Here is a 57671-nt window from a genome sequence, read left to right on the forward strand (position 1 = left end):
CGTCCCCCGTTCGCCCCGAAACCTCCCGAGGCGACAACCCCAGGACCGATATTGCCGCATCCGCCACGGATTCCCCCAAAGCTTCCCCTCCCTCCAAGCCTCGCGAAGGTTTTTCCGGACGGACTTCGCCCCTGGGGGGGCGCGTGGGCCAGTTGCACAGGGGCGCGTCGGCCACCTCGACCTTGACGGCCACGGGTTCCACCCTGGACAGCGCTCCCTTGCGTCGGGATGACTACATTCCCCCGGGTGGCGTGGTGCGGGCTAAACCCCAAATGCTAACGGGCCGCAAGGAGCCTGATTCCGAAGGGGGAGAGGATAAAACCAAACAACGCGGCAAAAAAGAACCGCCTAAGCCCACGATTCGCGTCGCCCCTATTAACTTGGCGCCGCTGACCCCCCCCAAACCACAAAAGTCCAACGAGCCCGCGCCGCAAAAGCCGGTGATCCGGTTGCCGGTGGACGTTATCAAATCATCCAAGGCTGGCGGAGCCAAACCGCTCGAAGCGCACATGAAGCGCTCCGAGGCCAAAACCGCCGAACAGCCCAAGGGACGCGCGGTAGCCAAGGCGCTCACCCCTGAGGAAGAAAAGGAAGCCAAAAAGAAGGGCAAAAGCGGCCCCGCCGAGCAACAGGACATGCTGCTGGGGGGACGCGAGGGACGGCTAAAGACCCGCAAAGAAAAAGACGTTCAAAAACCCAAGGCCAAGGTGGAAGATGAGGATGCACCTGTAGGGCGGATTTCCCGTCCGGTCAATCGCAACAAAATCATCCGCCGCGGTTCGGGAAGCACCGCCGCGCCTCGAAAGTCCAAGATTGTGCTGCAAATCCCCTGCTCGGTAAGGGAATTCTCCGAAGCCGCCGGTATCTCCGCGGCCCAAGTTCTGGGTAAATTATTGGGCATGGGAAAAATGGTCACCATCACCGGCTTGCTGGATGATGAGACGGCGGAGTTCCTGGCGCTGGAATTTGGCGTGGAGGTGGAACTGCGCAAACCGGCGGACGCGGAAGAGACCTTATTGTCCGACGCCGATGCCGAGGATGATCCCGCCACCCTGCTGTCCCGCCCGCCGGTCATCACTTTTTTGGGACACGTCGATCACGGCAAAACCAGCTTGCTGGATAAGATTATCGGCATTGACGTGGCCAGCGGCGAAAGCGGGGGGATCACCCAGCATATTCGCGCGTATCAAATCGAACATCATGGCCGCCAGATCTCGTTTGTGGATACGCCGGGGCATGAGGCCTTTACCGAAATGCGGGCCCGCGGGGCCAATGTGACCGACATCGCCGTGCTGGTTGTCGCCGCCGACGACGGCGTCATGCCCCAGACCGAGGAAGCGATCAGCCACGCCCGCGCGGCGGGCGTGCCGATTGTCGTGGCCCTCAATAAAATCGACCTGCCCGGCGTGGACGAACAAAAAATCTTTAGCCAGTTGGCCACGGCGGGACTGCTTCCCACCGAATGGGGGGGCGAAGTTGAAGTCGTCCGCACCAGCGCCCTCACCGGCAAGGGGTTGGATGATCTTTTGGAAACGCTGTTTACCATCGCCGAATTGCACGAACTACGGGCCAATCCCGACCGTCTGGCGGTCGGCACCTGTCTGGAGGCCGAAGTGCATGGCGACCGGGGCGTCATTGCAAAATTTATCGTCCAGCGCGGAACGCTGCGCGTGGGTGACGCCGTGGTGTGCGGTTCCGCCAGCGGCTACATCAAGGCGATGTTTAACACGCTCAAGCCGCGGGAAAAACTGGAAGAAGCCGGCCCGTCGACTCCTGTGAATATCACGGGATTGGACACCGCCCCCAGCGCGGGGCAGCATTTTTATGCGGTCAAGGACATTTCCCAGGCCCGGGAAGTCGCCTCGAAACGGGAGATTCGGCAACGGGATCTGGTCATCGGCGGCAAGGGGACCCAGCACATCACCCTGGAAACCATTTTGGAGCGGATCAGCACCGAACAAGCCAAAAATCTGAATCTGATCCTCCGGGCGGACACCCGCGGTTCGATCGAGGCGATCCTCAAGGAATTTACCAAGCTGGAACATCCCGAAGTAAAAATCAAAGTCTTGCAGGCCAGCGTGGGGGGCATTTCCGAGGCGGACATTCATCTGGCCGACGCCTCCGACGCGATTGTGTTGGGCTTTAATGTCGTTCCCGACGAAAAGGCCCGCGGCCTGGCCGAGCAGCGCGGCGTGCAAATTCGCCGTTACGAAATCATTTACAAATTAACGGAAGACCTCAAGGCCGCCCTCGAGGGCATGCTTAAACCAGAGCAGCGCGAGATGGACCTGGGCCGCGCGCTCGTGCAACGCACGTTTGCCATCAGCCGGGTCGGGACCATTGCCGGTTGTCGCGTCCTGTCGGGGATCATTCCCCGCAACGCGCGGATGCGCGTCATTCGCGACAGCCGCGTTATTGGCGAATATTCGATCGAGACCCTCAAGCGCGAAAAGGACGACGCCAAGGAAGTTCGCGAGGGGCTGGAATGCGGCATTAAGCTTGCCGGGTACAACGATATCAAGGAAGGGGATATTTTAGAGGCATACCGCATCGAGGAAATCGCCCGCACCTTGTAGTCCGCCCGTTCGGTTGTCGGACGCGAAGGCATCATCTCCCCCATAAAAAACATCGCCGGTCCAGCGCTTGCTCCTTCCCCCGCGTTATTACTGGTTTTACCATTTTTTTGAATCCCTATGTCCCGCCGCCTGCTCAAAGCCGCCGAAGCCATCCGTGAGGTCGTCAGCATGGCGATCCTGGCGGAAATGCGCGATCCGCGCGTGATCGGCGTGACGGTCATCGGCGTCGATGTCGCCCCGGACATGCGCTCGGCCAAAGTGATGGTCTCGATCATGGGGAGCGAAAAAAAACAGGCCCGCGCGCTGGCGGCCCTGCAGGGGGGAGCCGGTTTTTTGCAAAGCCGCATTGCCGAAAAGATCGACACGCGCTACACGCCGCGCTTGACGTTTGTGCTGGACAAAGGGGTCAAGCAGTCGTTGGAAGTGCTCAAAATTCTCAAGCAAGTCCTTCCCCCCGAAGGAGAGTCGGCGGCGCAATCGCCCGCTGTACCCGGCGACGCCATGAGCGGGCATGCCACACCGCCAGGACCGAACGTGTCGGAAGACGCCCATGATGTTGATCCCCGGGGCGTGCCGACCTCTGACGATGATGATCCGCTTTCCGGCGAATTCGACATGGCGGATGGTGATTGGGAAGAAAATGATGATGCAGACGATGTTGATCCCGACGAAGACGAAGGCCCCGACGATTCCGTAAGTGGCCGCGCTCCCCCTTCCTAAACCCGCCGCCCGCCGTATGGACCGGGCGCGTCCGCCAGTTGCGAATGTTTTTCCCTCTTCCGCTGTTTTACAACCTGGATTAGCGATTTAGCGAAACGAGACTCTGGCTTATGGCGAATACCAATCGTGCTCCTTTGTTAAACAAACTGACCAAGGCGCTCCGGCATTACAAAGTTTCCCCCCCGCCCAAGGATCGTCCTTTGATGGAGACCTTGTTATACGCGGCTTGTTTAGAGAATTCCCCGCCGGCGGCGGCGGACGCCGCGTTTGAAAATCTCCAGACAAAATTTGTCGAGTGGAACGAGGTGCGCGTCAGCACGATCACGGAATTAGCCGAGGCCATGTCGGGTTGTTTTGAACCAACGGTGGCGGCGGCCAACATGAAGCGCGTGTTGCAGGGTGTGTTTGAGGCGGTGTATTCCTTTGATCTGGAAGCTTTAAAAAAGCAAAATTTGGGGGCGGCGGTCAAGCAATTGGAAAAAATGGCTAACCCCACTCCCTTTATTTTGAATTACGCGGTGCAGCACTCGCTGGGGGGGCATGCCATCCCCTTGGATCGCGGCGCGTGGGAGACGCTGGTCATTACCGGAATCGCCACCCCGCAAGAAGCGGCGACCGGCGCGCTCACGGGACTGGAACGGGCCATCCCCAAAAATAAAGGCCAAGAGTTTGCCTCGCAATTGCACCAACTGGGTGCGGAGTATTTGCACAATCCCCAGGCGCCGGCGGTTCGTAAACTCCTAAGCGGGGTGAACTCCGCCGCGGTCTTTCCCAAGCGGGGAGAATCGGCCCTGAAGCTTCCCGATCCCCCCCCCAAGCCGGAAAAGACCGACAAAAAATCCGACAAGCCCGAGGCCGAAAAGTCCAAATCCAAGACCGACAAAACCCCCAAAGGGAAGGAATCCGTCAAAGCCGAAGCCAAAGCCCCGGCCAAGTCCGACCCCCCCCGTGTCAAAAAAGGGGAAAAGTCCCCCGATAAACCGGCGGATAAGGGCGTGGATAAATCCACCGAGAAAACCACGGACAAATCCGCCGAAAAATCCCCGGAAAAGGCCAAATCCGCGGGAAAATCCGAACCCAAGGGAGATGGCAAAAAATCCGCCAATGGCAAGGCCAAACCAGCCGCCGCCAAAAAATCCCCCACCAAGCAACTGGCCAAACGTAAGCCGCGCTAAGCGGCCCGCCGCGCGTTCGCTTTTTCAGCGCGGCTCGTTCCTCCTTCACGTGGGATCGCCTGGGTGGACGCCGATCCGTCCTGATCCTGATTTATCCTTTGTCCTAGCAGTTTTGGTGGCGCATGGCCGGACATTCCCATTGGGCAAACATCTCCCGCAAAAAAGCGATTATCGATAATAAGCGCGGCAAGCTCTGGAGCAAGCTGGCCAAGGCGATCATCGCCGCCGCCAAATCCGGCGGAGGCGACCCCGGCATGAATCTGCGCCTGCGGTATGCCATCGACGACGCCAAGGCCGTCAGCATGCCCAAGGAAAACATCCAGCGCGCGGTGAAGGTGGGCATTGGCGAACTGGAGGGGGGAAACCTGGAGGAGATCATTTACGAGGGGTACGGTCCCGGCGGCGTGGCGGTGATGTGCGAGATATTGACCGACAACCGCAACCGCACCGCGCCGGAAATTCGCAAAAACTTTGAAATGTGCGACGGCAAAATGGGGGCCACGGGTTGCGTGTCGTACTTGTTTGAGCGCAAGGGGGTGTTTGTGCTGGCGGGGGACGCCGTGGCCGAGGACCGCCTGCTGGAGATCACGCTGGAGGCCGGCGCGGACGATGTCAAAACCGTTGAGGACAAATTTGAAGTCCACTGCGCGCCCGAGGCTTACACCGCCGTGGCGGAAGCGCTCTCCGCGGCCAATATCACCACCGAATCGCACAGCATTTTGCGCCTGCCGACCAACACCGTCGAGGTGGACGACCCCGACACCGCGCGCAAGGTGCTTAAACTGATGGAGCTGTTGGACAATCACGACGATGTGCAAAATGTATCGGCCAACTTTAGCATTCCCGACGAAGCTCTCGCGCAATTAGAACAGTAGCAAAATGCAATCCCTGGGCCTGGCCTGTAGGAGGCAACTCTGTTGCCGAAAAACCTTGTTGGCGAAAAAGCCACAGGAGGGCAAGGAAAAATGTAGGAGGCAACTCCGTTGCCGAAAAACCTTGTTGGCGAAAAAGTTGCCGAAGGGGTGTGGAAAACAACTCTGTCATCACACAAATTCGTGAACGGCGGGGTAGCACCGTTGAAGCTTGCATTTTCAACTAGAGCAGAACATTTCTTGCAGTTTCCATTTCCTTGCAACAGACTTAGACACTTTGAAAAACCTCGTGTGCCACTGTCATTTTGCCAGAGGCACCAAAAGGGTATGCCATCCCCAATAGGTTAGGAATTCTTAGTCAAGACTTTTCAGAATTCCTATCTGTTTCATATCATCAAGCTCTCGTCTCTGCACTGGTGTTCCACCAAGGGCACCCGACTATTTCACAAAATGGCCAAGTTTTTGGTTGTTCGTGGGGGTGCAAGGATATGACTGTCAGCAAGAGTAGGGCAACGCTAGAATAGAATGAATGGTATTCTTCAGTACTACCCAGCCGAAATCGGTGAGCGGCTCCGGCATTGCCAGGCGCCCCCTCGCCAAACTCTACTTCTTGAAGCTGTAGTTCGGATTTTGCGGATCAAAATCGGCGTCGGTCAGTCCGGGGTTCAACTTCAAGTCCACATAAGCATAAACTTCGGTCAGCACCGGCGGCCCGCCGGTCTTTTCCGGCCATTCATAAGCTTCGTACCGGACCGGCACGTTCATTTCGTCGTCCACATAAATCCGCGTGATATGGAAGAGTAAGTTTTTCCGCGGAACCGGGTGGACCACTTGCATCAACGTGCAGGGGCGTTGGTTGATTTCGGAAGGGACGATCGACACGTCGCATTCGCCGAATTGGCGGTCGTTTTCGGCAACTTCCACCAGCCGGCGGGTGAGGTTGTATATCCCGACTTCGGTGATCGCGTAACGATTTCCCTTCATCGCCAGCGCCGAGTTAGGTTTGAGCGACACCATGCCGAGATTGAAGCCGCGTCTTTCGTGGGCCAAGAGATTGCCGTCGTTGGCCCCGTGGACGAAGATGACCTCGCGGCCTTTGGCGTCGTCGGGCTTTTTGAACTTCATATATACGCTAAATGGCTCGTGGCGAACCTTGGTCTCGATCTCCTCGACTTCTTGCAGCTTGCCGTCGATCCGTTCCCGTTTGATCAAGGTGCAGGTGTAGTCCTTGATGTCTTCCTTGATATGTTTCAGGCCTTCATAGGCCCGCTTCAACGCCGGATCCAAGGGGTGTGCATTGGGATCGGCGTTTTGAGCCGGTTGGGAATTTTGTGCCGGTTGCGGGGGAACGGCGTGGGCTAGGACGGTCGAACCGCAGGCGAGGCTGGCGAGTAGGACGCAATAGAGCCAACGTCGCAAGAGCGAGGGACGGGACATGAATCAACTCCTGTTTTTCTTTTTTTGGATGGGTACGGAATTCACTCCGATGAATTCCTCGCAGGTGCCTCAGCTTACTCGTCAACTTTGCCGGCGTAGCCGCAAGAGGAAATAGAGAGACGGCTGAACCTTAATCTAGGTCACTACCTGCTCGCAATTCCTTCTGGTCGTTGCGCGGCACCGATAAGCTGGCGTCAATCGGCGCCGGGTGCGCAATACAACTAACTTAGCACAACTTGTTGATTGACAATATCAATCGCACCATCATTATATAATCTGTTTAACAACATATTAAAATCACTTTTCCCAATCCACTTGCGATAATCGCATATTTTCGCGGATAGAGCCACATGCCAAAATGTAATATAGTCACATGATGTCAAGTGTGCTCCACCCCATGGACTAATCTTGCAAACATTGTTTGATAATATTGTAAGCTCCGGTATCCAATTTACATACTTTTTGAACCAACTTCGATAAAATGCTTCCCCCGCGAGTTCCTCACCCTCAATGAAAATGCTTTCACCGGCATCAATATTTCTCGTAAAATAAAAGCTGTTATATGAATTTCCAGAGACACCTAACGCAAACCAAAAGTGTTTCATATAGTCAAAGACTATAAGTGCGTGTCTATTCGGTTGCACACGTAATTCAGGAAAAGAAGTAAAGGATACTGATTGAATCATGTCCAGCCTAACGTGGGGCTCGTTGATCTTTCCATCAGAAGCATTTGCAATCACTATTTTAAAGTCCTTCGGTAACTCAGCGTATTTAATAATTTCAGCCGTTGAATCCATCTTGCCTTCCCAAACGCTTTTAGCATAAGACTTCCATCGCCTTGTAACTTCACGCTCTGTTCCGATGAGGAATTCAGGATAAACCATGAGGTCAGGACGTGCGAAATCTGCAAAATTAATCATGGCAATATCACGCAATAGTGTAATTATTCCGTCTTTTTTAAAAGGTATTGGAAGTTACTTGTGATATTTGTGAAAATCTCTGAAAGCAAATCTTGCGTAAAGCTACCTCGGGTGCCTCAGCTTACTCGTCAACTTTGCCGGCGTAGCCGCAAGAGGAAATGGAGAGACGGTTGAACCTTAATCTAGGTCACTACCTGCTCACAATTCCCTCTGGTCGCTACGCGACACCGGTAGGCTGCGCCAACCGGTGCTGCCTGCTGTGGACCGCACTGCTGGACAAGCCAGCAGTGGCACACTTTACCGAACACCAAATACCAAGCACCGCTGCGCCGCTAACCGGGAACTCCTCCCTCCCCTACGCCCCGTACTTGCCCATGCGGCCCGCGTTGGAGAGCGCCAGCGTCATCAGGTATTTGGACTCAAAGATGCCCAGGCCTCCCCGCAACGCCTGGCTCTCGCCAAATTTAGTCGTCCCATCGTACCGACAGCAGTCGCTGGCCAGCACCGTTGGCACCGGATGCCACGAATGGCTCTTTAGATAGCTGGGTGTGCTATGGTCGCCAGTGACAATCAGCACAGTCGGATTAAGCGCGGTGATGCCGGGGAGGGCGGCGTCCAGTTCTTCGATCCGCTGCACCTTGGCGGGGAAGTTGCCGTCCTCGCCCGTGCTATCGGTGTACTTAAAGTGGATAAAGAAAAAGTCGTACTGCTCCCAATATTGTTTTAGCGTGTCAATCTGCTCGGCCAGGGTCTGGCATTTGCCCAACAGATTCATCCCCACCAGCCGCGCTAGCCCCTTATACATGGGATAGACGGCGATGGCGGCGGCCTTTAGTCCGTACACTTCTTCATAACTAGGGAGCGCGGGTTTGGGGGAAAAGCCCCGTAACGTCAGGCCGTTGGCTTTTTTCTCATTGGCTAACAGGGCCGTGGCTTGTTTGATAAATTCCGCGGCGACCTGGGCGGTCTTTTCGCTGGCCGCATCCAAGGCCCGCGGAGCGAGCGGCGGCACGCCAGTCTGCTGGGGATCGGTATCGGCGACGGCCCCGCCCAGTTTGTTTGCCCCCTCCCCTGCCCCGCGCAGGACCACGACAAAGCGGTGTTCTTTGACCGGTTCGACAAAGACCTCCACGCCGGGGATTTTTACCTGCCGCATGCGCACGGCCAGGGGGGCGGATTCCTCACTGCTAATGCGTCCAGCGCGGCGATCGCTAATTTTGCCCGCCCCGTCCAACGTACAAAAGTTGCCGCGAATGGCCACATCGTTTGGGCCAAGCTCAAAGCCGATGCCGGTCGCCTCGAGCGCGCCGCGGCCAATGACGTAGTGCAGCGGATCATAACCAAATAGGCCCAGGTGACCGGGTCCGCTGCCCGGGGCAATGCCGGGGAGCACGGGGATCGACCCGCCGCAGACACCGCGGCGGCAAAGCGCGTCCAGGTTGGGCGTGCGGGCGGATTCAAGTTCCGTCAGGCCACCCGGTTCCAGGGGAAGGCCGCCTAGTCCGTCCGCGACCAGCAGGACGATTTTGGAAGAGTTTTTGACGTGCAGTTCGCGGGTCAGGGTATGAATGTCGGTCATGGGGATGGGAGGAAGTGATTATGGGGAAATGCCGGGGGTGAGTGGCAAACAGGATTCGAAGCAAGTTATCAGCAGTATTGGCAACCATCGTAATTTATATCTTTGACGATAAATAGCCAAGACTCCTACTGCTATTAGGAGAACGTTCCCCACCAATAGCCCCCAATTTACATCAAATCGCGTCGCTTTACCAAGGATTGGCCTGGCCTGCGAATCGCTAAAATTCGAACTTCTTGACTAACAATTGTAAAGAGGGCACGAGTGGCAAAACGACTTTTGGTTCTAATAATAACTCTCTCAGCGTATAATTAAATTTGTAGCTTTCAGATGCGATAGGCCTTTGCTTCGAGATTGATTTCTAGCTTTTTTAAGGCGTTAAGGATTTTTAACCGTCACTGTTCCACAGTTTCCGGGGCAAACTGGCGGATATAATCACAAGCCTTGTTCAAATCCCGTATGGCACGCGCGGTAAGCAGTACTGCATATCGTTCCATAAAGTGGCTCAAGCTGACTTGCGGGCTTCTGCCAACAGATCATCCAATGGCCGCATTCGGCTGGCTTCCATATCGGCAATACCCTCGTGAATAGCTTGTATGGTATCCTCGTCCTCTTGCGTGGACTGAGTCGTGCAAAGCGAAAATTCTTCCCATGCTGATAACGCTTGCCGTAACAAATCGTCTTCATTGGGATAGTTGCCCGTGGACATGCATTGCTGTACCAATAGGGCGACGTCAGGTGGAAACTGATAGGGCACGGCGAATTCTTCTGCTAAAAAATCAAAAACGACTTTAATAATATATCACGCGATACTCCAGCATGAACGTGCCCACCCCCCGGGAAAAACCAGCCTAAAGTTGAAATTGATACGTTCCTTCTTATAACCCTACCCCATCCCCTGGCACAAAATCAAGCGCGGGGGATGGCAAAAACACTCGGGCGCACGTTGATTTTGCCAGCTCCCGCGCAAAGTCGGCGTGAATTCTGCTGGACGATCCGCGCGGGGATGGCTAACATAAAATTTACTGAGAATTCTTTGCACCGCGCGCACTTTTTCGATTCCCATCTTGCCAGTTTTCCACCACACACATGACCGCAGATAGCATCAACTTTACCTCCGGCTTGCAGGGCGTGCTGCAGCTCCCCCGCGGCAAGACCGTCGCCTGGCACCCCCAGCAACCCATCCAAAACCTGGGGGATCCGCGGATTTTTGGCACGGTGTTTCAGGACGCGCCTCTTTTTCATCCCGAACTGGTTGAATACATCTGCCGCAAAGCGGCCACCGTTCCGCGCAATAAGCGGGCGGTGGGGGGGAGAAAGGTCCGCGACGCCGAAACCTGGAATCTGCCCGGCATGCAGTTGATTACCTGGCGGGTGTTGCAGTTTTATCGCCAGGCGCTCAATTTATCGGATGCGTATGTGGTGGACCGGTGGGCCAATGTCATGGTGGACCGCGATTATTCCACGCCGCACAGCCATTATGACACGGAATCGGCCGTGTTGTATATTTTAGATCCGGGAGATGAAGACCTGGAAGAGCCGATGGATGGAAACTTTGAAATTATTGATTCGCGAATACCGCTTTGCTGTCCTTATCAGCCGGAGCGGCCCATCCGCGGCATCTCGCCCAAGCTTGTGCCGGGAATGATGATCGTGTTTCCGGCGGAGTATTTGCACCATGTGCGTCCCTACAGCGGTCGCCGCCCCCGCATTACGATGGCCTGGAATGTCAATCCCGGTCCCATGCCGCCGGATTTTCAGTATGATGCCACCAAGCAATTGGAGTTCAAGACCGATGTGATGAAAGGCGTCCCCAAGATGAACTAAGTGTGGCTTATTTGGAATGTAGGGCGGCTAACAGGCGCCCGATCAGGCGCCCGTTCTAAATCAACAAAGCTCAACCCACAACCATTGTGCCTTTTTTCATTACTCTTTTATTTGTCCACCTCGACATGATACTTTTTCAAATGCGCGTACATTCCTTGCGATTATTGCCTGCTTTGCTGCTATCGTGGCTGTGCGGCTTGGTCCCTGCACAGGTTAGCGCCGCCGATGTCAAAATCGAAGAGGGGCTGGTCTATGGGCGGGCGGGGGATGTGGAGCTAAAACTCGATCTGGCCAGTCCGCCCGGGGAGGGGCCTTTTCCGGCGTTGGTGTTTATTCATGGCGGAGGCTGGATGGGGGGGAGCCGCCAGGACTTTCGCGGGGCGATTGTCGATGCGGCCAACCAGGGCTATGTGGCGGTCTCCATCAGTTACCGGCTGATGAAATTTGACGAAACAAAAAAAGAGACCGGCCAGGCGGATCCCATCTTTCCAGCGCAGGTCCACGACGCCAAGGCCGCCGTCCGCTGGGTCCGGGCGAACGCGGCCAAATACCGCATCAATCCGGATAAGATCGGCGCGACCGGGGCCTCCGCCGGCGGGCACTTGTCGCTCATGCTGGGCCTAACCGGTCCCGCGGATAAACTGGAGGGAGAAAGCGGCAGCCCCGACCAGTCAAGCGCGGTCCAAGCCGTGGTGAATATCTTTGGCCCGACGGAAATGGTTAGCGGTTACAAAACCAGTTCGGTCTCGTGGATCTTGCGGCTATTCATGGGGGGGACGCCCGAGGAACAACCCGAACGATACAAGCTGGCAAGTCCGGTGACGTATGTGGACAAGGATGATCCACCGGTCCTGACGCTGCATGGCGACCAGGACGAACTGGTGCCGGTCGCGCAGGCCAAACTTCTGGACGAAAAGCTGACCGCGGCGGGAGGCCGGCACACGCTGGTGATTTTTCCCGGCCAGGGGCATAGCTTTGACGTGCTGCACATCGCCAAAGCCCGCGCCGAGATGTACAAGTTTTTTGACGAGCAGTTAAAGAAGTAGCGGTGAGAGTTATTCGCTGTTCTAATTGGGGGAATGTGAGAAGTGAGCATGCTGACTACGGAATGACTGCTTAGCAGCTTTGGATATTTATTATATTGTCAAGCTGAAGTCGCGCATCGCTGCGGAAACATATTGATTGATAAGCTCTTAACATAGGGTGAACGAAAATAGCATATAATTTTATATATTTTTGACAGATGGCATTTTGCGCACTAGCTTTAATTAATGGGATTATCAGAATTTTTTGATTGAGTCTTATGCGTGCAAAACTCAAATTTGGCTGCCTGCGAAACGCGGTGTCCTTGAATGCTGGCATTCATCCGCTAAGCAACATGCGTCAATGGATGGAGGAATATTGGTATGAGAGGTTGAACTTTGAATTGCCTGACGAAGGCACAAAATCGGAATCGATAGAATGTCCAATCTGTGCGCAACAGGTAACCATTTGCCTGTCAAACGCTAAAAGCAAGTATTTTCTTCTACGGGTGGCGCTATTGATTTGGGCGATTGCCTGCTGGGGAGTGGCCGCACTAATATATATTGGCCCTGGCGCTGATAACACAATCGCGACTTACGTTGCGTATGGAATTGGATTACTTGGGATTATTTGCCTGATCGGTACAATTATGGGAGATCTGCTACCGGCACAATGGCTGAAAGATAGTCTTGTTGCAATAACACACGACGAAGTTCGCAACCACGAACAAGCCCCTGGATACTCCGGAATGCGCGGTCACAAGCTAATTGATATCGAGGTATCCTAGTTGTTAAAGTGTTACTAAACCTGTCTTGGCAACAAATTCCTTAGGGGCAAATTTGCCCTTGCCGAACTGGTTTTTGGTTAGCCGCGACGCGCACCGAAGCGCGGTTGGCTTTTGATCTCTTGTTCCCGGTTAAATGCCAAGGAATATCCCCTAGGGTTGACAGCCCATCGCCAGTGGTTGAGCGTAGCGATTCCACTGGAACAGATCATAAATATTCATGAGGCTCATACAGAGCTGTTCGCTACATTCCAACCCTGGTCCAATTACCGGGTACCACCGGAACTTGTTCCGGTGACGCGCAGCGGCGGGAAGCAAACTGTCATTTATACACTCTCAAGCTTAATTTAGCTCGGCTAGCACTTTGTAAAGGCATCAACTATTGGTTGGGCATTACCGGCTGACACAACCGCGTTGCGGTAGAATTACTGAATTGCGGAGTTCCCTGGGTAGCCGCTGCGCGGCAACCCAGGGCTGAGTTCCATAACCGCGTTGCGGTAAGATTCGCCTATCGCTTTGCTTTCCCAGAGGCAAAGAGGGAACCGCGAATTACCTTATTGTTTGGAAATACAGTGGAATATTGCCCACGGGTTGGAGCGCAACGAACAGCCCAGGGAAATTTGTTATTCCCCCTCCTCAAAAGTTAATCTTATACTTCTCCGTCATCTCCTGGCGGATGCGGGCGGTTTCGGCATGGATACGGTCGGACAGTTGCACGGCGTTGAGGGCCGCCGTGCCCCGTTCCTCCGCCCGAATGGACCGCCGTTCGCCATCCACGTTGCGATACCCATAATAACCATCGTAGGTGTCGTACACGCTGGCGGTCCGAATTCCCTCGTTGATGTTGCCGGTTTTTACGCCGGTGGCGATCGCCCTTAGGTCTTCGGCCACGCCCGCGCTAAAGGCTTGCATAGCGGGATCGACGTTGCTCAGCGGCAGGCGGTCAATCCGTTTGGCGTATTGTTGGATCCAGACAGCCAATTGACCCATCGTGACGGTGTCCTGTTTTTGGTCGAGCAGGTTTTTTAGCAGTTGATCGACCGCCTTAAAGTGATTAAGCGTTGCCTGGGGCATGGTCAATTCTGTGTTATCGGCGGATTCCAGATCAATCGCGGGCATCTCGAATAAACTCCCCAACCGCAGGATGCCCCCCGTCGAAAATTTGCCGTGCAAGGAAAGGCTTTGCTCCTTTTTGGTCACTTGCCAATCTGATAAGTCCTCTAGTTCGGCGCCGATCCGCTTTAATGCCGCGCTGACCAACGGCTGCGCGACGGGGGCCAGGAGCGCGGGATCAGCGGAAAAATCCAACTGCAAGCGGCCCCAAGCGGCGTCATTCACCACCACCTCAAACTTGATCCCCCGCAAGCCCGCCAACAATTCCGCCAACTCGGTCGGATTGCCGGCGGCTTGTTTGGTAAATTCCTGGTTGGCCAGCCAAGTTGCCGCCTGCGATTGCAGGATCGCGTCCTCCAGGTCAATTGCCAGAACAATTTGGGCGTCGGTGGATTTCATCGACTCGCTGGCGGCTAACAGATATGGGGCGATGCGGCCGGAAGGCTGCTTGATCCAGCGGGACAAAAACTGTCGATTGGGCGGAAACAAGATCCCCAGCGTGTCCTGGCCTAGGGACAGGGCATACGCGCCGCGGGGGGACCAGACGACTTTGGTATTGGCCACGTTGTCCACAAAGCCTCGCTCGCGCCGGGCAATATCGGCCAGGGCGGGGAATTTTTCAGCTTTGAGCAGCATGATTTCCCATGCCGCCGCGCGGGATTGCAGATCAATACTAGCCGCGCGCAGGATTTGAGTGGCCTGCGGAGGTATCGACAGCGGACGCGCGGCGTAGTCCGCGTCCCGCTTTTGCCGCCACTCTTGTTTTTGTGCCAAGGGGCTGGCAAAAAGTTTGCTGGCGTCAATTAGCATGACCGCATTGGCTTCGCCCGGAACTCTTTTAAGCAGATCAAGGTATTGCGCGTTCGCCGCCAATACAGGGAACAGCCAACACCAGGCGACTAGCCAATTTCGCAAAACAAAGCTCCGCAACGCGCGTGGTTTCAACATTTTTAGACTCTGGGCCGCAAGAGATAAGAGATCCGGCGAACGCCGACGCTCACATAACCATACCCAAAGCGCGGTCGGTAATTCAAGACATTTGTGGTTTTTGGAGGTTGGGTTACGGAAGATGATTGGAAAATGGGGGCGGTATTTGCGGCCACAGCAAATGGCGATTTGCCGGATTGTGTTTCCAGGATAATCGCTACGCTTTAATGCTGGGCTAAGGTTCGCAACCGCCTTGTGAGAGTAAAGCAATTATATTAAATCCCGACAACCACCAGCCAAATACCATATTCTAAAAACCAAAGACCTGATCGGCGAGTAAAACTCGCCGTTACGGGGATATCGGCGACAGAGTCGCCTCCTACATTTTTTTGCACCACACCGAGGCCCCTCCCCCGCACCCCTGCTCCCCAGCACCCCCTCTCTCACTTTACGCCGCGTAACGCACTTCGCCCGTGGGGCAGCGCAGTTGAAACAGTCCAAAGATTTCCCCCGCCGAGAGTCCCAGCGCGCGGTGCGTTTCTGCCCCGCTCAGGATCGTGTCAAACAGTTCGCGCTTTTCCTCGAGCACCTGGTTGATCCGTTCTTCCACGGTTCCCAGGGTCAAAAAGCGGGTCACGGTCACTGGCCCCGCCGCCCCGATCCGGTGTGCGCGATTGATGGCCTGGTCCTCGATGGCGGGATTCCACCAGCGGTCAAAGAGGAACACATATTCGCAAAACTGCAAATTCAGGCCCACGCTGCCAGCTCCGTAACTCATGAGCAACAGATGCTTGTCCGGGTCGTTGCGAAAATTTTCAATCACCTGTTCTCGCTGTTTGTGCGGGATTTGGCCGTGGTATTCCAGCAGGCCAAAGCGGTTCAAATGTCCCCGAAGTTTGGCCAGGGTTTCCACCCATTGGCTAAAGAGAATGGCTTTTTTGCCGCTGGCGGCAATTTCCTCGAGGTCGGCCTCCAGTCGTTCCAGTTTGCTGCTTTGGCCGGTGACGGGGTCGAAGTTACAGATTTGTTTCAATCGCAGCACCAGTTCAAACACATGCTGGATCGTGGCTGGTTCGTGCATGTTATTCAGTCGCAGCACCCCTTCCTCTTCGGCCAGACGATACGTCTCGGCCTGCGCCGCGCTCAGTTCCACATCGGCGTCGCGAAACAGCTTGGGGGGGAGCTCGGTCAACACCTGCGCTTTGGTCCGCCGCAAGATATATTCCCCCGCCGCCTTGCCCAAAGTCTTGGGTTTCATTCCCTTGTGCAGTTGGCCCGGGGCGACAAAGTCAAAAATCCCCAGCAAATCGTCGGGACTGTTTTCGACCGGGGTGCCCGTGAGGGCCCAACTGCGACGGCGATGCAGGGCCTTGACCACTTGGGCGGTGGCTCCGCCGCGGTTTTTGATTCGCTGGGATTCATCCAGCATGACCAGGTCGTATTGTTGTTCCGGGGCGGTGGCCAGGTCTTTATCCCGTTGAAGAGCTTCGTAATTGGCGATTTTGATCGGGGCATCCACCTGCGACCATTGCCATTCGCGTTTGGCTTGGTCCCCCTCGATCACCGCCACGGGTAATTCCGGCGCCCAAAGCTGAAATTCCCGCACCCAGTTGCTGACAAGCGGTTTGGGGCAGACCAACAGCACGCGGCGTAGTTCTCCCGCATGAATGAGCAGTCGCACGCTGGTGATGGCCTGCATGGTTTTGCCCAGGCCCATTTCATCGGCCAGGACCGCGGCCACGCGCGGATACAAAAACGCCACGCCTTGAAATTGATAGGGAAAGGGGTGGTGGGGAAAGTGCAAGTCCCCCTCGGTGATCAGAGTTTCCAGCGAGGGCTGCAATAAATAAAACAGCCGATCCTCTAGCTTGACCAAATCCGTCGGTGGGCGCAGTCGGGTGTATTGGCCCGATGGGGGCAAATGTCTTGGCGGTTGAGAAACGCCCAAGCTGTCCTGGGCCGGGATTTCAAGATGGGACGGGGTGATCGGGGAAGTAGTCAACGTGGCGTGATCCGGAACATTTTCATCTTGCAATGCCGTATCCGGCAGCTCCGGCAGTTCCACGGTATTTTCGCACGCTTCCCCTGGTTGACAATTAATGTTGAGCGCTGGGTGCTTTAAAGATACGTCGTCGGGGGAATCACTCTCCTGGCTAAACCGCACGGGAATTTCTTTATCGCCAAAAGCGGGTGGTGAGTTATGGAGATTTGTAAACGACTTTGCGCGTGAAAGCAGTCGAGGTTCGACGGGCTGAAACCGGAATGACTTTACCGCCAGCGGAGCGGATCGCATACTTAATGAAAACACCGCCGCGATTTTGAATAGCTGTTCCCACGTCGTGCTTGTGACGCTTCCCGCGGGGAATTGCCATGCGGACGTTTCAGGGTGGACCTTGTCGCATGAATGGTTGGCCGGTTCCAGCAGCGACAGCGTCTGAATCGCAAGGGAGTTATCTGGCATGGCAAAAATTCGCGGGTCAGGGTTTTCCCGCATTTTGCGGTATGCAATGCGAGCTTAAGCCGCTTTGGCGGATAGTTTTTGCGCTTCTTCGATGGCTCCGCGAATTCGCCCAAAGGGTTCTTGCAGGTCCAAGGCCAGCTCAAACTCTTTGGCCACAGCTTGCAAGGTATTTTGATCTTCGTACCGGTCGGGCCAGACCGCCAGGCTTTGACCCGCACACGAAAAATTCAATAACTCGGCAATCTGAGGCTGGAGGAGCTTGTCTGCGGTTGGTGTTGCGGCTATCCGCAGGCCCGGGTTATTTTCTGGGATGGCCCAGGCCACGGGTTGAGTGGCATACTCGCGGACCGCTAGCATGGCCCGCAAATCGGTAAAAATCGCTAGCGGAATCTGGCTGGCCTTGGCTAACAGGGATTGGCCAATATGTTCGCCATACAGGTAAGGCTCAAGGGTCGGGCCATACAAGATTTGTTGGGCACGATTGGGCTTGACGGGCGCGGTGCAGTGAAACTCCAGCGGGCGACCATTGGTGTTGAGCAGCAGGTAACCTCCAAACAGCCCAAATTGCTCATGCTCCACAACCGTCAGGAAACCCCAACAGGGCGAAGTTTTTTGCTCACGTTGGGCCATAAACTTTTCCGGGTTATACTAACTTCACAGATGCGGCTTGGCGGGATAAGAAACCTCAAAGCGGTGGACGCCATAGGCTCACCCTATGCATCGGGGACAAGAGGGGGCGGACTTTAGCGGGATGTTCACTGGCAAAAGCGACAATATGGATCGATTAGTAAATTTAGGTATAGCAAGCGAGTGCTGGCAGAGGGATGCAAGCTAGCGGGAAAGGTTCCCTCTTAGCAACAATTTTTCCAACGGTTAATGCGGCTTATCATGGGTGAATTGCGCGTTGTTGAACCGGTCTTGCCGCTGGTGTGTGCTTTTAGCAGCGATCCCAACGCATTGGCCTATGCGAAGGAACGGTCGTGCGAATACTGGGGACCGATCGCCCTGGCCAGTCCGGAATTTGAATTTACGGAAACGACCTATTACGCGGCCAGCATGGGTGAGAGAATTCGCAAGTGCTTTTGGGTGTTCGAAAAGTTGGCCGATCCAGGGCAACTGGCCGATTGGAAGCTGTTGACCAATGGCTGGGAAAATTCACTCGCCACATCGCAGCACTGGATAAGCTGTAATAATTCTTTTTCACGGCCGATCAACATTGACCCTGGTTACATCACCCCGGCCAAGTTGGTGCTGGCCTCCACCAAGGATCACGCTCATCGGATCTATTTGTCACAAGGGATCTATGCCGAGATCACGCTGATGTATCGGCACGGGGGATGGCAGCATCATGAATGGACATTTCCCGACTACCGCCGGGGGGATTATCAAGAATTCTTTGCCGCGGCCCGGCGACATTTGAAGGAGCTATTGGCGGGGCGGGAACGCCAATAATTTGGCTTAAATTCGAGTGGGGCGGGATTCGCGACAGTGGCGGACAAATATGGTAAAATGGCGGAAATTGGCGTGTGATTTGCTTTTTACTGTGGGATATTTTCGATGGTCATCATTCGCTCGGCGATTTTTTTGGCGGTTATTTATGCGTGTGGCGCGGTCATTGGCTGGCAGCTAGCGCGGCAGGATTCCAGCCAACAGGGTAATTTTGCGCAGCAGTTAGGAGTGGCGGAGCTCCCCTCTGACCCAGTCGCATCCACCGAGGCCCGTGGGGATCAGGCCACTCCCCCCTCCCCTGCCCCGGAGAATGATTTTCCCCGCTGGGAAGTAACAGAAGGAGTCGAGCATCATTTTGGCACGATGACCATTTCCGGCGAGGGGGCGCACCAGTTTAAGATTCGCAATGTGGGGCAGCGGCCCTTAACGCTTAAGCTGCTGAATACTTCGTGCAAATGCACGCTGGCACAGATTTCAAATGCGGAAATTCCGGTGGGAGAATCAACCCCGGTGGAGTTAAAATGGACCGCGGAGGGGCGGCCCGGGCCATTTACGCAGACAGCCGTCATCGAAACTAACGACCCGGTCCGGCCACTTTTGCGATTAACGATTAAGGGGCGTCTGGCCCCTTCCAGTCTGATCGATCCGACGGAACTGCTATTTACCGAAATTTCCAGCGGCACTCCGGCCACCGCGGAATTCTCGCTCAGGCATTTTATCTTGCGGGAACTTCCTCAACCGAACTGGAAATGGCAGGATGCCAGCACGGCGGAGTATTTTCAGGTTGAATTTCGCCCGTTGACCCCCGAGGAATTGGCTGAAAATGGGGTTGCGGCCTTGACCGGTTGGCGGGGCATCGTAACGGTGCGTCCGGGGTTGCCCCTGGGGAATTTTCGCCAAGCCTTGCTGCTGAATTGGCCAGGCGGGGAAATAGCGGAAACGTTGATTCCCGTGCAGGGAACGATCACCGGGGCGGTCAGTCTGGTGGGGGGGCCAAACTGGAACAGCGATCTGCAGATTTACGAATTTCCAGAAATTGTGACACGGGAAGCCCGCTCCCAAGGTTTGTATCTCTTATTAAAAGGTGACCAGCGGCAGGTCTTGCAACCACGACTGATAAAGGCCCAACCGTCATTCCTAAGAGTGGAATTTGGCGATCCCGAGTTCCTAACCGCCACGGAACAGACCAAAGTTCCCGTAACAGTGGTCGTCCCCGCGGATAGCCCGGCTGGCTCTCATACGGGCGAAGGGAAGAGCCGCGCGGGACGGGTGATGATCGAGACCGGCATCCCCAATTATCCCCAAGTTCGCATCTTCGCCAAATTTGTAAAGGAATAATTCGCCTGCTAGCACGCATCCCGCGCTGAATTGGCGGGGGAGAGTTGAGTCTTGCTTGATTGTGTGGCTTTTGTGTAGCATCTTGCTCGTTTTGCGGCATTGCCGTTGGACAGTTTGTCACCCCCGAGGTTGGGACTTATGCTTCGATTTTCGGCACAGCGGATTTGGCCGGTTGTTATCGGCGGGTTGTTTATAGCGGCGTTGATTCTCATACTGGTCCGGGAGCGTCCCGCCGACCGGCCGGATCATTTACCCTGGCGGCCCGAGCGCGTTTCTTCCGACCAGCGACCTGACAACCAGCGCGTGTTGGCCGGCCCCGCGGGAGCCGTACGCAACGCTGATGGCACCTTTGGCAAGGATCGGATCGACCCGGTCAAACTGAACGGACCGATTTTTGAGGGGTGGGATGCCCCCGCCCCCCCGCGGGCGGTGATTTTGCTGTCGGGCGCGCAAAACGGCTATATTGAGCCTTGCGGCTGCGCTGGACTGGAAAATCAAAAAGGGGGGATGAGCCGCCGTCACGAATTGATTATCAGCCTGGTACAAAAGAAATGGCCGCTCGTGGCGATCGATGCCGGCGGATTGGTTAAGGAACAAAGTTTTGGCAAGCAGGCCGTGCTAAAGTACACCGCCGCCGTGGCTTCCTTAAAGGCGATGAAATACTCGGTGATCGGCTTTGGAGCGCCTGAACTGCGCTTGCCCGTGGACGAGGTTATTTCTGTCACCGCCCAGGATGGCGCGGAGCCTAGCCCCTTTGTGTCCGCCAATGTCGCGCTATTGACTTTTGCCGATCAATTGACCGATCCCGCCCGTGTCGTGACGGTCAACGGGCTAAAAATTGGCGTAACTTCCGTCATTACCAAACAGGAATTTCAGCAGCTCAATAATCAAAATTTGGAATTCAAACCCCCCGCGACCGCCCTGGCCGAAATTGTTCCGACCCTGGTCAAGGCAAATTGCCAACGCCTGATCCTGTTATGCCATGGCGAGGAAAAAGACGCGGTGGAACTCGCTCAAAAATTTCCCCAATTTACCGACATTGTCATCACGCAAGGCTCGGACGAACCGGCCGCACAGCCCAAAACCATCCCCGGCACCAAAACCCTCTTGTTAGAAACGGGCCATAAGGGAATGTTTGTCGTGGCCCTGGGCCTATATGACAATCCCCAACAACCGGTTCGCTATCAGCGCGTCCCCTTGGATGCCCGGTTTGGCGATTCCCCGGCGATCACCCAAATATTTACCACCTATCAAGAACAACTACGCGATCTGGGCCTCAAGGGCCTGGGGCTGGAAAAATCCCCGCCGCATCCCAGCGGGCGGGCGTTTATCGGGTCGGAGGCGTGCGGCGATTGCCATACCAAGGCCTACAAGATATGGAAGGATTCCGGCCACGCCGGGGGAACGGACACGCTGGTGGAGCTGACTCCCCCTCGAATTCATGATCCCGAATGCCTGAGCTGCCATGTGACGGGCTGGGATCCCCAACGTTATTTTCCCTACACCAGTGGATATCTGGGTCAAAAGGAAACTCCCTTACTCGAAGCCAATGGTTGCGAAAACTGCCACGGCCCGGGAAAAAAACACGCGCAAGCGGAGTTGGGCGAGACTCAACTGACAGAGCAGCAGATTGGCGAATTGCGAAATAGCATGAAAGTCACATTGGCCGATATGAAAAAGACGGGGTGCGCCCAGTGCCATGATATTGATAACAGTCCCGCGTTCAACTTTGAGACCTATTGGCCCGAGGTGGAGCATTACGGGAAAGATTAACCCTCGAGGTTAATAATCCTATCAACCAGCCAATCGCCAAAAAACAACAGCCCGTGGTATTCGCCAGATAGCCTTATAGTTCAGGCTAAGGGCAAAAACCACGGGCTGCGTTATGAATCCAAACTTAATTTGGATCAGTGGTCAGTAATAATTTTCAATCCTGGGCAAAAGGGTAAACTAGGCGGCTTTGCGTCGGGCAAAAGCCACGCCCCCGGCAACCGCCAATAAACCCAGCATAATGGCCGAAGGTTCTGGCACTGGCAGGGGAGCCACGGCAAAACCGCCGGTAAAGTCATAAGGGGTGGCGGCGGGACCGACGATTGCGCCGTTGGTCGTGGCACCCGTGGCCAAATCCACATCATATAGTAAATAAGCGCCTCCGGCCGTGGCGGTTCGTTGAAAGACGGCAAAACCGCTGTCGCCTACCAACGAGGTGTCTGTGTTACCGGGGATGGTGTAAATATCAAAGCCGATACCACTGAGGGCGTCAATGGTCACGCCAAAAGGCCCGACGCTAGTCACCGTGCCCGCGTTTGGCGGATTTTGAATGAGCAATTCGTCATTACGCGAGTCCATGTCAAACAAGGTGGTAGCTCCCCCAATGGTGGGATTGTTGTTGATGTAGGCGGCTCCGTCCACAAACGGGGACGCACCACTGCCAAATAGCAACTGGCCATCCACCCCGGCAATGCCGCCGGTCGCGGAATGCAGCCGCAAATTGGATCCGCCGCTGGCCACTAACCGAATGCGCATGCTGCCGTCCGACATTTGCAGCGTCGTGGGGTTAAAGTCAAAGCCGAACTTTTGATTGCCTAATAAATCGTAACCAACCCCGGTCGAGGTAAAGCCCGCTCCGACGGGCGTCGCCACCGCGGTGTTTAGGTCGATGGTATACAATTGCGAGGTATTAGGCCCGATATCAATCGCATACAGCGAGAGTGAACCAGGGCGAAAGTCGATGGCTTCGGGGATGGAATTCAGCGCGATCCCGCTGATCACGCCCACGTCGTTCACCACCGACGGCGTATTAACATCAAACCAAAACAGTTTGCCCGTGGAGTCCACGCCATAGGCCTGTTGGGCCGAGGCAGTCGCAGTCCAGCAAACCAAAGCGCAGAGTGTCAAACCGACCCAGGCAAGTTGTCGCAACATGTTGTCACCTTACTCAATTGAAGTAAAAAAGCAGAAACTTAGAAACGCAAAACCAACAGCTTCTAGAAACTATGCCGAACCAAACCAATTCTTGAAATTCAGTAGCTGCTCAAAAATACAGACGTCGAATCCAAATAATTAAACACTAACGGCGCTGATAAATGCCTGTTTCCAGGGTGCCAAGTTAAACAGAATCTAAAACCTGGCTAGCTGCCTGTCAATGATTTCGTCGATTAAATATTTGTAAGTCTAGACCGCTTTCTTGGCCTGATAGGCTTTTAGCGTCTTTTGCAGTTCTTTTTTTAGCTCTTTCTCGTCCGCGGGGACTTTTTCCACAGCCTGGGACTGAAATTCGATGGCTTTGTCCACATTACCCTTTTCATAATGAGCGCGGGCGAGGGTGTCCAAAATTTCCGGGGCCTCCCCCTTGGCCACGGTATTGGCACGCTCCGCCACTTTCAGGGATAGGTCCAAATCCCGTTCGGACAAGTCCTCGGTATCGAGAATCGCCCAAGAGATTTCGTTAAGGGTTTCGGCGTCATCCTTGTATTCCTCTAGCAATTTGTCCCCCATTTTGTAGGCTTCCGTGGTCGCATCCATCTCGATGAGGGTCAAAAATTTGAGCGCATTGGCTTCTTTGGCGGCATCGGGTTCCAGCTTAACTAGTTCATCGATCGCGGCCAGGGCCTCGTCCGGTTTTTGACCTTCGATCGCGGCGTCTAATTTATCCTGGATTTCTAGCAATTTGCGATTCTGGATCGCCGCCGCCAGGTATTCACTTTTGGCTTTTTCTATATCCCACTTTTTTTCTACAATTTGCGGGAGTATCGGGGCGAGTTCATCGGGATGGCCAATCCAGGCGATTTTTTGGTTTTGGACGACAAACACCACGGGGATGGAATCTTGTTCGGCCGCGTCCAGCCAATTGAGCGTCATGGCCCCTTCCTCTCCTTCCTCCATGTCATCTAACGCCATGGAATAAGTCAGCTTTTTACCCAGTTTTTTTACAAAATCCGCCGCATCTCCTGATTCATCCTCCGAAATGCAAATACCCAAAAACACCACTCCCTGGTCGGTGAATTTTTGCTGCAATTTGCTCAACTCGGGGATCGTTTTTTTACACGGTTCGCACCAAGTCGCCCAAAAGTCCAGAACGTAAATTTTATCGGGGGCAAATTCCGTTACTTTCTCGCCGTTAATCCATTCCGCGACGGCGATTTTTGGAGCGGGTGCACCCGGAAGGAGGTGAGGCTCTGGTTCGGCGGCGCTGCCTTGCGGCAAACCGTAACCCATGCCCACTACTGCCATCACACCCCAGATGATCCCCATGAGATAGCGAAACATGTGCATCCTTCCTAAAAAAGCGGGAAAAATCGCGGTTGGAATTCTAGCTGCGTGTCGTGGGTAGGGATAATTGTAACGCTGTCTCAGATAGAATTCACTACCGCTGAAAAAACACGAAACGCAAAGGGATTGCGATTTTTAGAGTCAAAAATCAAAACCGGGTGAATTTTTACAGAATTCTGTAGCAATTGACCGGGGTCTTGCTGTATGATCACCAAAAGGGAATTGTTGGCTATTCTGTCGGCATTTTGCCCAAAATTGTCGGGACTTTGGACGTTTATTCAGGTCCCATTGATTGGTAAACCATCTGTTTACCGATGGATTCGTAGGGGAATCACACGGTTGGCATTTAGATGTTTTGCGGGATGAGTAAGTCGGCTCCGCGACTGGTAACTCATCGTATTGCCCAGACATCAATTTTCCGGGGGAACATATTTATGCGCTCGACTCGTCATGCCTTTACCTTGGTCGAATTGCTGGTGGTGATTGCCATCATCGGGATTCTGGTTGCTTTGCTGTTGCCTGCCATTCAGCAGGCGCGGGAAGCCGCCCGTCGCACCGAATGCATCAACAACTTAAAGCAATTGGGATTAGGTTTTCAAAACCACCTGTCCGTGAATAAGTTTTACCCCACGGGGGGCTGGGGTTGGTTGTGGACTGGTGATCCGGATCGTGGCTACAACACGCGTCAACCAGGCGGTTGGGCGTACAACGTGTTGGAGTTTTGCGAGGAAAAAACCATTCGCAACCTGGGCAAAGGTTTAGCCGCCAACCAAAAGCGGGCCGCCGCGACAAAGGCCATTCAATCCCCTTTTACAATGTTGTTATGTCCAACGCGCCGCACCAAAGTGCTCTTTGCGTTTAAGCTTGGGACATTGTGCCGGAATTGCGACAATGCCAATCCTCCACTGGTGGCTCGTTCCGATTATGCCGCGAACGCCGGGACGCGGTTTGCAAATAACGAAATCGGCGAAGGCCCCGGTTCGCTTACCGACGGCGATGCGACATTTTTTAATACTGGCGGTTGGGCTGATTACATCAAACGCTGCGATGGCGTTTCTTATGTTCGTTCCAAAGTTACCGTCAAAAATGTCACCGATGGAACTTCCAAGACGATCGCCTTGGGCGAAAAGTTTTTGGATGTCAGTAAATACGAATCGGGCGATGATCCCGCCGACAACGAGCACTGCTACGTCGGTTTTGACAACGATATGTTCCGCACGGTCTTTAATCGCAGCGACAATGACCCGCGCGTGGATTCAACCAATAACATCGATACCCGCAATCGATTTGGTGGTCCGCATACGTCCACTTGGAATGCCATGATGACCGATGGGTCGGTGCAAACCATCAGCTTTGACGCCAATTTTGAAATTATTCAACGTTTGGCCTCGCGCAATGATGGCAAAACGGTCGCCGTGCCCAAGTAGCCCCCCTCAGCCTTCGTTTGCCAGCTTCTAAGCTCTATTGCCGTAACTCCACACCCAGCGCATGCCGCTGGGTGTTTTTGTTTGCTAAAATAGGCGTAAAAAGTAACAGGACCGGAACGAGTACACATTTAGAACTTATAAACCGCCAAATCTCTGACCAACCACGCCGCCATGGAAACCCACAGCATTCGCTTGCGCGGTCCGTGGCTTTTGACTCCCCTGGCCCAGCCTTGGGAGTTATCCGCCAGCCAGGGGAATGAGCGCGCCGGAGGTCTTTCCGCTCCGGTGATCCAGCGGCTGCCAGCGGATTGGCGGGATGTCCTGGGGGCAGGGTTTTTAGGCACGGTCGCTTATGAACGATCCTTCGGCCTGCCGTCAAATCTTGCTCCGGGCGATCAGGTGCGGCTGGTTTATGATTTTGCGCCTGGTCAATCCGCGGAAGTACTCCGTCTGCGCTGCTGGTTGAATGGGGATTTGCTGGCGGATGAACAGCGCGGGACGGGCTATGTTTGGCAGGTGGCTGGCAAATTGATATCGAGAAATCATTTGCGTTTGGAAGTTACTCAAACGCCTGTCCCCAAGGATGCGCAAGCAATCGAAGAAGCGCGGGGTTTGACGGGTGTGGTGCGCCTGGAAATTTGCCCCGCGGGAGCATAAATTTATCCCGCTTGGCTAGCGTTATGTATAGCCCACTAGGTAGGGATAGTCCCGCCTTTATGCATGACCGCGTCAGGCGGAATCCGCGCCGCCGCGCATCTCGGCGATCCGATCGCGCAAGCGGGCCGCTTCTTCAAATCGTTCAGCCGCGATGGCCTGTCGCAGTTGCTCTTGCAAACCTTCCAGCACCGCGTCCGCGTCGAGTTTGATGGGGCTGGCGGAGGGACCTTCCCGGCCTGGCGCCGGGCGACGCCCCGCGGGACGTGGCTGTCCCGGTGTAAAATCGCCAGTGGGCGTAGGAGTTTGGGACACATTCGCCGGGTCGGTTCCACCCGGGGGCGCGGATTCTCCTGGCGGGGGCAACTCGCCGGAGGCCAGCGGAGGAGGCAGTTTTTGGTCCCGTTTGTGCCGCCATTCGGTTTGCAAGCGGATCAAATGCTGCAACTCAAAAAACTGCCCCGCTTTGTGTTGCTGTTGGTATTGCCGCAAAAATTCCTCGATGCGTTCGATGCCGCTGGCCGCCACTTGGATCGCGGCGTCAAACTGCCGCAACTCGACCAAGGGGGCGGCGACCGCCTTGGTATGCATCATGACCAGATAGGGACGCCACTGGTCAAATTGCAGTTTGTCGCTGTCCTGCCGGGCAAATTCCCGCACAAATGCCAGCAAATCCAAATTCCGCCGCGTATCCCGAGCACATAACTCAAATAGCCGCAAATGCCAAAAGCCCAGGTAACGGTGGTAATATTGCATTCCTTCGCGTAGCAGCAGCTCGCAGTCCGAAGTCTCTAACATGTATGGCGCGCCGTCCGGACTAGCGCTGTCATGGGCTTTTTGGCGGGACTGCAGATAAGCCAGGTAGGATTCACTACCGTGGGGTCGCAGTCCATCCGGGCGGCCGTGTAATTCCAATTGCAACAGCCCCAGGTCGTTGCGGATTTGCATTTTGTCCTGGCCATCCAGGCCGCGAATCATGCGGACCGTGAATTTTTGCGGATCAAATGGCCAATCTTCGAGTATCGGCTGCAGATCTTTGCTCACAACTTCTGACCTTGGAAAAATACACCCGCCCTACGGCTGGATTTGGCATGCGGCCCGGCCTGGGGGAAAAGCCTTTCCATCGATAGTAAAATCTTATCGTAGTCCCCAGGGCCAAATTTGCCCACGGGTCAGCCACGGGCAAAAATTTTTGAAAAGTAATTTTGAAAAGGTCGAAAATCGCTCCACAATGAAAATTCGCCCCGAATTTAGCGCGGGGCGGAGTTTTAATGAGATATTACAAACAGACCCGCGGAACGGGGGCATCATCCGTGATGCTGAAATCCAGGATGCCGCGGCGTCGGGCTACTCTTGGACGTTTTCCCGCTGCAAGGGTTCCATGGTTTTGGTATTGCGTTCCACGGCTAAAACGACAGTCCGTTGTTGCACGCTGTCTTTGCTATTAGCCACGATGGGGATGACCTGCCGCCGGTTGGGAAAATCCATCCGCACGTTAAATGAGCCGTCGGAATGGACGGTGATCGGTTCCCCCTGCATGGTGATCGTCGCGCCGGGGGCTGCGGTCCCATGCACGACAATTTCCGCCTCTACCTGCAGGCGAAATTCTCGATCGCGCGGCACCAGGGTCTCGGTATGGGGGGTACGGGAATTCATGGGCCGGCGAAGCCGTTCTTCAAAGACTTCGCGCAAATCACCCGCCCCATTTTCACTGTAACCACCGCTCAAAGCGTAGATTTTCTCGCAATTTTCAGATATATCACCCCAATGAGTGTCCAGGCTGTCCCCCTGTTGCGCCGGGGGAGTTGAAACCGTATTGCTGCGGGCCAGGCAAAAAAACTTTCCTTTGGAGGTGAGATAACCAATTTCCAAACGATAAGTCTGGGGTGGATCGTTGACGTCGATATACCAGTTTTTTACGCCACCATGAATCGGAATATCACGGGAAACACGTTCCGAAGAGGTGCTAGAGTTGGACGTGCTGAGGGTGATGACCCGCAAGATGGGCCGGACCGTATGCCAGTCCTGGGCCAAGGCCGCCTGGGCGCGTTGCACTCCCGCGGGGGTTAATTCCCAACTGGCATGCAGCCAAAAGGGCCCGCGAACCATGACAATCAAGCGATCCTTGGCGGGGGTCGCTGGCAAACGTTGGTCGTGAATGGCTAATTTAGCCACGGAGGGAGTGGTAGGGGGCAAAGCGGCAACCACCGCTTTATCTGTGGTGGATTTCGCAGGGGGGGCCTTGGTGGTCGAGTGGTCGTTCTTGGCAAATCCGTTCTTGTGATGACCGTTTTTTCCCACTGTGGAATTTTTAGTTGCCGGGGAACTTTTTGGCTCGGATGGGGAGGTAGAAGGAGAGGAAGCCAAGTTCTTGTAATCCCACTGCTTCGTTTTTGCCTGCTCAATTTTAGTTAAAATCTTCTGTTTTTTTTGCTCGTTTTGCAGCTTTTGCACGACTTTGGTGGTAGCCGCCACCGACCGGCTCGATTTAACAGAAGCGGCTCGACCGACGGACGCTCCATTGACAGTTGACCCACTGACTAATCCCCGATTGATACGTCCCGTCGAGGGGACACGCCCACCTGCCGTACTAGGGTGGCTGTTTGTCCTTTTGGAAATGGCGGGTTTCTTGGTGTGCGTGCCATTTGCAGGCTTTTCTTTGGCGGTTGACCGCAAAATAGCCTTTACAAGCTCATCCTTACGCATCTGATTCCAACCAGAAACGCCAGCACGCTGCGCCAGACGGGTTAGGTCTTTGAGGGTTTGGGTTTTGAGGGTCGCCGCGGTCATGGGAAGGATCCTTGCGGGACAAAATCGATTTTTTGCGGGAGCGTCACTTTATAGGTGACTCCACCCAATACGATCGGGAAAAATCGTCCCTGACCAAAGAACATCCACTTGGCGAGATCCCTTCAGCCAAAGTGAAAACACGGTACATGGCGGTAACAGGTGTAAAGTCAAAACCCGTATGGCTGAATGACTTGCGTTGATTCAGCGCCTGTCGTTAGTACGCTGTAACACGCTCGCTGGTTCAGTCGTTATGGCGGGACATTCTCACGCGGAGAATGCGTGGATTTTGACTTGCCCCCAAACTGTCATACGTAAGCCTGTAACTTATTAGGCAGTCATGACTTGCAAAAAATCCCCATTCTTTGCCAGGATGAATGTGGGAAGGAACTGCTAGCAGTCCCTCGCCGTTGCCTCACTCGTAACGCAGCTTTTAACGCATCTCTTGCACTGTAACAAATTTGCCGCTGAAAGTAAATCATTTTGTACAAAGAACTCACAATTAGCCTAAAACCCTGCCCAGGCCTGGTTTTTATCCGGTTATTTGCGCGAAGTGCGAAAAATTGATGTTAAGCTCCAGGTTTTTAGATTAGCACAAAAAATTGAGGGGACTGGCCGCTCGTACCTTATTGAATTTAGGGGAAATAAATTATTGGTTGGCTTTTAGTAAATCTAATGATTTCAATGACTTACGTAAACAATCCAGATTTTGTGAAAAAAATCACAAATACTCATTGACGCTCTCGGCGGAGAGCATTAAATTGCTGTCAAGACAGTTGTTTGTTGAATTTGCAACCATTTTTGCTGCTCTTTGGCGATCTGGACCGTTTCCCACGGGTCCACGATCCCAATACCCATTTGCCGCAAAAGATGGCAATTGCCTTATTTAACAAACCGCAAGGTGTGTCGATGGCCCCTTCCCCTCCCGCTCCGCGTAGTCCCCTGGCGGATGGTTTGGAATGGGCGGCCAGAATCATGGCTTGTGCCTTGCTGATGGTTGGCCCCGCGGTGTTTGGTGGCTGGCTGGATTCGATTTGGCAAACAAAATTTTTGTTTTTGGTTGGAATGTTACTGGGATTGGTGCTGGGTGGGGGGGCTTTGTTGGTCATGACCGGGGGCAAGCAGCGTTCCATGAAAGAGCGCCCCATCAAGCAGCGGCCTAGCGGCGAATTTCAGCCAGAGGCGGAAAGATCCAAACCGCAACCGCTTGATCCGCTTGGTGACGTTAAACCTCCACCAGCAAGTGAACCGCCGGGGGAAAATTGATTTGGCGGCAAGTTTCATAAGCCGGGTTTGTGAGGGTTGCCGTCGTTGACCCAGCGGTTTTTTGCCTTTATCGACCAGACTCGGTTATGTTGCGCCGGTTGATAATTGCCTGGGGGGCGCTCGCCATGAGTGCGGTGCTCAGTTATCCCTTGATCACGGGATTGGCCTTTAACGGTTTTGGGTTAAATAGGCGGGAAAACGTCAGCCCGGGTGTATGGGTGGTTGGCTTGATTGCGGTCGGTATTTGCCTCTTGACGGGAGGGGTGGCGTTGGGGATTACCGCGTTGCGTCCGCGGGACGCGCGGGGAGTCTCCTACATCCTGGGGGCGATGCTGTTGCGGATGTCCGTTCCTTTGCTGGCTTTGGCGATGTTGTCGCAAAAATTAGATGAATTGGGCTTGGTAAAGTTTTCTTTACAGTTGGTTCCCTACTACCTGATTATGCTTGCCATAGAGACGTTGTTATCGCTGTGGATTGGAAGCGCAACGGACGCCGACACGGCGACTGCCAGCGGAAAGGAGCTGTCCCATGGCCGCTGACCCACTCTTGCACATTAAGGACTCGTACTACTTCGAAGTCCCCCGCTTTTTGTGGCAATACACCAACATCAACCAAATTCCCCAGTGGCTGCGCGACTCCCACGCCGACGACCACTTTACCCTCGCCGATTATCAAGAACACCTGAACGGCAAGATCATCATCCCGCAGTTTTTTGGCACGCCCAAGAACCTGTATGAGCCGGGGACGGGCTTTAGCGTCTCCAAGTTCATGATCATCATGTTGGTCGTGGCCTTGATCATGATCTTTTTGTTTACCCGCTTGGCCCTGCATATTCGGTCAGAGGGGGCTCCGCGCGGGCGGTTGTGGAATCTGCTCGAAACGTTTGTGGTGTTTTTACGCGATCAAGTGATTCGCCCGGCGATTGACGGCGGACACGACGATCATGGGCATGGAGATCACGCGGCGGATGGTCATGTGCACGATGACCCACGGCACGCGGAGTTGGTGCCAGCAACGGCAGGGCACGGCCACGGAGCGGTTGCGGCCGGACATGCGGTCGGGGGTCATGCCGCGCACGCCCATCATGCCCGCGAATCCGATAAATTCCTGCCGTACCTGCTGACGCTGTTTTTCTTTGTATTGGGTTGTAACCTATTTGGCATTTTGCCGTGGTTAGGCTCACCCACCGGGATGTTTACGGTCACGCTTGTTTTGGCTGGTTGCACGATGTTAGCGGGTTTGATAGGTGGGATCATGAAATTTGGTCCGCTGGGTTATTTAACGAACTTGGTCCCTGGAATGGACTTGCCAATTTACATGGCAGTGATACTAAAGCCGTTTATATTTGTGATTGAGGTCTTTGGATTGTTGGTCAAGCATGGCATCTTGGCGGTGCGGCTATTGGCGAATATGGTGGCGGGGCACTTGGTGATTGGTGGGATAATGGGGCTAATAGTCGCCGCGGCGGCTTCCAGCAGCGCGTTTAGTTATTGGCTGACGGTGGTCATAGTGTGTTTCGGCAGCATGGCGTTTTTCCTGCTAGAGTTATTCGTGGCTTTTTTGCAGGCATACATATTTACGTTTTTGTCGTCGCTGTTTATCGGCGCGTCGATTCATAAACATTAATAGCCTCGGCAATACCGTGGCTGGCGTGCGATTTCTTTCCTTTTTTGCCTTAGGAGATTTGTCCCGTGAACAAGATTGCTCAACTGTTGTTGGTGGTGGCTTTGGTGACGCTGTTTGCCGTTCCGGCGATGGCCCAGGGAACGGCCCCCGTGGCCCCGGCACCGCTGATTGATTTTTCCAAATATTTTGGCGCGGGATTGGTGACGGTGGGAGCTGCCTATGGCATTAGCAAGCTGGCTTCTTCCGCTTATGAGGGGATGTCCCGCCAACCGGAAGTCGCGGGTAACATTCAGACCGCGATGATTATCGCCGCGGCGTTGATTGAAGGGTTTACGTTCTTTGCGTTGTTTATCTGCTTTAGCTAAGCGGATCGATGGTGCTTGACTGGGCGTTGATCTTTTCCTTTATCACAAACACAGGACTGACATGACCAAGCGTGCCTGGGATTGTGTGTTGTCACACTGGACTTTTGCTAGTTTGGCAATGGTTCTCTGGATTGTTGCCTTTTGCCCTGGTTTTGCCGGATTGGCAGCAGGCGCAGAAGATCCGGCCGCCTCAACTCCGGCCGCCTCAACTCCGGCTGCCGAGGCCACGGATAACCATTCAAAAACGGAAAAGTCCGATGTCGCGGGCCATGGCGGCGATGCGAAACATTCCACGGGCCATACCGCCGGCGGTCATGATGACCACGCCCATCCCGGTCACAAAGGGATGGGCCAGGCGCAGGCGGTCGATTGGCGGAGCGATCTGGCGATTTACTCGTTTGTGGTGTTCCTCTTGCTGATGGCCGTTTTGACCAAGTTTGCCTGGGGACCCATTAGCCAGGCCCTTGACCAGCGGGAGGAGAGCATTGCCGACAATATCGCCAGTGCCCAACGAGCCGCCGCCGAGGCCAAGTCGATGCTGGGCGAGTACGAGGCAAAGCTAGCTAACGCGGCCGATCAGGTCCGCGCCATGCTAGAAGAAGCCCGCCGCGACGCCGAAACGACCAAGGGAGAAATCATCAACGAAGCCAAAGTTGCCGCTCAACAAGAGCACGATCGGGCTTTGCGCGACATTCGCACCGCGACTGACGGCGCGATGAAGCAATTGGCCGAAAAGAGTGCGGATTTGGCCACGGAACTGGCGGGCAAAATGCTGCGGGCCCAAATGAACAAGGCCGACCATTCCCGCCTGGTGCAGGAAAGTCTCGCCCAGTTTGTCGCGGGCTCCGCCAGTAATAACTAAATTTCCGACCTTAAAAAAACCAATGCGGCCGGAGTGTCACGTCGAGAATCGTTTTTTTGATGCGCGGCGTGTCCTGATTTTTCTCGGATGATGGCAACGTCACCCCCGTATAGCAGTCAACTTATCGTTCCATGAGCAGCGAAGCTACCAATTCCGCGCCCGCCGAAAGTATGCACGCCGATAATCCCGATGGCGTGGCCGCTACCTATGCCAAGGCGCTCTTGGGCGCTTGTTTGGCAAAGAACGAGGCAGCGGCGGTGGTGGCGGAGTTGGATTCCTTTGTGGCGGATGTCTGGCGGCAGCTTCCCCGGCTGTCGGCGATTTTATCGTCCGGCTTGGTTGCTCCCGATGAAAAAGCGGCCCTGTTGCAAAAGTCGTTGGGGAACAAGGCTTCGCAGACTTTTATGAATTTTTTATTGGTTTTGGCGCGGCATGATCGGCTGGCCAGCCTCCCCGCGATCCAGCGGGCGGTACGGGCCCAGCAGGACCAGGCGGCGGGGCTGGTCCGCGTCCGCGTGACCACGGCCGATCCCCTCGAGGCGGCCCAACTGACTCAATTACAGCAGACCCTGACCGGTCTGCTGGGTGGTAAACCCGTTTTAGATAATCACATCGATCCGAATATCATCGGCGGACTGGTTTTGCGCGTCGGAGACAAAGTCTTTGACGGTTCGCTGGCCATGCAGCTCGATCGTGTTCGCCAACAGATGATCCAGAGGAGCGTCCATGAAATTCAAAGCCGACGAGATCGCTTCAGTACTGCAGAAGGAAATTGAGCTTTACCAATCGCAAATCGACGTGCGCGAAGTGGGTCGCGTGCTAGAGGTGGGCGACGGTATCGCGCGGGTCTACGGACTCTCCGGCGTGATGGCCGGTGAAATGGTCGAGTTTCCCAACGGTACCGCCGGGTTGGCCTTCAACCTGGAGGAAAACTCCGTCGGGGTGATCATTTTGGGGGATTACCTGCAAATTCGCGAAGGGGACGAAGTCCGCTCGACCGGCCGCCTCCTGAGCGTGCCCGTGGGTGACGCCGTCATTGGCCGGGTGCTGGACCCTTTGGGCAATCCCCTTGATGGAAAAGGTCCGGTCGTCACCAGCGAGCGCCGTCCGGTCGAAACCAGCGCCCCCGGCGTGGCCGAGCGTCAGCCCGTGCGCGAGCCGCTGCAAACCGGCATTAAGGCGATCGACGCCATGACCCCCATCGGTCGCGGCCAGCGGGAACTGATCATTGGGGACCGCAAGACCGGCAAAACAGCCATTGCCATCGACGCCATCATCAATCAAAGGCACAGCGGCGTGAAGTGCTTTTACGTGGCGGTCGGTCAAAAAGAATCGACCGTGGCCACGGTGATCGAGGCTCTTCGCCAACAGGGGGCCATGGACTACACCACGGTCATTGTCGCCGGTGCCAGCGCGCCCGCCCCGTTGCAATACATCGCTCCTTACTCCGGGACCGCGATGGCCGAGTACTTTATGTACAAAGGCGAACACGCACTGATCGTCTATGACGATCTTTCCAAACAAGCCACAGCGTATCGCCAGTTGTCGCTGTTAATGCGGCGTCCCCCCGGACGCGAGGCCTACCCCGGGGACGTGTTTTACGCCCACAGCCGGTTGCTGGAGCGTTCCTCGAAACTGAGCAAGGAACTCGGCGGCGGCTCGCTTACCTCGTTGCCGATCATTGAAACGCTGGAAGGGGAAGTTTCAGCCTATATTCCCACCAACGTGATCTCCATCACCGACGGCCAGATTTACCTGCAGCCGGATTTGTTCTTTGCCGGGCAACGGCCCGCCATGAATGTCGGTATTTCGGTATCACGCGTGGGTGGGGCCGCCCAAATCAAGGCCATGAAAAAGAAAGAAGTCGCGGGGGGGTTGCGGTTGGCCCTGGCCGCGTTTCGCGAGTTGGAGGCCTTTGCCCAATTGGGGACCGACCTGGACGCGGACACCCAAGCTCGCCTGGACCGTGGTTACCGGATGGTGGAACTGCTCAAGCAGGGACAGTACCAGCCGATGAATGTGGTTGATCAGGTGATGAGTATTTTTGCGGCCAATCAAGGGCATTTGGACGCGATTCCCCGCAATGAGGTGGCCGCCTGGGAAAAAGGCTTTTTGACCTTTATGCGGGATCAACACCCCGAAGTGGTCAAGCAAATCACCGACAGCGGCGACCTGGGGGAAGCGACCGTGACCGCCATTAACAACGCTATTCAGCAGTACCAGCAACAATACGCCAGCAAGAAAAAATCGGCCTAGTGCGATGGCACGGGTTTTAGCGCGTAACCCTGTAAACACCACCACAGGCTTCACCACTGGAACTTCATTTTTAATTTTTCATTCTTAATTTTTAATTCACCCCGTACTCATGGCCAAAGCCCGCGCTCTGGATAAACGCCGCAAGTCCGTCAAAAACATCCGCAAAATCACGCGGACGATGGAGTTGATCGCGACCGCCCGCTTTAAAAAAGCGATGGACCGGGCCAGTGCCGCCACGGCGTACACCCGGCGGATTACCCAGTTGGTGGCCGACCTGGCCAATGCCGGGTTAAAGGTTTCGCATCCCCTGCTAGAGGAACGTCCCGAGGTAAAGACCGCGCGGCTGCTGGTCTTGACCGCTAACCGCGGGCTGTGCGGTGGGTATAACGGCAACGTGGTGCGGCAGGGATTATCCCGTTGGGAGGAGCTTCGCTCGACGCTCCCCGCGGCCAAACTAGAGATATCTGGTAAACGGGGAATTTCCGCGTTTAAGTTTCGCGGCCATGCCCCGGATTTGACCTATTTGCACTTTGAGGACAAGCCTAGCTTTGCCCAGGTGGAAGAACTGGCCAACCGTTACTTAGAGGAATTTTTGCGGGGAGAGCTTGACCGGCTGGACGTGGCCTACATGCGGTTTGAGGGGATCGCCCGGCAGACAGCCGTGGTGGAGACACTCTTGCCCTTGGGCGCCATTGCCGGGGCCGCCGCCGCCCAACCCGCCGCGGGGGCCACCACCGATTACGAATTTTTACCATCGGCGGAAAGTATTTTAGAAGAAGTCGTTCCCACCAGCTTTAAGATCAAGCTCTTTAAGTGCTTTCTGGACGCCGCGGTAAGCGAGCAAGTCGCCCGCATGACCGCCATGAAGGCTGCGACCGAAAACGCCGGCGATTTGATCAAAGCGCTGGGTACCGCCTACAACCGCGCCCGCCAAAGCCAGATCACCGGCGAAATCATGGAGATCCTGGGGGGTGTGGAGGCCCTCAAGGCCAAATAAACTGCCGCTGGATCGACACAAATCACGTACATCACACATCTTTTCATAACGTTCCATTAGCGACTTTTATCCTATGGCCACCGCAACAGCACCCACACCCAGCACCGCCAAAAATATCGGACGCGTCACGCAGGTCATCGGCTCCACGTTTGACGTGGAATACGCCGAGGACTCCCTGCCGGCCATTTATAACGCCGTCACCATTGCCGGCAAGTATAAGGGTCTGGATCTCAAACTGATGGGAGAGGTCCAGCAGCACCTAGGCGGGGGACGGGTCCGCTGCGTCGCATTGGGAAGCACCGACGGGCTGTATCGTGGCATGGAATGTGTCGACACTGGCGCGCCGGTGTCGGTTCCCGTGGGAAAGGCCACCCTGGGCCGAGTGTTCAATCTGGTGGGGGAACCCATCGATAATCGCGGCCCCGTCGCGGCGGATGAACGTTGGCCCATTCACCGCGATCCTCCCTCGATTACCGACCTGTCGACCAAGACCGAACTCTTTGAAACCGGTATCAAAGTGATCGACCTGCTGACGCCATTCGTCCGCGGCGGCAAGGCCGGGCTGTTTGGCGGGGCCGGTCTGGGAAAGACGGTTATTCTGACAGAGCTAATCGCTCGTATTGCCAGTAAGCACGGGGGTTACTCGGTCTTTGCGGGGGTCGGTGAACGAACCCGCGAAGGGACCGACCTGTGGCTGGAAATGCAAGAGACCAAAATTGGCCAGACGGGCCGTAGCGTTATCGAACAAACGTGCATGGTCTTTGGCCAGATGAACGAGCCGCCGGGAGCGCGCTTGCGGGTGGCGTTGTCAGCGCTGACCATGGCCGAATACTTCCGCGATTCGACCGGGGCGGATACGCTGTTGTTTGTGGATAACATTTTCCGCTTTTCACAAGCCGGGTCCGAGGTATCGGCTCTGTTGGGCCGGATGCCCAGCGCCGTCGGTTACCAGCCGACCTTGGCGACCGAAATGGGTGCCCTGCAAGAACGAATCGCGTCCACAAATAAAGGGGCGATTACGTCGGTGCAGGCGGTTTACGTTCCCGCGGATGATCCGACCGACCCCGCCCCCGCCACGGCATTCGGCAATTTGGACGCGTTTTTGTACCTGGAACGCTCTATTTCCGAAAAAGGGATTTACCCCGCGGTCGATCCGCTGGCCTCGTCCAGCCGGATTCTCGATCCGCAGTACGTGGGGGCCAAGCATTACGACGTGGCCCGCCGCGTGCAACGCACGCTTCAGCGCTACCGCGAGTTGCAGGACATCATCGCGATCCTGGGCGTGGACGAACTAAGCGAAGAGGACAAACTGGTCGTGCATCGCGCCCGCCGGATGGAGCGGTTCCTGTCGCAACCGTTCTTTGTGGCGGAGGTGTTCACCGGCAAATCCGGCGAATACACGTCTGTCGCGGATACCATTCGCAGCTTTGAGGAAATCGCCGATGGCAAGTGGGACCACCTGCCGGAGCAGGCCTTTATGTACGTTGGCCCGATCGAACAAGCGGCTGAACAAGCCTCCAAGATGGGTAAGAAGTAGCTCGCTGTGACGGCCTTCAAAGAGCCATGTACATTGCCAGCAGAGAAAAATTTCCATTGTAATTCCTGCGGGAGAATGGCATTTGTTCCTTGCGGGCCAAAGGCATTTGATCATTGCGGGCCAAAGGCCCGACCTATCCCAGCCTAGGGCAAGCGCAGCGTCGCCCTAGGTAAAGAGTAAACCACCATCGGTAGGGCCAACGGCCCGATCCATTAACCTTAACTAGATTTCAGAGTAGTTAAGCCCAGTACCTCGGGCGCGAGTGATTGCCGACCTCTATTGACAGCTACTTTTTATATTCCCACATTAACTTTTTGCCGACTGTTCACATTTTTGACCCATGGCCAAAGCCCAATCCATCCAGGTGATCGTGGTCACGCCCGAAACCACGCTCCTTGACACCACGGCCGAGTTCGTGGCGCTCCCCTTATACGATGGCGAGCTAGGCGTGGCCCCCGGGCATGCCCCGTTTATTGGCCGCCTGGGTTACGGCGAGTTGCGGGTGGCCCAGGCAGGCGGGGGACAAAGCTACTACGTGGACGGGGGTTTTGCGCAGGTGGCCGGGGATGTGGTGTCGCTGCTGACCAATTATGCCGCACCGGCAGCGCAACTGGACTTGGCCGCCGCCCAGCGACAATTAGCCGACATTACCGCCCGTCCGGCCAAAACCGACGAACAGATTCAGGCAAGGCTGAAGGCCCAGGAACAAGCGCGGGCCAAGATTCGCCTGGCGGGAAAACGGTAGGCGGGGGCATGATCAATCCGCCGCAAAGTTAAAAAAAAACGCCCCTGAAAATACAGGGGCGTTTTTCTTTTCCCTATCAGTGGAAATCAAGGAGATTGCCAAATTTTGGCAGTACTACCTCATCAGATGCGACATTAGCATGTGCCGCAGCAGACGGGAGTGTTATTGAACGAAATATAGCAGCAGCAACCATTGTCGCAGCAGCAGCTTAGACAGTCGCAGCACGCTTGCAGCATGTCGCAACAGGCCTTATCGCCGCTGGTGCAGGTGATGCAGCAGCCATCTTTCGTCAAATCGCACTTGCAGATGCCCACGGTCAGGTTGCATTGGCAAACGGTGATGCCATTGCAGGTGCAGCAACAACTGCAAGTCCCTTCGCAGAGCATCTTGCAGAGATTTTGCAGTGTGGCGCAGGACATTTCATCATCGCAACTGCAAAAAATCTTAAAACCTCCGGCACACTTTTCGAACTTCAATTCACAGCGGGGCAGCACGCACCAATTGGCCGCGGCCGGGGTGCCTACTGGAGCGGTGGCGGGTCCCCAGCTCACGTGTGGACCGCTAGCGGCGGTAGCGGGACGTTCCAACATAACAGCACTCGACATAACACAGACTCCTTTCGGTGGCCGGGTGTCAAACGGGAAGCAATTCCCCAAAGATACACCCAAACACTTGTGAAAGCGCGACTTCTGGGCTTCCAGTCAGAATGCGCCGGCAGAAAAGATAAACCTTCCGCTTGTCGGGTCGGCATGTGATTAGCTGTATTGTTCAGATGAGATGGATTTTGACAACGCTATTTTTTAAAAATGGTGGAAGAATTTTTGCAAGCAGAATAAATGTTTAGTTATGAAGTGATCTTTTAGTAAAGGTTTAGCTAGCAAAAGAGGAAAAGTGGAAAGATTTATGGTTTGCGTAAGATCTTACCTTTATTGGGCTTGCGCAATGCTCACGTGAATAAAAGCCATGTTTTTTAAGGATTCCTAGAAATTCTAGATTGAACTTGGAATCTTTCCCGCTACGATACATTAGTAAGTTCATCAACTAACTTATTTTAAGTTTCGGTGTTCCATGAATCGAATTCGCTTTCAAATTGGCAACTTTGCAACTCCCCAGGCTCGAACAAAAGCTAGAAAACTGGCTAAAACGAGTGCGGCTTTTGCCACGGTACCTGCTTTTGCCCAGTCCAGTGGCCTCTTGCAAGTTTATCAGCATGCCGCCGATCAGGCCCGCCTGCAAATTCTTAAGAAACGCCAGCGGGCCGAGTTGGCCGAGGCGCATGCATTTCGCTGGAATTAATGGCTGAAAGCCAGCTACATCTCGGTATCACTAAGCGTGTGCGGCTTTAAATGGCAAGAATTGATGGCGTAAATTATTATCACTCAACAGGTGGCAAGCTTTCGCTCTGCAGGGGAATTGATTGCTCGACGATGCCGCCGCTCGTTGACATAATCCCGGGGGCCGGATTTTGACTTTCCGATATATTCCCAACAGTTGTTCCCTGCTCTCCGTTTAGCATTTTGCCTTCTTCCATGGCAAAAAATATTGACTCTTCCAACTGTTGCAACGGAAAATCACATTTCCTGCCCAGCCAGCGGTGGGACCACATTCCAAATGTATCTTGCCGCGCCTGAGCCAGACCATGCTTGAACGCGACGGTTTGCACGCACTGGCGTTCGTCATAATTGACGGCAAATGCCAAGTTCTTTCCTCCCCGCCATTCGTCCGAGTTGCGATAATGCAGCGGTTCGTTATAAACCTCGGCCAGGTTTTCCGGCTGTAAATCGCGTTCTTCCAGGCCCACATTCGCCAAACCGGCTTTGATTTCGGCTTGCCGTTGCCGTTCCTTTGCGGCCTCGGCGGCGGCGATTTCGTCCCGTTGGTCAGCATGATCGCGATGCGCGACTTGCAGTTTTTCAAATTCCCGTTTGCGCTTTTCCCAATCGGCGATTTTGGCAGGATCGCCGGGCCGGGGTTCTGGAAATGGGGGATTAAAATCCGTATCCCCGGAATTGATAAGAAGTTGGCCGAAAGCGGAAACGCCATCCGCAATATGCGTGGCGGGTTGGGTAAGCAACTGATGGGGTAATGAATAACCCTGATAGAACGCGTAGATATCGATGTCTTGTCCCCGGTGCCGCACCACCCGGGCTGGCGGACCCAGTCTTTCGCGCACTAGGGATCTGGTCGTTCCGGGCAACAGGACGCTTAAATCACGCTTGGACGTAAAGTGACAGCCAGCCGAACCCAGCGCGCAGGTTATCGCCAAGCATGTCACATGGCGAAGCATGCCGCAATAGAGGGATGACATGGCTGCCCGCCATAAAAAGGTTCTTCCTACCGCAGCGCCGTGCTATCGGTGGCTTGGTACGCCCGCGAATCATAATCATAGAAGTTGCGGGCCAGGGTGTCGGCGACGATGTCCACAAACTGGTTGCGGAAATCGGCTTCTTGGCGTTCCGCGCTAGAGATAGGGCTATTGGGCGGAAATTTAATCGTCCGCGGCTTTAGCTCGTACACCAATTTGCCCCCCTCTTTCATATCATAGACGGCAATGCGGGCGTCCGCTTGTCCCTGTAAGAGGGTCGATCCCTGGCTAATTGTAAAGCGTTCTAGCTCGATTCCGACCACCATGTCGGCCTTGAGGGCCTTGCCAATCTGGCGAAATTCGGTCCAGTCGTTGCGGTCGGTCCAGTCTGCCAGCTTTTCGGGGTCGATCACCATGATCCGGTCGTCATTTTTCTGCATGAGCATGCCGATGCGGGCGGCCAGTTCGCGGCTGACGCCAGGTTCGGCAAACTCCAAAGACGCCGCACGGCAGACCACGGCGGTTTTTTTGCCCCGTAGGCCGGGAAAGTGCGCTTTCACATCGTTAGGAAACAGCACATACGCCCCCGCGGCCAAAAAACTGCATCCCGTCACGGCCAACAGCAAGCCCAGGCCGATTCCGTACAGCAACAGTCCGCGTGTCAATGGATAGTTCACAGCACCACTCCCTGGCAATGAGGCCCCCCTGTCCCCACCGTGGGTCAGGCGGTTGCGCGCCAATTTGGCGGGAAAGATAGTAAAACAGGCGGACCTTGGCAAGAGCGTTTTAGAAACTTACGAATCTCACATTTTGAATTTGCGGCAGACGGATTCTACGCGTTACCCTGATTCTCAATTTACGGTTAGCTAGCAAAAACCATAATTCTTCCTTTTTAATTCTTAATTTTTAATTGAATCTCACTCTTCCGCCAAGCGTGGTATATCCCCCGCTGGGAGGTCCGCCTCGCGAATGCAAATTCGGCGAATGGCGGTCGCCTTGCCGGTGGTGCGCTCGACCTCGATAATGCTGCCGTTGAGCCGCACATCCCCCGTGGCCACGTCAAAATGCGTGGGGATAAAATTAAGCGTGGTTTCCTGCACGCGTTCGATCCGGCGTCCTAAAATGCTATCGTGCGGTCCCGTCATGCCTAGATCGCACTGAAAGGCGGTCCCCCCCGGTAAAATCTCCTCGTCGGCGGTGGGGACATGCGTGTGGGTGCCGACAACCGCGCTGACCCGACCGGCCAAGTACCTGCCCAGTAGTTGCTTGTCGCTGGTAGCTTCGGCGTGAAAGTCGACCAGCCGAATGCGTGTTTCTGCGGGAATTTGCGATAACACGCGGTCCGCCGCGCGAAAGGGGCAATCCATGGGCTTCATAAAGACGCGGCCCATCAGGCTAATCACGGCGACGGCGATGCCATTACGGGCATTGACGATGGCAAATTCGCGGCCGGGGGCTTCGGCGGGATAGTTCGCCGGCTTGACAATGTTGGTCTCGCGTTGGAGGACGCCGATGATCTCGGCCCGGCGGTAAATGTGGTCGCCCAGGGTGACGCAGTCCACCCCCGCGGCTACCAGTTCGCGGTAAATGACCGGGGTAATGCCCGACCCGGCGGCGGCGTTTTCGCCATTGGCCACGACCAGGTCCAGCCGCTCCTGCCGGATCAAGTTGGGCAGCGCGCGGACCAGGATAGACCGCCCCGGCTTCCCCACGATATCACCGATCATCAAAATACGCACTATTTACACCAGTTGAACGAGTATAGTAATCATGACAAGCCGCTAACACGCGGGATTCGCACAGGTTGTCACAATGCGGATTTCAGCCCGCAAGTCAAGATACGGCGGCTAAATCACTCTTGCTAAAATTGTTGAATCGGGCCGTTGGCCCTTCCAATTTGTCTTACTTTTAACCTAGGGCGACGCTGCGCTTGCCCTAGGCTGGAATAGGTTGGGCCTTTGGCCCACAGAGCATTAAATACCTTTGTCCCGTGCCCCGCACCCCTGCATTGCCTATCCATCCCGCGTCCCTGCCCTTCCCGCGCTCCGCTACGCGTCGCGGCTAACCTCCCCCGTCTCCCGTCGTCCGCCTCCCGCTACTACTTTGCCAGTTCCATCACCCGCGTTTCGCGAATAACGGTTACTTTGATCTCGCCGGGGTAGGTCAGTTGCTGTTCATAGGCACGGGCGATATCGTGGCAAATCTTTGTCGCGCTGGCGTCGGTGGTGTCGCGGGCGCTGGCGATAACCCGGACTTCGCGGCCCGCCTGAATGGCAAAGGCCTGCTCCACTCCCTGAAAGCTGCGGGCGATGGTTTCTAGTTCTTCCATCCGTTTGATGTACCGTTCCAACGATTCCCGCCGCGCCCCGGGGCGCGACGCGCTGACCGCGTCCGCCGCCGCCACGATCACCGTGTAGGGATTATCAATGCGGATATCGTCATGATGGCCCAGGGCCGCGTGGACGACTTCCGCCCCTTCGCCGTATCGCTTGAGCAGGTCCGCCCCGATCTTGGGGTGCCCCCCTTCGGTTTCGTGGTCGGCCGCCTTGCCAATGTCGTGCAACAGGCCGCAGCGGCGGGCCAGGTCCCCATCCAGGCCGATTTCCTCGGCGATAAGACCGGAAATAAACGCCACTTCGATGGAATGCCGCAGCACATTTTGGCTGTAGCTGGTCCGAAACCGCAACCGGCCCAAGAGGTGGATCACCTTGGGATTGAGCCGGGAAATGCCGACCTCGGTGGCGGCTTCTTCGCCAAATTTTTGGATATGGCCTTCCATTTCCTTGGTGGTTTCGGCGACCAGTTCCTCGATCCGCGTGGGGTGGATGCGTCCATCGGCGATGAGCTTATTGAGCGACATGCGGGCGATTTCCCGCCGAACGGGGTCAAATCCGCTGACGATCACCACGCCCGGCGTGTCGTCGATAATCACATCCACGCCGGACGCTTTTTCAAAAGCGCGGATATTTCGCCCCTCGCGGCCAATGATCCGCCCCTTCATTTCGTCGCTGGGGATGTCCACCGTGCTGGTCGTGGTCTCGGCGGTGTGGGCGGCGGCATACCGCTGGACGCTGGTAATGAGCAGGTCCTTGGCCTTGGCGTCGCAAACCTCGCTATATTGCCGTTCAAACTGCTGGATGCGCTGGCCCTGCTCGTCCGCCAGTTCGTTGTCTAACTTTTCCAGCAGGGTTTGCACGGCTTGCTCGCGCGACATGCCGCTCAGTTGGTACAGCGTCTGCTTTTCCTTTTCCAGGATTTTATTCAGTTCCTCATTGCGGCGGTTCGTCTCTTCAATCCGTTCGGTCAGCCTCCGCTGGGTGGTTTCGACCATTTTTTCTTGCTTGCGGATTTGCTCCATGTGCTGGTCGATCGTGTCCTGCCGCTTGTCCAACTGCCGCTGCTGGTCGTGCAATTCATTGCGCAGTTTAGCGGTTTCTTTTTCGGCGGAAGCTTTTTGTTGGATCAGGATCTCCTTGGCCTCGAGTTCGGCTTCTTTTTTACGATTGGTCGCCTCCCGCCCGGCCACTTCCAAAATTTCCCGGGCTTCGGCTTCGGCATCGCGACGGCGCAGGCGATCCCTTAAATAAGCGATCCCATAACCGGCGGCAATGCCCGCCAGCCCCGCCAAGACTCCGCACAAAATCAGTTTCTCATCCATAATTTTGCAGACTTTCTCTGGCAAATGGTCAGCGCAAATCCGTGCGTGGTGGGTCCTCAGCCAACGACTCGCCGCCCGGGCCGCTGCGGCGCGGACGGGGGTCGCCTGATCTTTTGGTCCAGTGCGCGGGTGCGGGAAAAAGCCCTGTGGGCAGGGCCAAAGTTTGGTCACTTGACGCTCCCGGAATAAACACCCGCGGCCAAATTGCTTGGCCAGAAAGGTGGGCATTCTAGGCGCGATTTCTTGCCTATGGCGCTATGGCAAAAAAAGAAAGAAAGCCCCGCAAGGACGGCAGTCACAAGAGCTAAGGCTTGTGAAACATGCCGCACCGCGAATTAGCGGATATCCGCCATCGCTGCACAAAGAGCGCCTGCTCCGTATCCCTGGGGGGCAGGCAAATGGCTTTTCAGCCACTTCCCGCAGCCCCGCAAAATGGGGTCGGTATCCGCCCGCCCACGCAAGGGGGGCGAACCAGGCCACACTAACAGTGTCAGCCACGAGATCAACTCCCATTGACGCCCCGGCACCTCACGTTGCATGAGAGGAACCGGTGGTAACATGTCGGCGGCAGGGGACAGCGTCATTACAAAAGCTGCCTGACGCCGGGTATTCCAGCGCAACAAGCAACCGACAAATAACGCAATGACCAATACCAAAAACATGAAACGATGCCAAATTGGAGAAAGTGATCGTGTTCAGCTTTCCAACATTCTTTGCCAACAAGGTTTTTTGTACGCAAAACCCCTTTCGGTGGATAAGCCACCGCGGATTCGTGTGCATAAACCATTGCAAGGCAAGCGTTTAAGGAAAGTGCGAATTTTATTCGTCGATTTCCGTAACCGCTCAACTTATCTTAACAAAGTCTGCTAAAACTGCAATTGGCACCGCTCAAGGGGGAAGCTGAGAATTATTTACAATTTTATTGCAAATACTTATGAAAAAAGTCAAAGTAGACTCCCAAAAACCAGCTTTAGCGTAGTGAATAATTTCGATGGAATGAGTCGATGCGGGACGTACTTTTAAGATTTTGCACAGCCTGGCCTAGCGAATCGCGGTCGGAACGAACGCTGGTTGCGGTTTCCGGTGGAGCCGACAGTGTCGCCCTGCTGCGGCTCCTGCTGGCCAGCGGCCATTCCCGGCAAAAGCTCTGGGTGGGGCATTTTGATCACAAATTACGGCCAGAGTCGGCGGAGGATGCCCAGTTTGTTAAAAGTCTAGCAGCCACCCTGGAAGTGCCCTTTGAATGGGGCCAGGATAATGTGCGGGAAGCGGCGATCATGGCGGGAGACGGCGTGGAGGCGGCGGCACGGCAGGCGCGGTATGGTTGGCTGCGGGGGACAGCGGAACGGCTGGGGGCACGGTACGTGCTAACCGGACACACGGCGGACGACCAGGCCGAGACCATCCTGCATCGCCTGTTGCGCGGGACGGGTTGGCGGGGGCTGGCCGGCATTCGGCGTGTGCGGGATTTAGGTCCGGCGGTCAGTCTGGTCCGGCCGTTGTTGGAATTTCGCCATGCGGATTTAACGGAATATTTGCAAAGCATTCCCCAAACCTGGCGCGAGGACGCCACCAATCAGGAGCGACAATTTATGCGCAATCGCATTCGACTGGATTTGCTGCCGCAGCTTGCGGAAGTGTACAACCCCGAGATTTCGCAATTGCTCCATCAACTGGGGACCGCGTGCCAGGGGCTTGAGGAAATTGTCGACCAAGAACTAGCACGGGTGTATGCGCGGGTTGTGAGTTGCCAAGCACCGGGCAGTCGTTATCTGGTGGACGCGGCGACAATCCTAGGTAACGGCACCGCAACGGAAAATCAGTTTTTGCTCCAAGAGTGCCTGGCGCGGTTGTGGCGAATGGCCGAGTGGCCCCGGCAAGAGATGACTAGCCGGCATTACCAGGAACTGGCGGAATACGTATTAAACTGCGCCGCGGAAAAAAATAGTCCCCCACAGCAGAGCGCGAACACGCAGGGCGGAGAGAGTCAAGTGATTGCGAGGCAATGGAATCTCTGTTTTCCCGGCGGCATCCAAGCGCAAAAAACAACCGCCGGAGTGGAACTCCGGCGGTTGGGGTAAATGGGTTAGAATAATAGACTCGGGCTAATTGCCGTGCATCTATGTCCCTGTGGTTAACTGTTATTAATACTCACTGGGGGCTTCCGCTTCTTTATGCAGATGCTCCATCTTGTAACCCCCAGTTGCCTGGAAGTAAAGGAACAAGATCAAATAGCAAACAGCCATAAAGGCGGGCACGGCGGCGGTAATCCTTAGTGCCATGCGTCCACCAAAGGTATCGGCGGCTTCAATCTTGGGCTTATCCACATCCGCATAGGATTTCGCGGATTCCCACCACTTTTGCAAAGCCAGGACTTCATGCGCGTCGGTAAGCTTATTTTGCTTTGTTAACTTATCGATAGTATCCTGCAAGATTGTTCCAGGACCGGACTTGCTGGGGTCTAAAATCACTTCTTTCTTAGCCCCATCCAATCCAAAAATTTTGGGGAAAAACAAGAAACCATTTTCCTTGGAGGATTTGAAGCGATCAAAGGTTTCTTGGTAATTGTTATCCACTGTCAGGTTTTGCGTGGCAAAAAAGTCCTGCTTGTAGCCAATACCGGGGTCACCCAGCAATCCCGCCGAAAGCATGCCAATACCCCCCATGGCACCCATTGTTACCGCCCCGCCCCGGGGAAATTTATCACCCACCACACCCAACATCGTGGGCCAGAGGAAGGTTTTTCCCAAGGCATAAATCGTCATGGTGATCCAAACCATGAGTACAGTTGCGGAATTACTGATCAAATACAACCCGACCGCGCCAAAAATCGCACTGACTAACAGTAAGCCGATGGGATTAATCCGCTCCACAATTGGACCGGCAAAAAATCGCAAGAAGAACATCAAGGTTGAGGCATAAATGAACAAGATGGGACCTTGTCCGTCACTGAACTTATTGGTGATGGTTTGGATCCAGCTATCAGTACCCAATTCGACGTAGCCGACACAGGCATGGATCAACAACAAAAAGAGAAGAATGGGGGAGCTAAACTGGCTAAACATTTCCCCATAGGAAATGCCGGCGGTTTTAGTTTCGGGTTCAGGAAAATGTTCTTTAATTGTAATGAAGCCATAAATGACCGTGGGCACCAAAAACAAGAGCATGGGAACTTCCCACATCTTAACTCCCATATTTCCACTAACCATCGTCACCAAAGAGCCCAGAACGAGCCCACCCGGCCATCCAGCGTGCAAAATATTGAGATAGTGGGTTTTGGCATTGGGATACAGTGTCGCCACGAGGGGATTGATGGCGGCCTCGGCCAGGCCATTACCCACAGAAAAAATAAACATCCCTAAAAACAAACACCAATACGCGGCCCCCTGCCCTTGGCTTTCAAATAACGGTGTCGCGGCCAGCATAATTCCGCCGGAGATAAGATGGCATAAGAATGCCAATAGCATGAGCACCTTATAGCCGACGCGGTCAGCGAATAAACTAGCGGCCAAAATGACCAATCCAAAACCCGCCAAACCCATACCAGAGATTTGTCCGATTTCGGTATTGGTAAAGCCGTACTGCGCCCCCCACAGATCCTTGATACCACCGCGGGCACTAAACCCCATCCCTGCCGCGATCAAGGTTAAAAAACTCGCCAAAAAAATTTGAAACCGCTTGGATTGATCTGTCATGCCACGCTCCCACGTAGGTGATGTCTGGTTCACTCTCCCCCGCCGGGCGGCAGAAGGCCGCTAGCGAAAATGTACTGCGAGTATAATCTCTGTCTCTTAGAAGTAAATCAAGGAAATTGCCACATTCGGGCGATTTTTCCCCTCTCCCGGGCTTTTCAGAGGTACTTTGGCCCGCCCGCTAGCAACAACCCCCCCGGTAAGTTCCCTTGCCCCAATTTTCCCCCCCGCATAACATAACCCCCTATTTTTCCTATCCCTTACATCTGCGATAGTCCGCCAACCCACGCCCCGGCGCGGTGGAGGGACCGCGGCACGGGGGGGGAACGATTGGCGGTTGGACGGCGAATATTGGGGACGGATTTATTATCTCGCGGTTGATCAACGGCTGTTGGTGGGTCTTTAAGGTTGCGTTTTTGCTGGCGCTCGCCGGTGGAATCGGTGCCGGGGTCTACTATTTTCAGCATCTGCATGACGAAATTCGCCTATCGATTTTACAGAAATTGCAGGGACATTATGCCCAGCTAAAAGTTGAAATCCGCTCCGCCCAGTTGATTCAGGATGAGGGGATCGTGGTGCGGGGGATAAAAATTCTGGATCCCCAGGCTCCGCCCGAAGAACAATTGCTGCTCAGTTGCGATGAATTGCTGTTGTCCTGCGCGACCGATTTGGCCCAATTGGCCAAAGGGGAGCCAGAATTTCGGTCGTTTACTTTTCGGCATCCCCAGTTATTTGCCCGGCGGGGGTTGGATGGCCGCTGGAACGTGGAAAAGCTGCTTCCCGCTCCGCGGTTTAGCCGGAAGAGCGTGGAGATGCAGTTATTAAATGGCGCGGTCGAAATCATCGACCCCACCCGCGCCGTGCCGGCGCAGTGGTCGCTGCGTGATTTGCAGGTTCAATTGACACCGCGGGTGGTCAGCCAGTATTTGACCGAGCCTGGCTGGGATGCCCGTGGACAATGCCGGGGGGACCACTTGCGGCAGATTCATTTTCAAGCGCGGGTCGAGCCATTTACCAATGCCGCCCGGGTGACCGGCTCGATCCAGGGTCTGCAAATCGGCCCGGAACTTATTTCCGCGCTCCCCACTGAGCTAGCCACACAGTTGCAACCCGCCAGTGTGCTGCGGGGTGAACTGAATTTGGATTATGAGATTGGCTATGAGGCGGCCGCGGCGCGCCCCTGGACGTTTGAAGTGGTTGGCCGGTTGCAGCGGGGACGCATCGATGACGAGCGCATCCCCCAAATTTGGGAAGATGTGCATGCCGATTTTCAAGCCAACACCCACGGGATGCTCTTGCGGGAATTGACCGCCTATAACGGCAAAACCCGGCTGACTCTGGCAGCGGAGCGGCGCGGCTATGCGGCGGATTCGCCGATAAGCCTGTCGCTCAACGCGCGTAATCTGATGATTGGCCGCGATTGGGAAAAATCGCTCCCTCCGCCGCTCCTGGAAATGTGGCAAAAATTCTTGCCCGCGGGAGAAGTCGATGTTAGTGGTCGGCTGGATTACGACGGCCAAAACTGGCGTCCATCCGGGGAAATTCGCTGCCTGAATGTCAGCTTTACCTATCACAAATTTCCCGTCCGATTGGACCGGACCCATGGCACGCTGACCTGGGCCGAAGATCGCCTGCGCATGAACCTTACATCCCATTTGGCGGGACGGCCCGTGCAAATCAGCGGACTCATTGAACAACCGGGGCCAAATTACACCGGGGTGGTGACCATTCAGGGGCAAAAGTTGGGTCTGGATCAAAGCGTGTTGGCGGCACTGCCGGAAAAACCCCGCGAGGTCATGGAGTCGTTGCATCTAAATGGCCAATTTCAATTTTTTCTGCAAGTGACCAAAAACCAGGCCCAGGATTTGATACCGCACATGGCCGTGCGGGTCGATCTGGAAAATTGCACGGTAAAGTACGACAAGTTCCCTTATCCGCTGCACTCGGTGCGCGGGACGGTGGAGCTGCGCGACAACGTCTGGACGTTTCGCGATTTAGAAGGATACAACGACACGGGCCGCGTGACGCTGCGCGGCGAGTTGGTACCCGTGGCCGATGGCAACGAACTGCGATTGACCTTTACCGGCACCGAGATCGCCATCGAACCGGAGCTGCGGGACGCGCTTCCCCCGCGGGCCAAGGTATTTTGGCAACGGCTGCAACCCCGCGGCATGCTGGATTTGCAAATGGCCGTGGTGACGTATCGCACCGCGGATAAGTCGCTGCAAATTCAAATTACCGCCACCCCCGTGGGTGAGACGGTGATGTTTGAGCCGGAGTTTTTTCCCTTGCGGCTGGAAAAGGTGCGGGGAGTGTTTCGTTATTCGCCCGGAAAGCTGGAATTTGCCGACCTGACCGCCGAGCAAGAAAGGCTTCCCGTGCGGGCCAGCGGTTATTGCGAGTATGACAACCTGGGGGCCTGGCATGTGCGGTTTGATAAATTTGTGGCCGACCGGGTGCGCCCGGAACGACAAACCTTGCAGGCGGCCCTGCCGGCCAAGCTACGCAAGATCGTGCAACTGCTGCACCTAGAGGGAGCTCTTAATCTGGCGGGGAGCTTTGACCTGTGGGGAAATACCGATGTGCCGCAACCGGTCACCGCCGCCTGGGACGGTGTGGTTGACTTGCGCGATGCCAAACTCAAAAGCGGTATCGAGCTGGCGCATGTCGATGGCACGGTCCGCCTCCAGGGAAAAACCAACGGCACGCAACTGTGGCTCTCGGGCGAACTGGCCATCGACTCACTCTCCACCGCCGACTTGCAACTCTCGAACCTGGCTGGACCATTTTATATCGATGAAACCCAGGCCATCTTTGGCAGCCAGGCCATCCCCAAGAATAGCTCACCCGCGCCGAGGCACCTGCAGGCCCGCTGCTACGATGGCAACGCGCTGGCGGATGTGTGGGTGGGGTTTGGATCGGTGCCGCAGTTTTTGCTGCTGACGCGACTGGAAAACATCGACCTGGCAAAAATCGGCCAGGAGCAGGTCCCCGGAAAACAACAACTTAGCGGCAAAGTCAACCTGGGCATGGAGCTGCGCGGCAGTGGCGCGGGTGTGCATACATTGGCTGGCAAAGGAGAAATGCAACTGCGTGACGCGCAACTGGGGGAATTGCCCGTTATGGTGGCCATGTTAAAGCTACTGAGTATTCGCGAGCCGGACCGGACGGCGTTTGACGCGGGGGATATTCGCTTTCGGGTGGAGGGGGAACACATTTACCTGGATAGCATCGAACTGAGTGGCAACGCGATCAGTCTGTTGGGAACCGGGGAAATGAACCTCCAACGGGAATTGCAACTGGTCTTTGCCGCGGTGGCGGGGCGCAGCGATTGGCAATTGCCGGGGTGGAAATCGTTCTTAGGTCAAACCAGCCAGCAATTTATGGAAATCCACGTCGGCGGCACGCTAATGGAGCCAGAGATCAAACGCGAGAATTTTCCGGCGCTTAAAGAAGCCCTGGATCAACTGCAGGCGGAACGCCGCGAACGCCGGCAGCAGCGTTAAGCCCCCCCTGAAAAATAACGTATGCTTGAATAACCCTTTTTGTTTTCCCCCTTGGATTGCCCCTCCTGATTTTTACCTCAATACCCCGCATGCACCGAATTACTGGGAAGGATTGCCATGTCGATCGGACCTTTGGCGGTGATTGGCGGTATTGCCGCCACACCCACGAATCAGCGGAATGCCGCTAGCGAACGGACCACGGCGGATGCCGCCCGGCAGCAGGCGGAGGCGAAAAACGACCTGGCGGCCGAACTGGCCGCGGGGATTGGCCAGACCGAACAGGATGAACATGCCACCAACGAGCGCGACGCCGATGGCCGCCTAATGTGGCAACGGCGCAAAGCCCCCCCCTCTCCCGCTGAATCAGAGCCAACGGCCGCGCCAGACGAAGAACAGCATGGCTCGGCCCCTCCCCTGGGTTCGGAAGATTCCTCCAGCGGCCACAGTCTGGATTTATTAGTCTAACGAGTTTGCCATCCGCTCTGGGGGAATAACCGAGCGCTGGTACTGCCATTTGGCCAATGCGCCAAATCGTATAGAATAGGGTTAATCATTCGACAACCGTAGCTAGCAAATTTTTTCAATGCGATTTACCAAACTTCAAGGCGCGGGCAACGATTACGTATATATCGAGGGCTTTACCCAGGCCCCCCCCGCCGATCCCGCGGCACTGGCCCGACGGATCGCCGATCGGCATTTTGGCGTGGGGGGGGATGGCCTGATTTTGATTCTTCCCAGCGATGTCGCCGATGCCCGCATGCAAATGTTCAACGCCGATGGCAGTGAATCCGGCATGTGCGGTAACGGCATCCGTTGTGTCGCAAAATATGTGTACGATCACGGCATCGCCCCCAAAACCAGCCTGAAAATCGAAACCGGACGCGGAATCTTGCCGATCGAACTGGAACTGCGGCAGGGTAAAGCCGCCCGCGCCACGGTCAACATGGGTGAACCGATCCTCGAGGCAAAACTTATTCCCACAACGCTTGCGGGCAAATCCGCGGATTCGCCGGTGGTGAATGCCAGCCTGACGGTGGCCGATAAGCATTTAACAGTCACCTGTGTTTCAATGGGGAACCCCCACTGTATCACTTATGTCCCGGAACTGAACGATGATTGGGTGTTGCGGATAGGTCCCTTGGTGGAGCAAAACTCGCACTTTCCCCAGCGGGTGAACGCGGAATTTGTGCAAATTTTATCACCTACCGAAGTACGGCTGCGGGTGTGGGAGCGTGGCTCTGGCGAGACGCTGGCCTGCGGCACCGGTGCGAGCGCGGTTTGTGTGGCGGGCGTGCTAACTGGTCAAACGGAACGGCGATTGGTAACACACTTGCCGGGGGGAGATTTGGAGTTGGAATGGGATGCCGCCACGAATCAGGTGTTTATGACCGGTCCGGCGGTGGAAGTCTTTTCCGGAGAATGGCCGGACGAGGTTTAATGTATTGATCACACTCCGTGTGATGAACAACGCGGAGTTTTTTGGTGTGTCGGAACTTTTGCAAGTTCCGCTACAGGTTACGAACCCTCTCACGGAGTGAGAGGAAGACATTATCGTTACATTCATTAGTTGATTTTTTGCACGGATGCGAGTTATGAAATTTACCGCCCCCCGTTGGGTGAATCGCTGTGCCGCGCTGGCGGGATCGATGCTAGTCAGCCGTTGGATGGAAACGCTTGACTACCGCGGAGCCTTTTATGATCCCACGGTCAATCCCGTCCATCCAGAATTTGCCGGAGCCAAGATATACTGTTTTTGGCACGAATACATGCTGCTCCCGCTGTATTTGCAGGGAAATCGCGACTTTACCATGCTGCTGAGCCAGCATCGCGACGCCGAAATCATGTCGCATGTCGCGCATTTTATGGGGCACGGCTGTGTCCGCGGTTCCACCTACAAAGGGGCGGCGGCGGCGCTCCGCGAACTGATGAAAGTCAGCCAACGGGGAAATCTGTCCATCACGCCCGATGGTCCCCGCGGACCCCGGCACCATCTGGCCCAAGGACCGATCTATCTGGCCAGCAAATTGGGCCTGCCGCTGGTAATGGTTGGTTTTGGCTGTGATCGCCCCTGGCGGCTGAAAAGTTGGGACAGGTTTGCCATTCCGCGGCCTTTTAGCCGGGCTAGGGTTGTTTGCGGCCCGGCAATCCACCTACCGCGGGATTTGGATCGCGCGGGGATAGAGCATTATCGACTCCAAATGCAAACACTCTTGCAAAGATTAAGCGACGAGGCTAACGCCTGGGCGGAAAGCGGCACGCCCAAACGAGGAGAGATTCGCCTGATTCGGGAACCGTTGCGGCGGCCGTTTCCGTCTGTGACGGCGGTCGCGGGGGTAAAAACCAAAGAATCGACGGGGGCTCTCGCTACGTCCGGAATGTCGCCCGATGCCACCCCTTCCCGCATGGCGGCGGATGTAATGTCGGGCGTTTCCCCACCCCACTTTGCCACCACTGGCGGGACCGCTTACAGTCATCCGCCGGAGGAGCGCAAAGCGGCATAAAGTTGACTTTCCAGGAAAGCTACTCTTCCCAATTTTCGTCTTCCGGATTAAGGGGGGGTAAATCGCTCCATTCGTCCAGCCTGGCCAGTAGTTCATCGCGATCGATCAAGTTCGCCCAGATCGATTCCCCCTGTTCCAGGCAAACCTCGTACTGGCCTTCGCGTTCGCAATCTTCGTGGCCGCAAAAATGCGGCGTGGCCGCCACCCAAAGGACCCGGTGCAGGGGTAGGTATTTGTCGTCAACCTTGTGCATATTGCGGTATTTCATGGCTTTCCTCGGGTGATATGGGTCTGTGGAAATTTTACTCTCGCAGGGGTATAAAATCTATCGCCGTATTGCTAGCCGACATGGGGGCAAATGGTAAACAATCAAAAGTGTTATCCGCCGCGCGGGGAATAACCCATAAATTTCAGTAAAAACGACAATTTGTCAATTGGCCCGGATTACATCGCCGACAGTTCCGCCGCGCGGCGGGTGGCGGCGGAGACTGCCTCGATCAGGGCCGAGCGTAAGCCGTGGCTTTCCAGGGCCGCTAGCCCCGCGATGGTCGTCCCGCCGGGACTGGCCACGCGGTCCTTCAGCACCGCCGGATGCTCACCGGTCTGTATCTGCAGGCTCGCGCTGCCGCGGACGGTTTGCGCCGCCAGGGCCAGGGCCACATCCCGCGGCAGTCCCATGCGCACACCCCCGTCGGCCAGGGCCTCGATCATTAACATTACATACGCCGGTCCCGATCCGGACAGACCCGTCACGGCATCCAGTAAATTTTCCGGCACTTTAAATGCCTGGCCCACAGCCCCAAACAGTTTTTGCGCGAGGGCCGCATCGGCGGGCGTCGTCAGTTCGCTCACAGAGTACGCGCTCGCGCTTTCACCAACCAGGCAAGGCGTGTTGGGCATGATGCGAATCCACCGTCCACGGCTAAATTCCCGTTGTAACCGCGCGAGGGTCCACCCCGCCACGATCGAAAGCAAGAGGGGTTGTTGGCGACTGGCGGACCAATGTTCCGTCGCGACCTGCAGTTGTGCCAGGACCGGCGCGGTTGATTGGGGCTTTACCGCCAAGAGAATCACCGGCGCTTGATCGAGCAACTGCAAATTGTCATCGCAAAACTTGGCTCCCGGCAACTGTTGGCAAAATAGTTCCCGGGCGCGCGGGTTGGGATCGGCGGCCAAAAATTGCTCCGGCCTAGCCAAGCCCGCCCGCACCCAACCTTGGGCCAGGGCCAACGCCATTTGCCCCGCACCAATTAAACCCAGCGGTTCCGCTAGCATGTGCAAACTCCTCAATTTCGAAACAATGACGCCGCTATCATTAGCATAACTTGCGGAGGGAAATAGGGTAAGCACGGGGTTATGCCGATTATACCGGGTGGCGCGCGGCGGGGCTGCACGGAAGGGACTGAACCGCTAGCTAAGCGGAGCTAAAGGGAAAAATTCCCCTGGACACCCGCTGGTTTTTCTGCGAAAGTTGCCCGCCGGTCAAATTGGCAGAGGCTATTTTCAGCGTCTCTGCGAACACAAAAGCTAGTTTTGGAGGGTGTGATGCGGTTGCACAAGTGGAAACAGTTCATTCAAGGTCGGTTCATTGTCAAAACATGCTGTGCGCTGGGGGCTATGTTTTGCGGGATGTTGATGTTGACCCAGGGTGGGTGTTCATCGCTGGATTGGACCGGTAGCCCGCCACAGGGTCGCTATAAGCCGCGCGCAGAAGGGACCCCGCAGACTATGAAGGAATGGGGCGATTTGCCCCGGTCCCGGCCCTTGGGGGATTAACAAATTTCAAAAAAGGCAAAATCCCCGATCATTGGGGATAAATTCCAAAGCCGCTTCATTTGCATGGTTGTGACTTATCTAGCGCACACTTTTTAAGAGCGAGACCTTGCCACTACAGCGGGAGAGTTATTACCGATGGATGCGCCGGGCGCTTTGCGGCTGCTGCCTGGCGGTTATGCTGCCTGGCTGCGCCTGGTTTGGCAGCGCGCCCGCGAACACAACTCCCTCGTTTCGATTTCGGGACGCGGGGGCCAAGGATGATTTTCGCCCCAACTACGAGCATTGGCGGGAAGTGGAGCGCACCGCGCACCCGTTGAATTCTTCTAAATTTTCCCCACGGTAAATTACCAGGGCCAATATCATGAACCGACTTTCGGAAAAAATTGGTTGGCTACGCCGGATCGTCGCGCTAGGGCTGCTGCTAGTGGCCGCAGGCTGTTCCAACTGGCAAGCGCGTCGGGCTAGTGCCCCCGGCTGGTCACGGGGGATATTTTCGGGGAACAATCAATCGTCTGCCTCTGCCACTAAGGCCGATCCTCCGGCAGTAAAGATTACCGGCCAAGATGATATTCCAGCGGCCACCTCGGCGGGGATTGCACGGTAGCACTACGCGGCCTGGTCATATCTAAACCATAGCTTTCGCGGCCTGGCCACTACAATAGATTCTTACTTCCGCGCGCGAATGATCGGGACTAGCGTTTTTTGGCCCCTTTGGCCATGGGGGAAGGTGGTTCGTCCCCTTCCTTGATAATCGTGACCTTGTAGCTTTTTACATCGCGGTCAAAGCGATACTCGCTAATGGCGTTGGCCCCCAGCATATTGCCAAAGTCCTTGGCCTCGGCGGGCATCGCCAAGCCCTCGATATTTTCCCAAACATATTTACCCAGGCGCAGCTTGGGGATTTTAATCTGCTTGCATTCAAATTTTTTATCTCCCGCCGTCAGAGTCACGGTGGCGGCGTCGGCCTCGGGAGTGATGCCGGCCTCTGCCAAGTCTGACTGTTGAAACAGGGAAAATTCTTGGTCGGGGTTAAAATGCACTAGCAACGGCCCCTTTTCATTGACCAGGGACATCACCACCACCCGCTGCCGATCCCGGAGCAGCGTGTGCGTGTGGCCCAGCAGCTCGGTATCGTAGAGGGCCAGTTTGCGTTTATCCAGTTTGTAGCTTTTGGCGGGGCCAAGTTTTCCCCCAGCCGCCTTGAGCGCGGCCAGGACTTCCTCGTTTGACTTTAGCTCGGC

At 55.4% G+C, this 57671-nt stretch carries 51 protein-coding genes (1 of these 51 running past the window's edge); 30 read left to right on the forward strand and 21 right to left on the reverse strand.

All coding sequences use genetic code 11. The features are described 5' to 3' along the window. The 4 genes from infB to SFX18_17080 form a co-directional block, all read left to right on the forward strand. On the forward strand, positions 1-2576 hold a 2576-nt coding region (gene infB, locus SFX18_17065; GenBank protein ID MDX1964863.1), incomplete at its 5' end, for a translation initiation factor IF-2. Positions 2577-2693: 117 nt separating this feature from the next. Further along, complete coding sequence (gene rbfA / locus SFX18_17070) at positions 2694-3296, forward strand: 30S ribosome-binding factor RbfA (protein MDX1964864.1); 603 nt, start codon at positions 2694-2696, stop codon at positions 3294-3296. Between the two features lie 110 nt (positions 3297-3406). Further along, entirely contained in the window at positions 3407-4471 is a 1065-nt protein-coding gene (locus SFX18_17075) for a hypothetical protein (protein ID MDX1964865.1), read from the forward strand. A 122-nt stretch (positions 4472-4593) separates the two neighbouring features. Beyond that, positions 4594-5346, forward strand: a complete 753-nt coding sequence (locus SFX18_17080) for a YebC/PmpR family DNA-binding transcriptional regulator (protein MDX1964866.1) — start codon at positions 4594-4596, stop codon at positions 5344-5346. Positions 5347-5946: 600 nt separating this feature from the next. Here SFX18_17080 and SFX18_17085 read toward each other — a convergent pair. The 4 genes from SFX18_17085 to SFX18_17100 all read right to left on the reverse strand — a co-directional run bounded on the left by SFX18_17085 (position 5947) and on the right by SFX18_17100 (position 9985). Further along, on the reverse strand, positions 5947-6780 hold the full coding sequence (locus tag SFX18_17085; GenBank protein MDX1964867.1) for a DUF1571 domain-containing protein: 834 nt from the start codon (positions 6778-6780) through the stop codon (positions 5947-5949). A gap of 221 nt (positions 6781-7001) precedes the next feature. Next, positions 7002-7700, reverse strand: a complete 699-nt coding sequence (locus SFX18_17090; protein ID MDX1964868.1) for a hypothetical protein — start codon at positions 7698-7700, stop codon at positions 7002-7004. A 355-nt stretch (positions 7701-8055) separates the two neighbouring features. Continuing rightward, complete coding sequence (locus SFX18_17095) at positions 8056-9279, reverse strand: 2,3-bisphosphoglycerate-independent phosphoglycerate mutase (protein MDX1964869.1); 1224 nt, start codon at positions 9277-9279, stop codon at positions 8056-8058. Positions 9280-9781: 502 nt separating this feature from the next. After that, positions 9782-9985, reverse strand: coding sequence for a hypothetical protein (locus tag SFX18_17100; protein ID MDX1964870.1), 204 nt, complete (start codon positions 9983-9985; stop codon positions 9782-9784). Positions 9986-10365: 380 nt separating this feature from the next. Here SFX18_17100 and SFX18_17105 point away from each other — a divergent pair, with 380 nt between their 5' ends. The 3 genes from SFX18_17105 to SFX18_17115 all read left to right on the forward strand — a co-directional run bounded on the left by SFX18_17105 (position 10366) and on the right by SFX18_17115 (position 12913). Continuing rightward, entirely contained in the window at positions 10366-11103 is a 738-nt protein-coding gene (locus tag SFX18_17105) for a putative 2OG-Fe(II) oxygenase (GenBank protein ID MDX1964871.1), read from the forward strand. A gap of 125 nt (positions 11104-11228) precedes the next feature. Then, positions 11229-12149 (forward strand): alpha/beta hydrolase, encoded by a 921-nt coding sequence (locus SFX18_17110; GenBank protein MDX1964872.1) that lies wholly within the window; start codon positions 11229-11231, stop codon positions 12147-12149. A gap of 257 nt (positions 12150-12406) precedes the next feature. Then, positions 12407-12913, forward strand: a complete 507-nt coding sequence (locus SFX18_17115; GenBank protein MDX1964873.1) for a hypothetical protein — start codon at positions 12407-12409, stop codon at positions 12911-12913. A 633-nt stretch (positions 12914-13546) separates the two neighbouring features. Here SFX18_17115 and SFX18_17120 read toward each other — a convergent pair. The 3 genes from SFX18_17120 to SFX18_17130 form a co-directional block, all read right to left on the reverse strand. After that, on the reverse strand, positions 13547-14971 hold the full coding sequence (locus SFX18_17120) for a hypothetical protein (GenBank protein ID MDX1964874.1): 1425 nt from the start codon (positions 14969-14971) through the stop codon (positions 13547-13549). Between the two features lie 427 nt (positions 14972-15398). Continuing rightward, a complete protein-coding gene (locus SFX18_17125; GenBank protein MDX1964875.1) occupies positions 15399-17411 on the reverse strand; it encodes a DEAD/DEAH box helicase in 2013 nt (670 codons plus the stop codon). Between the two features lie 54 nt (positions 17412-17465). After that, positions 17466-18041, reverse strand: a complete 576-nt coding sequence (locus tag SFX18_17130; protein MDX1964876.1) for a hypothetical protein — start codon at positions 18039-18041, stop codon at positions 17466-17468. Between the two features lie 258 nt (positions 18042-18299). Here SFX18_17130 and SFX18_17135 point away from each other — a divergent pair, with 258 nt between their 5' ends. The 3 genes from SFX18_17135 to SFX18_17145 all read left to right on the forward strand — a co-directional run bounded on the left by SFX18_17135 (position 18300) and on the right by SFX18_17145 (position 21971). Then, positions 18300-18863, forward strand: a complete 564-nt coding sequence (locus SFX18_17135) for a DUF4416 family protein (protein ID MDX1964877.1) — start codon at positions 18300-18302, stop codon at positions 18861-18863. 105 nt (positions 18864-18968) lie between these two features. Beyond that, entirely contained in the window at positions 18969-20198 is a 1230-nt protein-coding gene (locus SFX18_17140) for a DUF1573 domain-containing protein (GenBank protein MDX1964878.1), read from the forward strand. A gap of 138 nt (positions 20199-20336) precedes the next feature. Next, complete coding sequence (locus SFX18_17145; protein MDX1964879.1) at positions 20337-21971, forward strand: multiheme c-type cytochrome; 1635 nt, start codon at positions 20337-20339, stop codon at positions 21969-21971. Between the two features lie 177 nt (positions 21972-22148). Here the strand turns inward: SFX18_17145 and SFX18_17150 are convergent, their stop codons facing one another. Continuing rightward, positions 22149-23123 (reverse strand): DUF4394 domain-containing protein, encoded by a 975-nt coding sequence (locus SFX18_17150; protein ID MDX1964880.1) that lies wholly within the window; start codon positions 23121-23123, stop codon positions 22149-22151. Between the two features lie 249 nt (positions 23124-23372). Further along, the gene (locus SFX18_17155; GenBank protein ID MDX1964881.1) at positions 23373-24467 is read right to left on the reverse strand and encodes a redoxin family protein; all 1095 of its coding nucleotides are present in this window, start codon (positions 24465-24467) and stop codon (positions 23373-23375) included. A gap of 437 nt (positions 24468-24904) precedes the next feature. Here SFX18_17155 and SFX18_17160 point away from each other — a divergent pair, with 437 nt between their 5' ends. Beyond that, positions 24905-25897, forward strand: coding sequence for a DUF1559 domain-containing protein (locus SFX18_17160; GenBank protein MDX1964882.1), 993 nt, complete (start codon positions 24905-24907; stop codon positions 25895-25897). 171 nt (positions 25898-26068) lie between these two features. Next, complete coding sequence (locus tag SFX18_17165; protein ID MDX1964883.1) at positions 26069-26554, forward strand: hypothetical protein; 486 nt, start codon at positions 26069-26071, stop codon at positions 26552-26554. 72 nt (positions 26555-26626) lie between these two features. On the opposite strand, the gene SFX18_17170 is transcribed toward SFX18_17165, so the two are convergent. Beyond that, complete coding sequence (locus SFX18_17170) at positions 26627-27595, reverse strand: UvrB/UvrC motif-containing protein (GenBank protein MDX1964884.1); 969 nt, start codon at positions 27593-27595, stop codon at positions 26627-26629. A gap of 303 nt (positions 27596-27898) precedes the next feature. Next, complete coding sequence (locus SFX18_17175) at positions 27899-29341, reverse strand: DUF4912 domain-containing protein (GenBank protein ID MDX1964885.1); 1443 nt, start codon at positions 29339-29341, stop codon at positions 27899-27901. A gap of 777 nt (positions 29342-30118) precedes the next feature. Here SFX18_17175 and SFX18_17180 point away from each other — a divergent pair. The 10 genes from SFX18_17180 (at position 30119) to atpC (ending at position 38992) form a co-directional block, all read left to right on the forward strand. Further along, positions 30119-30604 (forward strand): hypothetical protein, encoded by a 486-nt coding sequence (locus tag SFX18_17180; protein MDX1964886.1) that lies wholly within the window; start codon positions 30119-30121, stop codon positions 30602-30604. Positions 30605-30690: 86 nt separating this feature from the next. Next, entirely contained in the window at positions 30691-31143 is a 453-nt protein-coding gene (locus SFX18_17185; GenBank protein ID MDX1964887.1) for a hypothetical protein, read from the forward strand. Beyond that, positions 31133-32230 carry a F0F1 ATP synthase subunit A gene (locus SFX18_17190; GenBank protein MDX1964888.1) on the forward strand — a complete coding sequence of 366 codons (1098 nt, stop codon included), beginning with the start codon at positions 31133-31135 and terminating at the stop codon, positions 32228-32230. The genes SFX18_17185 and SFX18_17190 overlap by 11 nt, the downstream gene beginning before the upstream one ends. Positions 32231-32295: 65 nt before the next feature. Continuing rightward, on the forward strand, positions 32296-32595 hold the full coding sequence (atpE, locus tag SFX18_17195) for an ATP synthase F0 subunit C (protein MDX1964889.1): 300 nt from the start codon (positions 32296-32298) through the stop codon (positions 32593-32595). A gap of 61 nt (positions 32596-32656) precedes the next feature. Continuing rightward, entirely contained in the window at positions 32657-33457 is an 801-nt protein-coding gene (atpF, locus tag SFX18_17200) for a F0F1 ATP synthase subunit B (GenBank protein MDX1964890.1), read from the forward strand. A gap of 131 nt (positions 33458-33588) precedes the next feature. Next, positions 33589-34233, forward strand: coding sequence for an ATP synthase F1 subunit delta (gene atpH, locus SFX18_17205; protein MDX1964891.1), 645 nt, complete (start codon positions 33589-33591; stop codon positions 34231-34233). Beyond that, the gene (atpA, locus tag SFX18_17210; protein ID MDX1964892.1) at positions 34184-35713 is read left to right on the forward strand and encodes a F0F1 ATP synthase subunit alpha; all 1530 of its coding nucleotides are present in this window, start codon (positions 34184-34186) and stop codon (positions 35711-35713) included. The genes atpH and atpA overlap by 50 nt, the downstream gene beginning before the upstream one ends. 109 nt (positions 35714-35822) lie before the next feature. Then, on the forward strand, positions 35823-36710 hold the full coding sequence (gene atpG, locus SFX18_17215) for an ATP synthase F1 subunit gamma (GenBank protein ID MDX1964893.1): 888 nt from the start codon (positions 35823-35825) through the stop codon (positions 36708-36710). 73 nt (positions 36711-36783) lie between these two features. Then, positions 36784-38247: a F0F1 ATP synthase subunit beta gene (atpD, locus tag SFX18_17220; protein ID MDX1964894.1), complete on the forward strand. Its 1464-nt coding sequence runs from the start codon at positions 36784-36786 to the stop codon at positions 38245-38247. Between the two features lie 340 nt (positions 38248-38587). Then, on the forward strand, positions 38588-38992 hold the full coding sequence (gene atpC, locus SFX18_17225; GenBank protein MDX1964895.1) for an ATP synthase F1 subunit epsilon: 405 nt from the start codon (positions 38588-38590) through the stop codon (positions 38990-38992). 134 nt (positions 38993-39126) lie between these two features. Here atpC and SFX18_17230 read toward each other — a convergent pair whose 3' ends face one another. After that, positions 39127-39597 carry a hypothetical protein gene (locus SFX18_17230; GenBank protein ID MDX1964896.1) on the reverse strand — a complete coding sequence of 157 codons (471 nt, stop codon included), beginning with the start codon at positions 39595-39597 and terminating at the stop codon, positions 39127-39129. Positions 39598-40060: 463 nt separating this feature from the next. Between SFX18_17230 and SFX18_17235 the strand changes: the two genes are divergently transcribed. Next, entirely contained in the window at positions 40061-40288 is a 228-nt protein-coding gene (locus tag SFX18_17235) for a hypothetical protein (GenBank protein MDX1964897.1), read from the forward strand. Between the two features lie 79 nt (positions 40289-40367). Here SFX18_17235 and SFX18_17240 read toward each other — a convergent pair whose 3' ends face one another. The 5 genes from SFX18_17240 to SFX18_17260 form a co-directional block, all read right to left on the reverse strand. Continuing rightward, positions 40368-41300, reverse strand: coding sequence for a hypothetical protein (locus SFX18_17240; GenBank protein MDX1964898.1), 933 nt, complete (start codon positions 41298-41300; stop codon positions 40368-40370). 26 nt (positions 41301-41326) lie between these two features. Continuing rightward, the gene (locus SFX18_17245; GenBank protein ID MDX1964899.1) at positions 41327-41974 is read right to left on the reverse strand and encodes a hypothetical protein; all 648 of its coding nucleotides are present in this window, start codon (positions 41972-41974) and stop codon (positions 41327-41329) included. 240 nt (positions 41975-42214) lie between these two features. Continuing rightward, the gene (locus SFX18_17250) at positions 42215-43036 is read right to left on the reverse strand and encodes a TIGR00282 family metallophosphoesterase (GenBank protein MDX1964900.1); all 822 of its coding nucleotides are present in this window, start codon (positions 43034-43036) and stop codon (positions 42215-42217) included. A 359-nt stretch (positions 43037-43395) separates the two neighbouring features. After that, positions 43396-44955, reverse strand: a complete 1560-nt coding sequence (gene rny, locus SFX18_17255; protein MDX1964901.1) for a ribonuclease Y — start codon at positions 44953-44955, stop codon at positions 43396-43398. A 335-nt stretch (positions 44956-45290) separates the two neighbouring features. Continuing rightward, complete coding sequence (locus tag SFX18_17260; GenBank protein MDX1964902.1) at positions 45291-45539, reverse strand: hypothetical protein; 249 nt, start codon at positions 45537-45539, stop codon at positions 45291-45293. Positions 45540-45959: 420 nt separating this feature from the next. Here SFX18_17260 and tilS point away from each other — a divergent pair, with 420 nt between their 5' ends. Then, on the forward strand, positions 45960-47036 hold the full coding sequence (gene tilS / locus SFX18_17265; GenBank protein MDX1964903.1) for a tRNA lysidine(34) synthetase TilS: 1077 nt from the start codon (positions 45960-45962) through the stop codon (positions 47034-47036). A 63-nt stretch (positions 47037-47099) separates the two neighbouring features. Here tilS and SFX18_17270 read toward each other — a convergent pair whose 3' ends face one another. Continuing rightward, a complete protein-coding gene (locus tag SFX18_17270; GenBank protein MDX1964904.1) occupies positions 47100-48650 on the reverse strand; it encodes an MFS transporter in 1551 nt (516 codons plus the stop codon). 296 nt (positions 48651-48946) lie between these two features. On the opposite strand from SFX18_17270, the gene SFX18_17275 reads away from it, so the two are divergent. The 4 genes from SFX18_17275 (at position 48947) to SFX18_17290 (ending at position 54654) form a co-directional block, all read left to right on the forward strand. Next, complete coding sequence (locus tag SFX18_17275) at positions 48947-52153, forward strand: AsmA-like C-terminal region-containing protein (protein ID MDX1964905.1); 3207 nt, start codon at positions 48947-48949, stop codon at positions 52151-52153. Positions 52154-52270: 117 nt separating this feature from the next. Next, positions 52271-52618, forward strand: coding sequence for a hypothetical protein (locus tag SFX18_17280; GenBank protein ID MDX1964906.1), 348 nt, complete (start codon positions 52271-52273; stop codon positions 52616-52618). 118 nt (positions 52619-52736) lie between these two features. Then, positions 52737-53591: a diaminopimelate epimerase gene (gene dapF, locus SFX18_17285; GenBank protein MDX1964907.1), complete on the forward strand. Its 855-nt coding sequence runs from the start codon at positions 52737-52739 to the stop codon at positions 53589-53591. A gap of 154 nt (positions 53592-53745) precedes the next feature. Beyond that, a complete protein-coding gene (locus SFX18_17290; protein MDX1964908.1) occupies positions 53746-54654 on the forward strand; it encodes a lysophospholipid acyltransferase family protein in 909 nt (302 codons plus the stop codon). 19 nt (positions 54655-54673) lie between these two features. Here the strand turns inward: SFX18_17290 and SFX18_17295 are convergent, their stop codons facing one another. Both SFX18_17295 and proC read right to left on the reverse strand, forming a co-directional pair. Further along, positions 54674-54922: a hypothetical protein gene (locus tag SFX18_17295; protein ID MDX1964909.1), complete on the reverse strand. Its 249-nt coding sequence runs from the start codon at positions 54920-54922 to the stop codon at positions 54674-54676. 176 nt (positions 54923-55098) lie between these two features. Next, the gene (gene proC / locus SFX18_17300) at positions 55099-55929 is read right to left on the reverse strand and encodes a pyrroline-5-carboxylate reductase (GenBank protein MDX1964910.1); all 831 of its coding nucleotides are present in this window, start codon (positions 55927-55929) and stop codon (positions 55099-55101) included. 607 nt (positions 55930-56536) lie between these two features. On the opposite strand from proC, the gene SFX18_17305 reads away from it, so the two are divergent. Together SFX18_17305 and SFX18_17310 are read left to right on the forward strand one after the other, a co-directional pair. Then, positions 56537-56773: a hypothetical protein gene (locus SFX18_17305; GenBank protein MDX1964911.1), complete on the forward strand. Its 237-nt coding sequence runs from the start codon at positions 56537-56539 to the stop codon at positions 56771-56773. Positions 56774-56791: 18 nt separating this feature from the next. Then, positions 56792-57034 (forward strand): hypothetical protein, encoded by a 243-nt coding sequence (locus SFX18_17310; GenBank protein ID MDX1964912.1) that lies wholly within the window; start codon positions 56792-56794, stop codon positions 57032-57034. Positions 57035-57122: 88 nt separating this feature from the next. Here SFX18_17310 and SFX18_17315 read toward each other — a convergent pair whose 3' ends face one another. Beyond that, positions 57123-57671, reverse strand: partial view of a hypothetical protein gene (locus SFX18_17315; GenBank protein ID MDX1964913.1) — the 3' portion only. 546 nt of this gene lie beyond the right edge of the window; only the last 549 of its 1095 coding nucleotides appear in the window; its start codon lies beyond the right edge, outside the window — the gene reads right to left on this strand; its stop codon occupies positions 57123-57125.

The sequence above is a fragment of the Pirellulales bacterium genome (assembly GCA_033762255.1).
Lineage (GTDB): Bacteria > Planctomycetota > Planctomycetia > Pirellulales > JALHPA01 > JANRLT01.

Bases quoted from the DNA above. Each gene is read 5' to 3' on its own strand.
- SFX18_17160 (MDX1964882.1), top strand. From the start codon at position 24,905: ATGCGCTCGACTCGTCATGCCTTTACCTTGGTCGAATTGCTGGTGGTG.
- SFX18_17185 (MDX1964887.1), top strand. From the start codon at position 30,691: ATGTTGCGCCGGTTGATAATTGCCTGGGGGGCGCTCGCCATGAGTGCG.
- dapF (MDX1964907.1), top strand. From the start codon at position 52,737: ATGCGATTTACCAAACTTCAAGGCGCGGGCAACGATTACGTATATATC.
- SFX18_17165 (MDX1964883.1), top strand. From the start codon at position 26,069: ATGGAAACCCACAGCATTCGCTTGCGCGGTCCGTGGCTTTTGACTCCC.
- SFX18_17130 (MDX1964876.1), bottom strand. From the start codon at position 18,041: ATGGCCCAACGTGAGCAAAAAACTTCGCCCTGTTGGGGTTTCCTGACG.
- atpG (MDX1964893.1), top strand. From the start codon at position 35,823: ATGGCCAAAGCCCGCGCTCTGGATAAACGCCGCAAGTCCGTCAAAAAC.
- SFX18_17080 (MDX1964866.1), top strand. From the start codon at position 4,594: ATGGCCGGACATTCCCATTGGGCAAACATCTCCCGCAAAAAAGCGATT.
- SFX18_17150 (MDX1964880.1), bottom strand. From the start codon at position 23,123: ATGTTGCGACAACTTGCCTGGGTCGGTTTGACACTCTGCGCTTTGGTT.
- SFX18_17125 (MDX1964875.1), bottom strand. From the start codon at position 17,411: ATGCCAGATAACTCCCTTGCGATTCAGACGCTGTCGCTGCTGGAACCG.
- proC (MDX1964910.1), bottom strand. From the start codon at position 55,929: ATGCTAGCGGAACCGCTGGGTTTAATTGGTGCGGGGCAAATGGCGTTG.
- SFX18_17140 (MDX1964878.1), top strand. From the start codon at position 18,969: ATGGTCATCATTCGCTCGGCGATTTTTTTGGCGGTTATTTATGCGTGT.
- rbfA (MDX1964864.1), top strand. From the start codon at position 2,694: ATGTCCCGCCGCCTGCTCAAAGCCGCCGAAGCCATCCGTGAGGTCGTC.
- SFX18_17105 (MDX1964871.1), top strand. From the start codon at position 10,366: ATGACCGCAGATAGCATCAACTTTACCTCCGGCTTGCAGGGCGTGCTG.
- SFX18_17100 (MDX1964870.1), bottom strand. From the start codon at position 9,985: ATGTCCACGGGCAACTATCCCAATGAAGACGATTTGTTACGGCAAGCG.
- SFX18_17260 (MDX1964902.1), bottom strand. From the start codon at position 45,539: ATGACGCTGTCCCCTGCCGCCGACATGTTACCACCGGTTCCTCTCATG.
- atpA (MDX1964892.1), top strand. From the start codon at position 34,184: ATGAAATTCAAAGCCGACGAGATCGCTTCAGTACTGCAGAAGGAAATT.
- SFX18_17085 (MDX1964867.1), bottom strand. From the start codon at position 6,780: ATGTCCCGTCCCTCGCTCTTGCGACGTTGGCTCTATTGCGTCCTACTC.
- tilS (MDX1964903.1), top strand. From the start codon at position 45,960: ATGCGGGACGTACTTTTAAGATTTTGCACAGCCTGGCCTAGCGAATCG.
- SFX18_17295 (MDX1964909.1), bottom strand. From the start codon at position 54,922: ATGAAATACCGCAATATGCACAAGGTTGACGACAAATACCTACCCCTG.
- atpF (MDX1964890.1), top strand. From the start codon at position 32,657: ATGACCAAGCGTGCCTGGGATTGTGTGTTGTCACACTGGACTTTTGCT.
- SFX18_17280 (MDX1964906.1), top strand. From the start codon at position 52,271: ATGTCGATCGGACCTTTGGCGGTGATTGGCGGTATTGCCGCCACACCC.
- rny (MDX1964901.1), bottom strand. From the start codon at position 44,955: ATGGATGAGAAACTGATTTTGTGCGGAGTCTTGGCGGGGCTGGCGGGC.
- SFX18_17190 (MDX1964888.1), top strand. From the start codon at position 31,133: ATGGCCGCTGACCCACTCTTGCACATTAAGGACTCGTACTACTTCGAA.
- SFX18_17115 (MDX1964873.1), top strand. From the start codon at position 12,407: ATGCGTGCAAAACTCAAATTTGGCTGCCTGCGAAACGCGGTGTCCTTG.
- SFX18_17075 (MDX1964865.1), top strand. From the start codon at position 3,407: ATGGCGAATACCAATCGTGCTCCTTTGTTAAACAAACTGACCAAGGCG.
- SFX18_17240 (MDX1964898.1), bottom strand. From the start codon at position 41,300: ATGTCATCCCTCTATTGCGGCATGCTTCGCCATGTGACATGCTTGGCG.
- SFX18_17290 (MDX1964908.1), top strand. From the start codon at position 53,746: ATGAAATTTACCGCCCCCCGTTGGGTGAATCGCTGTGCCGCGCTGGCG.
- atpC (MDX1964895.1), top strand. From the start codon at position 38,588: ATGGCCAAAGCCCAATCCATCCAGGTGATCGTGGTCACGCCCGAAACC.
- atpD (MDX1964894.1), top strand. From the start codon at position 36,784: ATGGCCACCGCAACAGCACCCACACCCAGCACCGCCAAAAATATCGGA.
- SFX18_17155 (MDX1964881.1), bottom strand. From the start codon at position 24,467: ATGTTTCGCTATCTCATGGGGATCATCTGGGGTGTGATGGCAGTAGTG.
- SFX18_17175 (MDX1964885.1), bottom strand. From the start codon at position 29,341: ATGACCGCGGCGACCCTCAAAACCCAAACCCTCAAAGACCTAACCCGT.
- SFX18_17110 (MDX1964872.1), top strand. From the start codon at position 11,229: ATGATACTTTTTCAAATGCGCGTACATTCCTTGCGATTATTGCCTGCT.
- SFX18_17120 (MDX1964874.1), bottom strand. From the start codon at position 14,971: ATGTTGAAACCACGCGCGTTGCGGAGCTTTGTTTTGCGAAATTGGCTA.
- atpH (MDX1964891.1), top strand. From the start codon at position 33,589: ATGAGCAGCGAAGCTACCAATTCCGCGCCCGCCGAAAGTATGCACGCC.
- SFX18_17135 (MDX1964877.1), top strand. From the start codon at position 18,300: ATGGGTGAATTGCGCGTTGTTGAACCGGTCTTGCCGCTGGTGTGTGCT.
- SFX18_17090 (MDX1964868.1), bottom strand. From the start codon at position 7,700: ATGATTAATTTTGCAGATTTCGCACGTCCTGACCTCATGGTTTATCCT.
- SFX18_17230 (MDX1964896.1), bottom strand. From the start codon at position 39,597: ATGTCGAGTGCTGTTATGTTGGAACGTCCCGCTACCGCCGCTAGCGGT.
- SFX18_17145 (MDX1964879.1), top strand. From the start codon at position 20,337: ATGCTTCGATTTTCGGCACAGCGGATTTGGCCGGTTGTTATCGGCGGG.
- SFX18_17095 (MDX1964869.1), bottom strand. From the start codon at position 9,279: ATGACCGACATTCATACCCTGACCCGCGAACTGCACGTCAAAAACTCT.
- SFX18_17235 (MDX1964897.1), top strand. From the start codon at position 40,061: ATGAATCGAATTCGCTTTCAAATTGGCAACTTTGCAACTCCCCAGGCT.
- SFX18_17270 (MDX1964904.1), bottom strand. From the start codon at position 48,650: ATGACAGATCAATCCAAGCGGTTTCAAATTTTTTTGGCGAGTTTTTTA.
- SFX18_17310 (MDX1964912.1), top strand. From the start codon at position 56,792: ATGAACCGACTTTCGGAAAAAATTGGTTGGCTACGCCGGATCGTCGCG.